Source organism: Mycobacterium sp. ML4 (assembly GCF_054515735.1).
In genome coordinates, this window is the sequence record NZ_JBTNSY010000024.1 from 1 (window position 1) to 57,671 (window position 57,671).

51 protein-coding genes (1 of these 51 running past the window's edge) are annotated in these 57,671 nt (G+C 66.0%); 34 read left to right on the top strand and 17 right to left on the bottom strand.

Translation table 11 applies throughout. The features are described 5' to 3' along the window. The 8 genes from ACX9NE_RS23205 to ACX9NE_RS23240 form a co-directional block, all read right to left on the bottom strand. On the bottom strand, window positions 1-891 hold an 891-nt coding region (locus ACX9NE_RS23205; RefSeq protein ID WP_459363597.1), incomplete at its 3' end, for a cyclopropane mycolic acid synthase family methyltransferase. A gap of 130 nt (window positions 892-1,021) precedes the next feature. Then, the gene (locus ACX9NE_RS23210; RefSeq protein WP_459363598.1) at window positions 1,022-1,924 is read right to left on the bottom strand and encodes a cyclopropane mycolic acid synthase family methyltransferase; all 903 of its coding nucleotides are present in this window, start codon (window positions 1,922-1,924) and stop codon (window positions 1,022-1,024) included. Between the two features lie 145 nt (window positions 1,925-2,069). Then, window positions 2,070-2,933, bottom strand: coding sequence for a cyclopropane mycolic acid synthase MmaA2 (gene mmaA2 / locus ACX9NE_RS23215; RefSeq protein WP_459363599.1), 864 nt, complete (start codon window positions 2,931-2,933; stop codon window positions 2,070-2,072). Window positions 2,934-3,096: 163 nt separating this feature from the next. Continuing rightward, window positions 3,097-3,957: a cyclopropane mycolic acid synthase family methyltransferase gene (locus tag ACX9NE_RS23220; protein WP_459363600.1), complete on the bottom strand. Its 861-nt coding sequence runs from the start codon at window positions 3,955-3,957 to the stop codon at window positions 3,097-3,099. Between the two features lie 81 nt (window positions 3,958-4,038). Further along, on the bottom strand, window positions 4,039-4,956 hold the full coding sequence (locus ACX9NE_RS23225; protein ID WP_459363601.1) for an alpha/beta fold hydrolase: 918 nt from the start codon (window positions 4,954-4,956) through the stop codon (window positions 4,039-4,041). A 9-nt stretch (window positions 4,957-4,965) separates the two neighbouring features. Then, a complete protein-coding gene (locus ACX9NE_RS23230; RefSeq protein WP_459363602.1) occupies window positions 4,966-6,312 on the bottom strand; it encodes an ABC1 kinase family protein in 1,347 nt (448 codons plus the stop codon). Window positions 6,313-6,407: 95 nt separating this feature from the next. Further along, window positions 6,408-7,001 carry a DinB family protein gene (locus ACX9NE_RS23235; protein WP_459363603.1) on the bottom strand — a complete coding sequence of 198 codons (594 nt, stop codon included), beginning with the start codon at window positions 6,999-7,001 and terminating at the stop codon, window positions 6,408-6,410. A gap of 2 nt (window positions 7,002-7,003) precedes the next feature. Beyond that, complete coding sequence (locus ACX9NE_RS23240) at window positions 7,004-7,525, bottom strand: DinB family protein (protein WP_459363604.1); 522 nt, start codon at window positions 7,523-7,525, stop codon at window positions 7,004-7,006. 63 nt (window positions 7,526-7,588) lie between these two features. Between ACX9NE_RS23240 and ACX9NE_RS23245 the strand changes: the two genes are divergently transcribed. From ACX9NE_RS23245 to rplL, 6 genes are all read left to right on the top strand, one after another. Beyond that, a complete protein-coding gene (locus ACX9NE_RS23245) occupies window positions 7,589-8,548 on the top strand; it encodes a helix-turn-helix transcriptional regulator (RefSeq protein WP_459363605.1) in 960 nt (319 codons plus the stop codon). A gap of 9 nt (window positions 8,549-8,557) precedes the next feature. Continuing rightward, a complete protein-coding gene (locus tag ACX9NE_RS23250) occupies window positions 8,558-12,742 on the top strand; it encodes a glycoside hydrolase family 38 N-terminal domain-containing protein (RefSeq protein ID WP_459363606.1) in 4,185 nt (1,394 codons plus the stop codon). Next, a complete protein-coding gene (locus ACX9NE_RS23255) occupies window positions 12,739-13,356 on the top strand; it encodes a DUF7158 domain-containing protein (protein WP_459363607.1) in 618 nt (205 codons plus the stop codon). The genes ACX9NE_RS23250 and ACX9NE_RS23255 overlap by 4 nt, the downstream gene beginning before the upstream one ends. After that, on the top strand, window positions 13,356-14,288 hold the full coding sequence (locus ACX9NE_RS23260) for an ROK family protein (protein ID WP_459363608.1): 933 nt from the start codon (window positions 13,356-13,358) through the stop codon (window positions 14,286-14,288). The genes ACX9NE_RS23255 and ACX9NE_RS23260 overlap by 1 nt, the downstream gene beginning before the upstream one ends. A 312-nt stretch (window positions 14,289-14,600) precedes the next feature. Continuing rightward, window positions 14,601-15,167 carry a 50S ribosomal protein L10 gene (gene rplJ, locus ACX9NE_RS23265; protein WP_459363609.1) on the top strand — a complete coding sequence of 189 codons (567 nt, stop codon included), beginning with the start codon at window positions 14,601-14,603 and terminating at the stop codon, window positions 15,165-15,167. Between the two features lie 44 nt (window positions 15,168-15,211). Beyond that, window positions 15,212-15,604: a 50S ribosomal protein L7/L12 gene (rplL, locus tag ACX9NE_RS23270; RefSeq protein ID WP_459363610.1), complete on the top strand. Its 393-nt coding sequence runs from the start codon at window positions 15,212-15,214 to the stop codon at window positions 15,602-15,604. A gap of 65 nt (window positions 15,605-15,669) precedes the next feature. Here the strand turns inward: rplL and ACX9NE_RS23275 are convergent, their stop codons facing one another. Next, a complete protein-coding gene (locus ACX9NE_RS23275; RefSeq protein ID WP_459363611.1) occupies window positions 15,670-16,350 on the bottom strand; it encodes a TetR/AcrR family transcriptional regulator in 681 nt (226 codons plus the stop codon). Between the two features lie 71 nt (window positions 16,351-16,421). Here ACX9NE_RS23275 and ACX9NE_RS23280 point away from each other — a divergent pair, with 71 nt between their 5' ends. The 5 genes from ACX9NE_RS23280 to ACX9NE_RS23300 all read left to right on the top strand — a co-directional run bounded on the left by ACX9NE_RS23280 (window position 16,422) and on the right by ACX9NE_RS23300 (window position 28,222). Beyond that, window positions 16,422-17,927: a carotenoid oxygenase family protein gene (locus tag ACX9NE_RS23280; protein ID WP_459363612.1), complete on the top strand. Its 1,506-nt coding sequence runs from the start codon at window positions 16,422-16,424 to the stop codon at window positions 17,925-17,927. Window positions 17,928-18,054: 127 nt separating this feature from the next. Then, window positions 18,055-19,059, top strand: coding sequence for an ABC transporter ATP-binding protein (locus tag ACX9NE_RS23285; RefSeq protein ID WP_459363613.1), 1,005 nt, complete (start codon window positions 18,055-18,057; stop codon window positions 19,057-19,059). 577 nt (window positions 19,060-19,636) lie between these two features. Beyond that, complete coding sequence (gene rpoB, locus ACX9NE_RS23290) at window positions 19,637-23,122, top strand: DNA-directed RNA polymerase subunit beta (RefSeq protein WP_459363614.1); 3,486 nt, start codon at window positions 19,637-19,639, stop codon at window positions 23,120-23,122. A 55-nt stretch (window positions 23,123-23,177) separates the two neighbouring features. Beyond that, complete coding sequence (locus tag ACX9NE_RS23295; RefSeq protein WP_459363615.1) at window positions 23,178-27,128, top strand: DNA-directed RNA polymerase subunit beta'; 3,951 nt, start codon at window positions 23,178-23,180, stop codon at window positions 27,126-27,128. Between the two features lie 155 nt (window positions 27,129-27,283). Beyond that, window positions 27,284-28,222 (top strand): type IV toxin-antitoxin system AbiEi family antitoxin domain-containing protein, encoded by a 939-nt coding sequence (locus ACX9NE_RS23300; RefSeq protein ID WP_459363616.1) that lies wholly within the window; start codon window positions 27,284-27,286, stop codon window positions 28,220-28,222. Here ACX9NE_RS23300 and ACX9NE_RS23305 read toward each other — a convergent pair. Beyond that, window positions 28,209-30,131, bottom strand: coding sequence for a neutral ceramidase (locus ACX9NE_RS23305; RefSeq protein WP_459363617.1), 1,923 nt, complete (start codon window positions 30,129-30,131; stop codon window positions 28,209-28,211). The genes ACX9NE_RS23300 and ACX9NE_RS23305 overlap by 14 nt on opposite strands. Window positions 30,132-30,258: 127 nt before the next feature. Between ACX9NE_RS23305 and ACX9NE_RS23310 the strand changes: the two genes are divergently transcribed. After that, complete coding sequence (locus tag ACX9NE_RS23310; RefSeq protein ID WP_459363618.1) at window positions 30,259-31,017, top strand: deoxyribonuclease IV; 759 nt, start codon at window positions 30,259-30,261, stop codon at window positions 31,015-31,017. Window positions 31,018-31,047: 30 nt separating this feature from the next. Here the strand turns inward: ACX9NE_RS23310 and ACX9NE_RS23315 are convergent, their stop codons facing one another. Next, window positions 31,048-31,710, bottom strand: a complete 663-nt coding sequence (locus ACX9NE_RS23315) for a TetR/AcrR family transcriptional regulator (protein WP_459363674.1) — start codon at window positions 31,708-31,710, stop codon at window positions 31,048-31,050. 134 nt (window positions 31,711-31,844) lie between these two features. Here ACX9NE_RS23315 and ACX9NE_RS23320 point away from each other — a divergent pair, with 134 nt between their 5' ends. From ACX9NE_RS23320 to ACX9NE_RS23350, 7 genes are all read left to right on the top strand, one after another. Continuing rightward, a complete protein-coding gene (locus ACX9NE_RS23320; protein ID WP_459363619.1) occupies window positions 31,845-32,975 on the top strand; it encodes a VOC family protein in 1,131 nt (376 codons plus the stop codon). A 21-nt stretch (window positions 32,976-32,996) separates the two neighbouring features. After that, a complete protein-coding gene (locus tag ACX9NE_RS23325; protein ID WP_459363620.1) occupies window positions 32,997-34,127 on the top strand; it encodes an alpha/beta fold hydrolase in 1,131 nt (376 codons plus the stop codon). 77 nt (window positions 34,128-34,204) lie between these two features. Beyond that, window positions 34,205-34,663 (top strand): lipocalin-like domain-containing protein, encoded by a 459-nt coding sequence (locus ACX9NE_RS23330; RefSeq protein WP_459363621.1) that lies wholly within the window; start codon window positions 34,205-34,207, stop codon window positions 34,661-34,663. An 87-nt stretch (window positions 34,664-34,750) separates the two neighbouring features. Continuing rightward, window positions 34,751-36,379, top strand: a complete 1,629-nt coding sequence (locus ACX9NE_RS23335) for an acyl-CoA dehydrogenase family protein (RefSeq protein ID WP_459363622.1) — start codon at window positions 34,751-34,753, stop codon at window positions 36,377-36,379. Beyond that, window positions 36,376-37,314, top strand: coding sequence for a crotonase/enoyl-CoA hydratase family protein (locus ACX9NE_RS23340; protein ID WP_459363623.1), 939 nt, complete (start codon window positions 36,376-36,378; stop codon window positions 37,312-37,314). The genes ACX9NE_RS23335 and ACX9NE_RS23340 overlap by 4 nt, the downstream gene beginning before the upstream one ends. 2 nt (window positions 37,315-37,316) lie before the next feature. Beyond that, complete coding sequence (locus tag ACX9NE_RS23345) at window positions 37,317-38,039, top strand: PaaX family transcriptional regulator C-terminal domain-containing protein (protein WP_459363624.1); 723 nt, start codon at window positions 37,317-37,319, stop codon at window positions 38,037-38,039. Further along, window positions 38,036-38,803 carry a crotonase/enoyl-CoA hydratase family protein gene (locus ACX9NE_RS23350; RefSeq protein ID WP_459363625.1) on the top strand — a complete coding sequence of 256 codons (768 nt, stop codon included), beginning with the start codon at window positions 38,036-38,038 and terminating at the stop codon, window positions 38,801-38,803. The genes ACX9NE_RS23345 and ACX9NE_RS23350 overlap by 4 nt, the downstream gene beginning before the upstream one ends. Here ACX9NE_RS23350 and ACX9NE_RS23355 read toward each other — a convergent pair. Both ACX9NE_RS23355 and ACX9NE_RS23360 read right to left on the bottom strand, forming a co-directional pair. Next, complete coding sequence (locus ACX9NE_RS23355; RefSeq protein ID WP_459363626.1) at window positions 38,800-39,297, bottom strand: DUF3060 domain-containing protein; 498 nt, start codon at window positions 39,295-39,297, stop codon at window positions 38,800-38,802. The two genes, ACX9NE_RS23350 and ACX9NE_RS23355, sit on opposite strands and share 4 nt — an antisense overlap. 46 nt (window positions 39,298-39,343) lie before the next feature. Next, entirely contained in the window at window positions 39,344-39,697 is a 354-nt protein-coding gene (locus ACX9NE_RS23360) for a DUF3060 domain-containing protein (protein WP_459363675.1), read from the bottom strand. Window positions 39,698-39,924: 227 nt separating this feature from the next. Here ACX9NE_RS23360 and ACX9NE_RS23365 point away from each other — a divergent pair, with 227 nt between their 5' ends. The 8 genes from ACX9NE_RS23365 (at window position 39,925) to ACX9NE_RS23400 (ending at window position 48,416) form a co-directional block, all read left to right on the top strand. Then, window positions 39,925-40,569: a TetR/AcrR family transcriptional regulator gene (locus ACX9NE_RS23365; protein WP_459363627.1), complete on the top strand. Its 645-nt coding sequence runs from the start codon at window positions 39,925-39,927 to the stop codon at window positions 40,567-40,569. Between the two features lie 309 nt (window positions 40,570-40,878). After that, window positions 40,879-41,253 (top strand): 30S ribosomal protein S12, encoded by a 375-nt coding sequence (rpsL, locus tag ACX9NE_RS23370; protein WP_007167812.1) that lies wholly within the window; start codon window positions 40,879-40,881, stop codon window positions 41,251-41,253. Continuing rightward, a complete protein-coding gene (rpsG, locus tag ACX9NE_RS23375; protein ID WP_036352615.1) occupies window positions 41,253-41,723 on the top strand; it encodes a 30S ribosomal protein S7 in 471 nt (156 codons plus the stop codon). Before rpsL ends, rpsG begins: the two co-directional genes overlap by 1 nt. Before the next feature lie 71 nt (window positions 41,724-41,794). After that, window positions 41,795-43,900: an elongation factor G gene (fusA, locus tag ACX9NE_RS23380; protein ID WP_459363628.1), complete on the top strand. Its 2,106-nt coding sequence runs from the start codon at window positions 41,795-41,797 to the stop codon at window positions 43,898-43,900. A gap of 220 nt (window positions 43,901-44,120) precedes the next feature. After that, on the top strand, window positions 44,121-45,311 hold the full coding sequence (gene tuf, locus ACX9NE_RS23385; RefSeq protein ID WP_459363629.1) for an elongation factor Tu: 1,191 nt from the start codon (window positions 44,121-44,123) through the stop codon (window positions 45,309-45,311). 161 nt (window positions 45,312-45,472) lie between these two features. Next, the gene (locus ACX9NE_RS23390) at window positions 45,473-46,264 is read left to right on the top strand and encodes an SHOCT domain-containing protein (RefSeq protein WP_459363630.1); all 792 of its coding nucleotides are present in this window, start codon (window positions 45,473-45,475) and stop codon (window positions 46,262-46,264) included. 117 nt (window positions 46,265-46,381) lie between these two features. After that, window positions 46,382-47,200, top strand: coding sequence for a mycofactocin-coupled SDR family oxidoreductase (locus tag ACX9NE_RS23395; RefSeq protein ID WP_459363631.1), 819 nt, complete (start codon window positions 46,382-46,384; stop codon window positions 47,198-47,200). A gap of 25 nt (window positions 47,201-47,225) precedes the next feature. Next, window positions 47,226-48,416, top strand: coding sequence for an NAD(P)/FAD-dependent oxidoreductase (locus tag ACX9NE_RS23400; RefSeq protein WP_459363632.1), 1,191 nt, complete (start codon window positions 47,226-47,228; stop codon window positions 48,414-48,416). On the opposite strand, the gene ACX9NE_RS23405 is transcribed toward ACX9NE_RS23400, so the two are convergent. The 4 genes from ACX9NE_RS23405 to mftR all read right to left on the bottom strand — a co-directional run bounded on the left by ACX9NE_RS23405 (window position 48,413) and on the right by mftR (window position 51,903). After that, window positions 48,413-49,678, bottom strand: a complete 1,266-nt coding sequence (locus ACX9NE_RS23405) for a VOC family protein (protein WP_459363633.1) — start codon at window positions 49,676-49,678, stop codon at window positions 48,413-48,415. The genes ACX9NE_RS23400 and ACX9NE_RS23405 overlap by 4 nt on opposite strands. Beyond that, on the bottom strand, window positions 49,675-50,202 hold the full coding sequence (locus ACX9NE_RS23410) for an RNA polymerase sigma factor (protein WP_459363634.1): 528 nt from the start codon (window positions 50,200-50,202) through the stop codon (window positions 49,675-49,677). Before ACX9NE_RS23410 ends, ACX9NE_RS23405 begins: the two co-directional genes overlap by 4 nt. Window positions 50,203-50,266: 64 nt before the next feature. Continuing rightward, window positions 50,267-51,313 (bottom strand): DUF2332 domain-containing protein, encoded by a 1,047-nt coding sequence (locus ACX9NE_RS23415; protein WP_459363635.1) that lies wholly within the window; start codon window positions 51,311-51,313, stop codon window positions 50,267-50,269. Next, window positions 51,310-51,903, bottom strand: coding sequence for a mycofactocin system transcriptional regulator (gene mftR, locus ACX9NE_RS23420; protein ID WP_459363636.1), 594 nt, complete (start codon window positions 51,901-51,903; stop codon window positions 51,310-51,312). Before mftR ends, ACX9NE_RS23415 begins: the two co-directional genes overlap by 4 nt. 111 nt (window positions 51,904-52,014) lie before the next feature. Here mftR and mftA point away from each other — a divergent pair, with 111 nt between their 5' ends. The 7 genes from mftA to mftG all read left to right on the top strand — a co-directional run. Beyond that, window positions 52,015-52,104: a mycofactocin precursor MftA gene (mftA, locus tag ACX9NE_RS23425; RefSeq protein ID WP_459363637.1), complete on the top strand. Its 90-nt coding sequence runs from the start codon at window positions 52,015-52,017 to the stop codon at window positions 52,102-52,104. Further along, window positions 52,089-52,412, top strand: coding sequence for a mycofactocin biosynthesis chaperone MftB (gene mftB / locus ACX9NE_RS23430; protein ID WP_459363638.1), 324 nt, complete (start codon window positions 52,089-52,091; stop codon window positions 52,410-52,412). The genes mftA and mftB overlap by 16 nt, the downstream gene beginning before the upstream one ends. Beyond that, a complete protein-coding gene (mftC, locus tag ACX9NE_RS23435) occupies window positions 52,409-53,599 on the top strand; it encodes a mycofactocin radical SAM maturase (RefSeq protein ID WP_459363639.1) in 1,191 nt (396 codons plus the stop codon). Before mftB ends, mftC begins: the two co-directional genes overlap by 4 nt. 1 nt (window position 53,600) lies before the next feature. Further along, window positions 53,601-54,776 (top strand): pre-mycofactocin synthase MftD, encoded by a 1,176-nt coding sequence (gene mftD / locus ACX9NE_RS23440; RefSeq protein ID WP_459363640.1) that lies wholly within the window; start codon window positions 53,601-53,603, stop codon window positions 54,774-54,776. Window positions 54,777-54,995: 219 nt separating this feature from the next. Next, window positions 54,996-55,724, top strand: coding sequence for a mycofactocin biosynthesis peptidyl-dipeptidase MftE (mftE, locus tag ACX9NE_RS23445; protein ID WP_459363641.1), 729 nt, complete (start codon window positions 54,996-54,998; stop codon window positions 55,722-55,724). A 14-nt stretch (window positions 55,725-55,738) separates the two neighbouring features. Next, on the top strand, window positions 55,739-57,196 hold the full coding sequence (gene mftF, locus ACX9NE_RS23450; protein ID WP_459363676.1) for a mycofactocin biosynthesis glycosyltransferase MftF: 1,458 nt from the start codon (window positions 55,739-55,741) through the stop codon (window positions 57,194-57,196). Between the two features lie 8 nt (window positions 57,197-57,204). After that, window positions 57,205-57,671, top strand: the 5' end (the start) of a protein-coding gene (gene mftG, locus ACX9NE_RS23455; protein WP_459363642.1) for a mycofactocin dehydrogenase MftG. The gene runs 967 nt beyond the window's last position; only the first 467 of its 1,434 coding nucleotides appear in the window; its start codon is at window positions 57,205-57,207; its stop codon lies off the right edge, out of view.

The window sequence follows — 57,671 nt, forward strand, 5'->3', positions numbered from 1 at the left end:
GGCCGCGCCCGGCTTGAGATAGGTCACCAGGCTGACGTCGAGCATCTCGTCGTCAAAGTAGTGCTCGCAACCTCGCAGGTACTTCATATAACGCTCGTAGACCTCTACCGAGGTCACCTCGATCGCCTTCTCCCGGTTGGACTCCAACGTGTCGCCCCAGATGTGCAGCGTCTTGATGTAATGCGGCCGCAGCGAAAGGGCTTCGGGGACAACGAAGCCGGCCTTTTCGCCGTGCTCGATCATCATTTCGGTGGACGGCAGCCGGCCGCCCGGGAAGATCTCGGTCACGATGAACTTGATGAAGCGGACCGTGTCGAACGTGATCCGCTTACCCCGCGCCGCCATGTCATAGGGGTGGTAGCTGACGCTGCTCTGGACGGTCATCCGGCCGTCCTCAGGCATGATGTTGAAACACCGCTTGAAGAAGTCGTCGTAGTTCTCGTGTCCGAAGTGCTCGAAGGCTTCGATGGACACGATCCGGTCGACCGGCTCGTCGAAGTCCTCCCAGCCGTGCAGAAGCACCCGGCGGGAGCGGTCGGTGTCGATCGCGTCGAGCACCTGCGCAGAGCGGGCGTGCTGATTCTTGGACAGGGTCAGGCCGACGACGTTGACGTCGTACTTCTCCACGGCGCGCTTCATGGTGGTGCCCCAGCCGCAGCCGACGTCCAGCAGCGTCATGCCCGGCTTGAGGTCCAACTTGTCCAGGTTCAGATCTACCTTGGCGATCTGGGCTTCCTCGAGCGAGATGTCCGGCGGCTCGAAGTATGCGCAGCTGTAGGTCCGAGTGGGATCCTGAAACAACGCGAAGAAGTCATCGGAGACATCGTAGTGCGCCTGGATATCGTCGTACTGGGTCGGTTTCGTCAGGGCACCGGTGCGTTTCTCGGCCATTGCTGTGGGGTTCTCCTGGATATGTGGCACTAGCTGGTCGTCCGTGCGGGCCTAGACCTCTGACGTGCAACACTACCCGATCCGGCGGTACCGGCTACCGGCTCGGCGTGCTCCGCAAGCCCGCGGAGGTCTACTTCTGCAATGTGAAGTGGTGGCAGTCGATGTAGCCGATCCGGAAGGACTCGGCGCAGCCGGTCAGATACTTCATGTAGCGCTCGTAGATCTCTTCGGACTGAATCTCGATGGCCTCTTCCTTGTGTGCCGAGAGTGCTTCGGCCCAAAGGTCGAGGGTTCGTGCGAAGTGCAGCTGCAGCGACTCGACATGGCTCACGGTGAAACCGGCCTTGGTCGCGTGCTCGTGCACCTTCTCGATCGACGGCAAACGACCACCCGGGAAGATGTCGGTAACGATGAACTTGATGAACCGCGCCATCTCGAACGTCACCGGCATGCCCCGCTCGACGATCTGCCCCCCGGTCAACCCGGTGATCGAGTGCAGCAGCATGACGCCGTCCGGCGGCAGCGCGTCGTAGACGAACCTGAAGAAGTCGTCGTAGCGCTGGAAGCCGAAGTGCTCCAGGGCTTCAATGGTGACGATCCGGTCCACCGGCTCGGAAAACTCGGCCCAGTCGCTCAGCAGGACCCGGTGTGAACGGGCGGTGTCCACCCCGGCGAGCAGTTCCTCGCAATACGAGTGCTGATTCTTCGACAGCGTCAGTCCGATGACGTTCACGTCGTACTTCTCGAGGGCGCGCTTCATCGTCGAGCCCCAGCCGCAGCCCACATCCAGCAGGGTCATCCCCGGCTCGAGTCCCAGCTTTCCCAGCGCAAGATCGAGCTTGGCGTTCTGGGCTTCTTCCAGGGTCATGTCGTCGCGTTCGAAGTAGGCGCAACTGTAGGTCCGGGTCGGATCGGTGAACAGCTCGAAAAACTCGTTAGAGATGTCGTAGTGCGCCTGGACGTCGTCGTTGTTCTCTCGCCTGCTCCTGGCACGAGTCAGGTCGTTAGACACACGAGTCAGGTTGTTAGACATTAGTCCTCCCCATCGGACAGGCCCGCCCCCGCGAGGTGATCATCCCGGCACCCTACACGTGCGGGGACGCATCGCCCGCATTGAAATCGCTGATGGCGGGATTATTTTGGACGCGACCCCGAACCCCACTATGGTTGCCTCCCCGCTATTTCTCCAGTGTGAACTGATTGACGTCGATGTAGCCGACGCGGAACGAGTTCGCGCAACCGGTCAGGTACTTCATGTAGCGCTCGTAGACCTCTTCGGACTGGATCTCGATGGCCTCATCCCGGCGTGACTCCAGCGCCGCGGCCCAGATGTCGAGGGTCCGGGCGTAGTGCTTTTGCAGCGATTGGCGACGGGTCAGCTTGAACCCGGATTTCGCGGAGTGCTCGCCAACCATCTCGATCGACGGCAACCGGCCGCCGGGGAAGATCTCGGTCATGATGAATTTGGCGAAGCGGGCCCCCTCGAAGGTCAGCGGCATGCCGCGTTCGGCCATCTGGGTTCCGGTCAGCGCGGTGATGGTGTGCAGCAGCATTACGCCGTCGGCCGGCAGTAGCTTGTACGCCAGCGCGAAGAAGTCGTCGTAACGCTCATGGCCGAAGTGCTCGAAAGCACCGATCGACACGATGCGATCCACGGGTTCGTTGAACTGTTCCCAGCCTTCGAGCAGAACCCGCCTGCTCCGTTCGGTGTCCATCTCGTCGAACGTCTTCTGCACATGCGCGGCCTGGTTCTTGGACAGGGTCAGGCCGATGACGTTGACGTCGTACTTTTCGATGGCGCGGCGCATGGTGGCACCCCACCCGCACCCGACGTCGAGCAGCGTCATGCCGGGTTGCAGGCCCAGCTTGCCCAGCGCCAGATCGATCTTGGCGATCTGGGCCTCTTCCAGCGTCATGTCGTCGCGCTCGAAATAGGCGCAGCTATACGTCTGGGTCGGATCCAGAAACAATCGGAAAAAGTCGTCGGACAAGTCGTAGTGTGCCTGCACATCGTCAAAGTGCGGCGTCAGCTTCTGAGCCATGTTTAGTGCCTTTCCGGACCCTGAAAGGCCCACGGTCGCACGCGTCGTCGCATCCCCCCTTGCATGCCTGAGGCATGTTATCCGACGCGGCGCTGCATTACTAAACCGCGACCGCGTCTGACCTGTTCAGGGTGTTGCGCGAACGCTGCGATTCGGGGCGTCGCTACTTCGTCAGGGTGTATTGGGCGACGTTGGACAGACCCTTTCGGAACAGGTTCGCGCAGCCGGTCAGATACCGCATGAAACGGTCGTAGACCTCTTGCGACTGGACGGCGATCGCCTGCTCGCGATTGGCTTCCAAATTCGCCGCCCACATATCCAGAGTGCGCGCGTAATGCGGCTGCAGGTACTGAATTTCACCGACCGAGAAGCCGCTGTTCTTGGCGTTATCGATGATGTCGACTTCACCGCACATGCCGCCGCCGGGGAAGATCTCGGTCGCCAGAAAGCGGAAGAAACGCAGATCGCTCATCGTCACCGTGATGCCGTGGTCGCGCCAGTACGTCTGCTCGTGGGTGAAGATGCTGTGCAACAGCATCGAGCCGTCGTCAGGCAGGATTTCGTAGGCGCGATCGAAAAACGCGGGCCAGCGCTCCTTCTTGAAGGCGTCGAAGGCTTCGAAGCTGACGATCCGGTCGACCTTCTCGGTGAATTCTTCCCAGCCCTGTAGCCGCGCCTCGGCGCGTCGCTCGGTGGGGATCGCGGCGAGCCGGGCTTTGCTGCGCAGGTAATGATTCCGGCTCAGGGTGATGCCGATGACATTGACGTCATACTTCTCGACCGCCCGCACCACGGCGCCGCCCCACCCGCACCCGATGTCGAGCAGCGTCATGCCCGGCTCGAGGTTCAGCTTGTTCAGCGCCAGATCCAACTTCGCGAGCTGTGCCTCTTCGAGGGTCATGTCGTCACGCTCGAAGTAGGCGCACGTGTACACCATGTTGGGGTCCAGAAACAGTGCGAAGAAGTCGTCGGAAATGTCGTACGTCGCTTGGGACTCTTCGTAATACGGTCTCAGTTCGGCCATTTGGGACCACCTCCAGCGGACACCGTAGCGTCTCGTTTCTCGTATTTGCGTGACACCCCCGGACGGGACGTCCGGGAGCCGTCAGCTATTGGTTGACTCGGCGGCAGCGAAGTTGCTAGTCAGCTCATCAATGACGCGACTCCACAACTGCTTGGGCAGATCATGACCCATGCCGTCGACCAACACCAATCGGGCACCGTCAATTGCCTTCGCGACAGCGCGGCCGCCGAACGGGCGCATTAGTTTATCCGCCCGCCCGTGGATCACCACGGTCGGGGCGGTGATACGCCGGTTGTAGTGCTGCAGGCTGCCGCTGCCCATGATGGCGCTGAATTGCTGGGAAATGCCCCATGGGTGATAGCTGCGGTCGTACGCTTCGGCCGCCTCCGCGCGCAACTGTTCCTCGGGCGTCGGGTACTGCGGGCTGCCGATGATCTTGCTCACCCGGACCGAGTTGTTGATGATCAGCTCGCGTGGCGAGCTGGGCGGCGGCCCCTTGATCAGCGAGAGCAGGGCGCGCGGTGCCGGCGGGGGGAGGAACCGGTGATTATTGCTCGAGAAGATCACCGCAAGGGTTCGGGTGCGCTCCGCGAATTGCGCCGCGAAGACCTGAGCGATCATGCCGCCCATCGACGCCCCCACGATGTGTGCGCCCTCGATGCCAAGGTGATCCAGCAGGGCCGCCGCATCATCGGCCATGTCCTCGAGCCGGTAGGCGGCGCGGCTGGGCAGGCCCAGGAATGACCGTGCCATCCTCATTGCCAGCGGCTGCGGGGCGGGATGGCGCTCGGTTTTGCTGGACAACCCGACGTCGCGGTTGTCGTAACGGACGACACGCAACCCCTGGCGGACCAGCTGCTCGCAGAACTCGGTGCGCCACAGCAACATCTGCGCGCCCAGACCCATGATGAGCAGCACGGGCGGATGGTCGGGGTCGCCCATGTCCTCGTAGTAGAGCTTGACATCGCCCGCAACCGCGGTGCCACTGCGAACTTCCACGCGACTTCCCTAGTTCGATTGATGCTCGCGACTGACCTCGACCATAAAGTTGGCGAAGTAGCCCGTCAGCTGCGGGTCGGACATCATCTGCCACTTGGGCGCCAGCAGCTTCATATACCGCTCGACGTAGAGAAACTGCTTGCCGATCAGCACCAGCTCGCGGGGCAGCTTGACGTCGTAGGCGTCGGCAAGGGCCGACAGCTGGCGGCCGATGTCGGCATACGACATATCGCCCAGCGATTGCATGGTCAGCGGGGTGGCGAACTTCTCCAGGTCCTTGGCGGCTTCCGCCTCGGGCTTCATGGTGCCGACGGCCCCCATCAGCACCACGATCTTGCCGGCGGCGGCGTGGTCCTTTTTGACCAGCAGGGCGTACACCAGTTCCCGCAGCAGCCAGCGGGTGCGTGGATCGATGCGGCCCATGATCCCGAAGTCGAAGAACACGATGCGGCCCTCGTCGTCGACATAGAGGTTGCCGGCATGCAGATCGCCGTGGAACAGCCCGTGCCGCAACCCACCCTCGAAGAGGCTGAACAGCAGCGCCTTCACCAGCTCAGTGCCGTCGAATCCGGCCTTGCGGATCGCGGCGACGTTGTCGATGCGGATGCCCTGCACCCGCTCCATCGTCAACACCCGCTCGCTGGTGAAGTTCCAGTGCACCTGCGGCACGCGGATGTTCTTGCCCAACGGCGACGCGTGCAGGTGGGAGACCCAGGCATCCATCGACTGTGCCTCGAGCCGGAAGTCGAGCTCTTCGGCCAGGTTGTCGGAGAAGTCGGCGACCACGTCTTGCGCGGAGAGCCTGCGACCCAGCTTGGCCAGTTCGACGGCCTGGGCGAAGCGCTTCAAGATCTGCAGGTCGGCCGCGACCCGGCGCCGAATTCCCGGACGCTGAATCTTGACGACGACGTCTTCGCCGGTTTTCAGTGTCGCGTAATGCACCTGCGCGATCGATGCCGAGGCAAACGGTGTTTCCTCGAATTTCGCGAACAGGTTCGACGGTTCGTCGCCGAGTTCCTCGATCAGGAGTTTGTGCACTTCGTCGGTGTCGGCGGGCGGCACCCTGTCCAGCAGGCCGCGGAATTCGCGCGACAGCGATTCGCCGAATGCGCCGGGACTCGACGCGATGATCTGTCCGAACTTGACGTATGTGGGACCCAGGTCGGCGAAGGTCTGCGGGATCTCCTTGATGACTTTCTGTTGCCAGGAAGAGGCGAACCCTTTGCCTGGAAGCTTGCCGGCCACCCGAGCGGCGGTGCGGGTGAGCTGCCAGCCGGTGGCAGCCGCCCGGGCCGCTTCGACCGGTAGCGGCACCCGATCGAGCTTGGCCACGTCGCGGTGTTTGGTGGTACTCATTTCTGCAGTGTGCCAAATCGGGTCAGCCAATTCCCAATTTGCGTGAGCCCCCTCACGCGTCTGAAATACGCGTCCGGCGGTGAATGCGGTGCGGTTTATTTGGGCCGCCAGGGCATCAGCCACGGCTGCGGCGGCCAATTTTCCAGAGCGGCGATCAGTTCGTACATGGTCGCCCCGTCGATACTCTCCCGCACGATGTCGGCGTGGCCCGCGTGCCGGGCCAGTTCGTTGATCACATGCAAGAGCACCCACCGCACCGACCACGCCGGGACATCTTTGGGAAACCACGGCGCGTCCTGCGGGACCGGGACAGCAGCCTCGAGGTCGGCGGCGTCGGCCAGTCGCAGGGTTTGGGCGTTCTGCGCTGCGAACGCCTCGAGCAACCCGGCCAGAGTTTCGCCGGGCAGCATCACGAATTCATCGGCGTACTCCGCGGACCGTTCGTCGAACGAGCGCGGGTCCTTCGGCGGAACATCCGGGGCGGACGCCACTCGCGCCATCCACATCCGCTGCATGCCGGTCACATGCTTGATCAGTCCGCCGACCGACAGCGCGCCGGCCGACGGCGTCGACCGTGCCTGCTCGTCGGTGAGGCCATGGGACACCGCGAAATACGCGCTCTGGTGGTATGCGAGGAACTCGCGTAGGGCATTGCGTTCGTCGGTGACCGGAGGGGCAAGGGCAGGCATTGTCAATCCTTTCGGGTGTGCAGGTAAAGGTCTCGCAGGCAAGCTATTTCGGCACCGTGATGGATTGCTTCCCGATTGATGTGCAGGATCAGCTCGCTCAGCGCGTACTCGGCGTAGGGCCCTTCCGCGGGACCGCACGGACGGTCCAGGTCCGTGGCGGACAGCGACCGCACACCGGTGATCCACGCTGCATACTCCTCATCGAGTTGCCGGAGCGCCGTCGCGGCGTCGGTGGCGTAGTGCCAACTCTGGTAGTCGGCGGGCGGGGCGCCGAAGTGGTGGTGATTGCGCATGGCGAACACGCCGACGATGACGTGGGCGAGTCGCCACGCGATCGTGGTGAACGGCGTCGGGCTGGGGCTCGGATAAGCGAAATCCACCGAACCGTCCGGATGCACGGTCCAGCAGTCGGGCACCGGCTGCCAGAAGTATTCGCCGTCGGTCAGCCCGTCCAGGCGCGGGCGCAGCTGCTTGTTCCAGTGCCAGTCGAGCTGGTCGGCCAGTTGGGTGGTGAGGTTCGCCATGACTGCGAGCTTTCCAGCAATAGCGGACAGTTTCGGTCCTCAAGGTGGGGCAGACTCTTCTGCATGTCGGCGACGACGAGCCGGGTGCTGCAGCTGCTGGGGCTGCTGCAGTCGCGGCGGGTGTGGACCGGGCAGGAGCTGGCCCGGCAGATGTCGGTGACCGCCCGCAGTGTGCGGCGCGACGTCGAGCGACTGCGCGAGCTGGGTTATCCGGTGGAAGCGAGCAAGGGCACCGGTGGTGGCTACCGGCTCGGCGCCGGCGCGGCGTTGCCGCCGCTGCTGCTCGACCCCGACGAGGCGGTCGCCGTGGCGGTGTGTCTGCGGCTCGCCGCCGGCGGCAGCGTGGCCGGCGTCGGCGAATCCGCGTTGCGGGCGCTCAGCAAGCTGGACCAGGTGCTGCCCGCCCGGCTGCGCTCCCAGGTCACCGCGCTGCACGAGGCGACCGTCACGCTGACGCCCGACGCGGTGGACTCTCCGGTGGACCCCGACACGTTGATGACGCTGGCCCGCGCGTGCCGAGATCATGAGCACGTCACGGCCGAGTACACCGCGCGAGACGGTGCTTGCAGCCGGCGTCGCCTGGAGCCCTATCAGCTGGTGACTACCGGCCGCCGGTGGTATCTGCTCGCCCACGACCGCGACCGCAACGACTGGCGCACGCTGCGCCTGGATCGGATGAGCGCGGTGCAGGCGTCCGGCAGCACCTTCGTGCGGCGGCCGGCACCGGATGCCGGCGACTACGTACGGCGCTCGATCAGCGCGGCCCCGTACCGTTATGTGGCCAGGGTGCGTTACTCGCTGCCCGCGTCAGTGGTCGCGCGTCACTTCTCGCCGCAGTCGATGACCGTCGAACCCGACGGGGATAAGGCGTGTGTGGTGACGGCAGGGGGCGACGATCCGCAGCGGATGGTGTTGCACTTCGCGATGGTGGGCGCGGAGTTCGAGGTACTGGAGCCGGCCGAGGTGCGGGCGGCGGCGCGTGCGGTGGGTAAACGTCTTCATCAGGCGGGTGGCGCCCCGTAAGGTGCGGTCATGCAACTGGTTTCGGCGGCATCGACCGAGCTGTTCGTCGGCTCGCCGGACCGGCCGCTGCAAGTGGTTCGCGTCGATGTCGCCGGGTGCGCCGCGCCAACGACAGTGCGCGTGGACGGTGACGGTCTGGGCGGTGAGGTGATTGTCCCGGCCGGTCAAGTGGTGGTCGAGGTGCCGGTCACTGTCGACGGGGCCGACGTCGGCGATCGGCGTCCTGCGCGCGTGCGGGCCGATGGAAGCGGCCTGGCCTTCGATTTCGTGGTGGCCGAACCCGGCTGGACGATGTTCATGGTCAGCCACTTCCACTACGACCCGGTCTGGTGGAACACCCAGGCCGCCTACACCAGCGAGTGGCACGAAGAACCGCCAGGGCGCGCCCGTCAGACCAACGGCTTCGAATTGGTGCACGCCCACCTGGAAATGGCGCGCCGCGAGCCGGAGTACAAATTCGTGCTTGCCGAGGTCGATTACCTCAAGCCGTACTGGGATACGCGCCCGGAGGACCGCGCCGATCTGCGCCGGTTGCTGGCGCAGGGCCGGGTCGAGGTGATGGGTGGCACCTACAACGAACCCAACACCAACCTCACCGGACCCGAGACGACGATCCGAAACCTGGTGCACGGCGTCGGCTTTCAACGCGATGTGCTGGGCGCCGATCCGGCGACCGCCTGGCAGCTCGACGTCTTCGGGCATGACCCGCAATTTCCCGGTATGGCCGCCGACGCCGGTTTGACATCAAGTTCCTGGGCGCGTGGACCGCACCATCAGTGGGGTCCGGCGTCAGGCGGTGACCAACCTAGTGGGTTAGACCGGATGCAGTTTTCCAGCGAGTTCGAGTGGATCGCGCCGTCGGGGCGAGGCCTGCTCACTCACTACATGCCTGCGCACTATTCGGCCGGCTGGTGGATGGACTCGTCGACCACGCTGGCCGAGGCCGAGCAAGCTACCTATGCCCTGTTCGATCAGCTGAAGAAGGTGGCGCTGACCCGCAATGTGCTGCTTCCGGTCGGCACGGACTACACCCCGCCGAACAAGTGGGTGACCGAGATTCATCGCGACTGGGCGTCGCGCTACATCTGGCCGCGGTTCGTATGCGGCCTGCCGCGGGAGTTCTTCGCCGCGGTGCGCGCCGAACTCGACGAACGTGGCGCGTCAGCCTCGCCGCAGACCCGCGACATGAACCCGATCTACACCGGCAAGGACGTGTCCTACATCGACACCAAGCAGGCCAACCGGGCCGCCGAGAACGCGGTGCTCGATGCCGAGCGTTTCGCGGTGTTCGCAGGGGTTCTGACCGGGGCGCGGTACCCGCAGGCCGCCTTGGCCAAGGCTTGGGTGCAGCTGGCCTACGGCGCGCATCACGACGCGATCACCGGCTCGGAGTCCGATCAGGTGTACCTCGATCTGCTGACGGGCTGGCGAGACGCGTGGGAGCTGGGCCGCACCTGCCGCGACAACGCGTTACAGCTGCTGTCCGGTCTGGTCGCCGATACGGGTGACTCCGTGGTGGTGTGGAACCCCGTCACCGCGCGGCGCAGCGATATCGTCACCGCGCAGTTGAGCCGGGCGCCGGGCGCGGGCATGCGAGTGCTGGACTGCGACGGCACTGAACTACCGGCGCACATCGAACACGACGGCCGGTCGGTGACCTGGCTGGCCCGCGGCGTGCCGTCACTGGGCTGGCGGACCTACCGTCTGGTGCCCGCCGACCACGTCACGGGATGGCAGCCGGTCGGCGGGACGCGGATCGCCAACGAGTACTACCGGCTCACCGTCGACCCACGCCGCGGCGGAGCGGTGGCGTCGCTGCTTCACGGCGGCCGGGAGGCGATAGCACCGGGCCGGGTGGGCAACGAGCTCGCGGTCTACGAGGAATATGCGTCCCACCCGACCCAGGGAGAGGGCCCCTGGCATCTGCTGCCCCGCGGTCCGGTGGTGTGCAGTTCGGAATCGCCGGCAAGCGTGCAGGCCTACCGCGGGCCGCTGGGTGAGCGCGTGGTCGTGCGCGGCCGCATCGGCGAACTGCTGCGCTACACGCAGACGCTGACGTTGTGGCGCGAGGTGGACAGGGTCGACTGCCGCACCACCATCGACGATTTCGCGGGCGAAGACCGGTTGGTGCGGCTGCGCTGGCCGTGTCCGGTAGCCGGCGCCATGCCGGTCAGCGAGGTCGGGGACGCCGTCGTTGGGCGCGGCTTCGCGTTGCTGCATGACGGTGATCGGTCGGTCGACACCGGCGAGCACCTGTGGACGCTGGATAACCCGGCCTACGGCTGGTTCGGGTTGTCCTCGGCGGCGCGGGTACGCATCGGTTCCGCCACCCGGGCGATCTCGGTTGCCGAAGTGGTAGCTCCCTCCGAGTCGGCGGCGGGGCCGATGGCCCGCGAGCTGATGGTCGCGCTGGTACGCGCCGGGGTGACGGCGACCTGCAGTGGTGCCGACAAGCCGCGTTACGGCAACCTCGACGTCGACTCCAACCTGCCCGACGTACGTATCGCGTTGGGTGGGCCGTCGCGCAACGCGTTCACCGAAGCGGTGCTGTCCGCGGCCGACCCGGCCTACACCGCTGAATTGCAGCGGCAGCTGGCGAAGACCGGCCGGGCCCGGGTGTGGGTGCCGGCCGCCACACCGCTGGCGGCCGTCTGGGTGCCCGGTGCCGACCTGCGGGCCGCAGACGCGCTGCCGGTGCTGATCCTCGACGGCAACGGCCCGAGGAAGCTCGCCGCCGCGATCGCTGCGGTCGTCACAGACCTCGGCGACGCCGAGATCGTCGTCGACCAGCAGCCGCCTCCTCGAACCGAACCCTTTGCGCCCCACACGGTCGCGTTGCTCAACCGCGGCGTGCCGAGCTTCGCCGTCGAAATCGACGGCACGCTGCACACGGCGCTGATGCGGTCCTGCACCGGATGGCCCTCGGGAACCTGGATCGACGAACCCAGGCGCACCGCGCCCGACGGCTCGAACTTCCAGCTCCAGCACTGGACCCACCACTTCGACTACGCGTTGATCTGTGGTGACGGCGACTGGCGGCAGACTGGGCTGCCGGCCCGCAGCGAGCAGTTCTGCAATCCGCTGCATGCGATCACTGCGCAGCAGCAACACGGCGCGCTGCCGGCCGCCGGCTCGCTGCTGCACGTCGAGCCGGCAGAGGCCGTGCGGGTGGGTGCGCTGAAGGCCGCCGGCAACCCGCTGACCGCGGGCAGCGCCAAACCCGTCGCGCCGGGTGAGGTCGCGCTGCGACTGGTTGAGACCTCCGGTGCCGCCGCGCGGGTCGTGCTCGGTTCTGATCTGGGCGCGCTGCGTGCCCTCGCGCAGGCAGACCTGCTGGAAAAACCCGAACGTCGTAAGCGCCTCATCGACCTGCACGGTTATCAGGTGGCTACCGTGCTGGCCCGCCTCGATGTCGCCGCACTCCCGGTCGACCCGATCGCGTTGGCGCCGCATGCCGAACCGGCCCAGCCGCTCTATTCACGCTACTGGCTGCACAATCGCGGTCCCGCCCCGCTGGGCGGGTTGCCGGCGGTCGCCCACCTGCATCCCCGGCAGGTGAGTGTCGACACCGGCGTGGACCTTCGTGAGGTGACGTTGCGGCTGACAATCGCCAGCGACTGCACCGACACCGCACTCGGCGGCACTGTTGACGTGGTGTGCCCGCCGGGCTGGTCGGTCGGCCCGGTGGAGCTGCCCTTCGCGCTGGTGCCCGGAGCGCACCTGGAAACCGACGTCGTCGTGGGGATACCGGGCCACGCGCCGACCGGGCGGTATCCGGTGCGGGCCCAGCTGCGGGTCACCGACCCGGACGTGCCGGCCGCGTGGCGTCAGGTGGTCGAGGACGTCGCGTTCGTGGACGTCGGCGCCGACGCCGGTGACTTCGTGTACCTCGTCGATGGTCCCGCCGACGTCGAGCTGACCGCCGGGGCAGCGACGCGCCTGTCGATGACCATCGGTAGCCGTGCCGGTGCCGACCTCGCCCTCGAAGCGCATCTGATCAGCCCCTGGGGGACGTGGGACTGGATGCGCCCGGCCGCCCTGGGTGCCGACCTGCTCGCGCGGGGCACCGTTGAACTCGTCTTCGATGTCAGCCCGCCGCCCTGGCTCGACCCGGGGCAGTGGTGGGCGCTGGTACGGGTCGGCTGCGCGGGCCGGCTGATCTATTCCCCGGCGGTGAAGGTGACGGTGACATGAGTTCTCGATCTGTAGCGACCGTTGCCGGCATCCCGGTCGCCGTCGTCGACGTCGACGCACGCGAAGTCCGGCTGCGCGGCGGTCCGCAGGCGAACGCGTTGCCCGCACCGGACACCAGTGAGGGCCGCCAGCTGCGGCGCTGGCTGACGCAACTGCTCGTCACCGAGCGGGTGATTGTCGCTGAGGCGGCCGATCGCGGCCTCGATGGCGCCGGCGCCCCTGCCGAGGACGAATTGTTGCCCGATGTGACCGCCCGGCTCGAGATCGGCAGCATCGCGGCGGCGGCACTGGCGCAACCACCGGCACGCGCGCTGTTCGCGGAGGTCACCGCCGGTGTCGAGGTCAGCGCCGGCCAGGTGGCGGCCTATCACGCCCGCAACCCGCTGCGGTTCGCGCGATCGCGCGCCGGAAGCGACGGTTGGCGCGTCCCCCCGGACGCCGCGCCACCGCTGGAAGAGGTGCGATCCGCCATTTCTCAGCATCTGCTGGGGGCCGCGCGCCGGCGATCATTTCGGGTCTGGCTCGACGCCCGCCGCGCCGCACTGGTACACCTGGCACCCGGCTACGAGCATCCTGGCGACCCGCGTCAGCCCGACAACACCCACCGGCACTGATGGTCACCCTCTGCCTCGACATCGGCGGCACCAAGATCGCCGCCGGGCTCGCCGACCCGGGCGCCCTCGCCGACCCGACCCGCACGCTGGTCTACAACGCCACCTGTCCCACACCGGCCGGCGCTGGGCCTGAACAGGTATGGGATGCCGTCGCGGCGATGATCGCCGACGCGTTGCACGCCGCCGGTGGGACGGTGGCGGCGGTCGGGATCGCTTCGGCCGGACCCGTCGACCTCGCCACCGGCAGCGTGAGTCCGGTCAACATCAAGGCCTGGCGCGGGTTCCCGCTGCGCGAGCGGGTGGCGGCCGCGGTGCCGGGCGTGCCGGTTCGCCTGGGCGGCGACGGAGTCTGCATGGCACTCGGCGAGCACTGGATCGGTGCCGGCCGCGGCGCGGGCTTCCTGCTGGGCATGGTGGTCTCCACCGGCGTCGGCGGCGGCCTGGTGCTCGACGGCGTGCCGTACACCGGCCGCACCGGCAACGCCGGTCACGTCGGTCACGTGGTGGTCAAACCGGACGGGTTGCCGTGCGCGTGCGGGGGCCGCGGGTGTGTGGAGACCATCGCGTCGGGCCCCTCGATGACGCGCTGGGCACGGGCCAACGGCTGGTCCGCGCCGCCCGGCGCCGGTGCCCGGGAACTGTCCCGGGCGGCGGCGGCCGGAGACGCGGTGGCGTTGCAGGCGTTCGCGCGGGGCACCCGCGCGCTGGCCGCAATGATCGCCTCGGTGGCCGCGGTGTGCGACCTGGATCTGGTCGTCATCGGCGGGGGAGTGGCCAGATCCGGCGGCCTGCTGTTCGACCCGTTGCGCGTGGCGCTGGCCGACTATGCCCGACTGGATTTCCTGGCCGGCCTGCGCGTGATGCCCGCCGCGCTCGGCGGCGACGCGGGACTGATCGGCGCGGCGCGACTGGTCGGGCTGCGCGAGCAATAACTCCCCGAGTGTGACTTTCACGACGAGACACGCTGGTGGTGCGTCGTGGCTTTCACGCTCGGCGGACAGCAGCTCGCGCTCATGCACCGTTTTGGCTGATCGCGCGGACCCACGCTATTGTGGTGGCCGATCCACCAAAGACCGTCGGTCACCGAGCAATCGGTTGAAGGTCCGGGAACATCCCGGCGGCCCACGCAGGAGGACGAGGCATCACTGCCGGCGCGTGCGCCGGCGCATCTCACGCCCCGGCCGCATCCTGCGCCGGGGCGTTCGTCGTTCCTCCGGTGGCCACCACACGTGTAGGAGGCATGCATGGCCAGGGCTGACAAGGCCACCGCCGTCGCAGACATCACAGAACACTTCAAGGCCTCGACGGCGACGGTCATCACCGAGTACCGCGGTCTATCGGTGGCCAACCTGGCCGAGCTGCGCCGTTCGCTGGGATCCTCGACCACCTACGCGGTGGCCAAGAACACCCTGATCAAGCGGGCGGCGTCAGAGGCCGGCATCGAAGGCCTGGACGATCTGTTCGCCGGCCCGACGGCGATCGCGTTTGTCACCGGTGAGCCGGTCGACGCGGCCAAGGCGCTCAAGACGTTCGCCAAGGACCACAAGGCGCTGGTCATCAAGGGCGGCTACATGGACGGTCACCCGCTGACCGTCGCCGAAGTCGAGCGCATCGCGGACCTGGAATCGCGAGAGGTGCTGCTGGCCAAGCTGGCCGGCGCGATGAAGGGCAACCTCGCCAAGGCTGCCGGGCTGTTCAACGCACCCGCGTCGCAGATGGCCCGACTGCTGGCTGCCCTGCAGGAGAAGAAGGGCACGGAAGCCCCTGGCGAAGCACCCGCCGCCGAGGCAACTCCCGAAGCCGCCGAATAACCCCCACAAGCCCGAGAAACTCAAGAAACTCAGGAGGAAACACCATGGCAAAGATCTCCAGCGACGACCTGCTCGACGCATTCAAGGAAATGACCCTGCTGGAGCTGTCGGACTTCGTCAAGAAGTTCGAGGAGACCTTCGAGGTCACCGCGGCCGCTCCGGTCGCCGTTGCGGCGGCCGGCGGTGGCGGCGGCGGTGCTCCGGTCGAAGCCGCCGAGGAGCAGTCGGAATTCGACGTGATCCTCGAGGCCGCCGGTGAGAAGAAGATCGGCGTCATCAAGGTGGTGCGTGAGATCGTCTCCGGTCTGGGTCTCAAGGAGGCCAAGGACCTGGTCGACAGCGCTCCCAAGCCGCTGCTCGAGAAGGTCTCCAAGGAAGCCGCCGACGAGGCCAAGGGCAAGCTCGAGGCCGCCGGCGCCAGCGTCACCGTCAAGTAGTCATTGCGCACCAGCCCCCGGAGCCCGCGCTAGGGCACCGGGGGCTGCTGCGTGCCCGGCGGCACTCAGCGGGCAGCGACCAGCGCCTGCCGCGACCGATGCACCAATTCGGGTGAATCGCCCAGCGCGACAAGTAGATTGGTGGTCATCCCGGCGAGCACGGGTAACAGGGCCGACCCGTCGTCGCCGTAGAACCCGGCCAGCTCCAGCATCACGAAGCCGTGGATCAACGCCCAGAACTGGGCGGCTGTCGCCACCACGGCGGCGTCGTCGTCTGCGGCGGATGCCGTGATCCGGCCGGCCAGCATCGACCGGTGAACCGCGCGCACGACATGTGCGAAGCTGGATTCCTGCTGTTCGATCTCGTCGGGAGTGAGTGTCAGAACGTTGCCGGCCGGCGCGTTGATGCCGTGCGCGCTGGTGCTGCCGAACATCAGCCGGTACATGTGCGGCCGTTCGATCGCGTAACGCCGGTAGGCGGCGCCGACGGCCATCAGGTCAGCCACCGGATCGTCGGTCTGCGGCACGGCCAGCGCGGCACCGAAGTGCCGCAACCCCTCTTCCGCGACCGCGGCGATGAGTTCGCGCATGCCGCCGAAATGGGTGTAGACGGCCATCGTCGACGTTCCCGCGGCGCCGGCCACTTTGCGGGTTTGCAGCGCGTCGGGCCCATGGTCGTTGAGTAGCCCCACGGCGGCGCGCAGCAGCTCGTCGCGGACGGTGCGTTGAGTCGGGGAGGAAGTCATCCTTGCCATCCTCTCATCAGCGGCGTACGGTTCCAATAACGCTGAAATAACAATGTTATAGGAGCTCAGCCATGACGGCGATGAAGACGGTCGATATCCGGAACCCCTACCTCGAGGACTTTCTGGCGCCGGTGACGGCCGAAGTCACCGCCACCGATCTGCAGGTGACCGGCAAGATCCCCGAGCACCTGGACGGCCGCTATCTGCGCAACGGTCCCAACCCCGCGGCGGAGGTGAATCCGGCCACATACCACTGGTTCAGCGGCGACGGGATGGTCCACGGCGTGGCGCTGCACGACGGGCAGGCCCGCTGGTACCGCAACCGCTGGGTGCGCAGCGCAACGGTGGCCGCCAAGCTCGGCGAGCCCGCTCCCTCCCGGTTGGACCCGCGGGCGGGCATGCTGGCGCTGGGCGCCAACACCAACGTGCTGGCACATGCCGGGCGCACGCTGGCCCTGGTGGAGGGCGGCGTCGCCAACTACGAGCTCACCGAGGAACTCGACACCGTCGGGACCTGTGACTTCGACGGCACGCTGTACGGCGGCTACACCGCCCATCCGCACCGCGACCCGCGCACCGGCGAACTGCACGCCGTCTCCTACTCATTCGCCCGCGGGCGAACCGTGCAGTACTCGGTGATCGACACCCGGGGACGGGCCCGCCGCACCGTCGACATCCAGGTCGGTGGATCGCCGATGATGCATGACTTCTCGCTCACCGACAAATATGTGGTCATCTACGACCTGCCGGTCACGTTCGACCCGGGGCAGATGCTGCCCGTCAAGTTGCCGCGCTGGCTGGGCCTGCCGGCCCAACTCGTGATCCAGTCGCTGGTGGGGCGCGTGCGGGTACCGAGTCCGATCGCGGCCCGGCTGAACAGCAACCCCAAGCCGACCGACCGCATGCCCTATGCGTGGAACCCGTCGTATCCCGCGCGCATCGGGGTGATGCCGCGTGAAGGCTCCAACCGTGACGTGCGTTGGTTCGACATCGAACCCTGCTACGTCTATCACCCGCTCAATGCCTACTCCGAAATCCGCAACGGCTCCGAATATCTGGTGCTCGACGTGGTGAGTTACGCGCGGATGTTCGACCGCGACCGCCGGGGCCCCGGGGACACCCAACCCATGCTGGAGCGCTGGACCATCAATTTGGCCACCGGATCGGTGTCCACCGAACGTCGCGACGACCGTCCGCAGGAGTTTCCCCGGATCAACGAGACGCTCACGGGCGCGCGGCACCGGTTCGGCTACGCCGTCGGCGTCGATGACGGCTATCTCGCCCAGGAGCAGGGAACACCGGTGGTGACCGCCCTGTACAAGCATGACTACGCGACCGGGTCCAGCGAGGCCGCCGCGCTCGATCGCGACCTGGTAATCGGCGAGATGACATTCGTCCCCAACCCGACGGCATCGGCGGAAGACAACGGCATCTTGATGGGGTACGGCTACCACCGCGGCCGCGACGAGGGGCAGCTGTTGCTGCTGGATGCGCAGACATTGCAATCGGTGGCCACGGTGCATCTGCCGCAGCGGGTGCCGATGGGCTTCCACGGCAATTGGGCTCCCGCGCAATGACGCGGCTGAGCAGGGTGCCCCGCAGATTGTTATCTTTGCGACCCTGATGTCGCGCACCAGGCGTGCGCTACAGTGACTCAAGCCACACGGATCCTGTGGCGAATTCGCGTTGACGGAAGGACTTCCCATGGGCGTCAGCATCGAGGTCAACGGACTCACGAAGTCCTTCGGATCCTCGAGGATCTGGGAAGACGTCTCGCTCGAGATCCCTTCGGGGGAAGTCAGCGTTCTGCTGGGGCCGTCCGGTACCGGCAAGTCCGTTTTTCTCAAGTCCCTGATCGGTCTGCTGCGACCCGAGCGCGGATCGATCATCATCGACGGCACCGACATCATCGAGTGCTCAGCGAAGGAGCTGTACGAGATCCGGACGTTGTTCGGCGTGCTGTTCCAGGACGGCGCGCTGTTCGGTTCGATGAACCTGTACGACAACACCGCGTTCCCGCTGCGCGAGCACACCAAGAAAAAAGAGAAAGAAATCCGTGACATCGTCATGGAGAAGCTGACCATGGTGGGTCTCGGCGGGGACGAGAAGAAGTTCCCCGGGGAGATCTCCGGTGGTATGCGCAAGCGTGCCGGCCTGGCCCGCGCCCTGGTTTTGGACCCGCAGATCATCCTGTGCGACGAGCCCGACTCGGGTTTGGACCCGGTGCGTACCGCGTACCTCAGCCAGCTGATCATGGACATCAACGCCCAGATCGACGCCACCATCCTCATCGTCACGCACAACATCAACATCGCCCGGACCGTCCCGGACAACATGGGCATGCTATTCCGCAAGCACCTCGTCATGTTCGGGCCCCGAGAGGTGCTGCTGACCAGCGACGAACCGGTCGTGCGGCAGTTCCTCAACGGCCGCCGTATCGGGCCGATCGGTATGTCCGAAGAGAAGGACGAGGCCACCATGGCCGAGGAGCAGGCCGCGCTCGACGCCGGCCAGCACGCCGGCGGTGTGGAGGAGATCGAGGGCGTGCCGCCGCAGATCGTCGCGTCGCCCGGCATGCCGGAACGTAAAGCGGTCGCCCGTCGGCAGGCCCGGGTCCGGGCGATGCTGCACACGCTGCCCAAGGACGCCCAGGCGGCCATCCTCGATGACCTCGAGGGCACCCACAAATACCAGGCGCACGAGTTCTGATCCCGGCGCGAGGCGCCCCCGAAACCGTGCCGCGCTGACTTTTCGCTCGGTGGGATTTCGATTGCGGCACCATTCTCGGCAGCCGTTACCACACATGGTGTTGCGGTGCGATCGGGCCGGTCAGACACGGGACGGTCACACGATTTAACGACAATTTCTCCACAACTTGCCGTACCCACCTCTTGACGACGAAGCCCAAACGGGTCAATCTGTTGGGCAGCATGTGTCGTATCTGTCCACGGACAACTCGAGGTCGCCAGCCAGCGCCGCTATGTCAAAGGACGGCATATGACTGCTGATTGGTGTGGGTATTTGAGGAATGCGCGCGTCTGCGCTATCGTTGGACGTTGCGCTGGCTACTTCCTGCCCACCTCACAATCGCCTCTTGGCCGCTAACGACACTGTGGTCTTAGCCTGAGCCCCTAACCGCGGCTCAGCTATTTAGTTGCGTGCGTGAGATCCGGACAGTTCGTCCGCCAGCCGAACCGACACAATTATCTGCGGCGAACAGGCTTGGTGGGCACCAGCTCGCTCCGGCTCGCACGGCTCCTACCGGGGCTCTCGTACGTCGCACGAGGTGCTGGAAGGACGCATCTTGGCTGATTTCCGCCAGAGCTCAAACAACTCCGTACCTGGAGCTCCAAACCGGGTGTCCTTTGCCAAGCTCCGTGAACCGCTTGAGGTTCCGGGGCTGCTCGACGTTCAGACCGATTCTTTCGAGTGGCTGATCGGCTCGCAGGGTTGGCGGGAGCGCGCATTGGAGCGCGGCGACGTCAGCCCCAAAGGCGGCCTCGAAGAGGTACTCGACGAGCTGTCGCCGATCGAGGACTTCTCCGGCTCGATGTCCCTGTCGTTCTCCGACCCCCGCTTCGACGAGGTCAAGGCGCCGGTCGACGAGTGCAAAGACAAGGACATGACGTACGCGGCTCCGCTGTTCGTCACTGCCGAGTTCATCAACAACAACACCGGTGAGATCAAGAGCCAGACGGTGTTCATGGGTGACTTCCCGATGATGACCGAGAAGGGCACGTTCATCATCAACGGCACCGAGCGTGTCGTCGTCAGCCAGCTGGTCCGCTCGCCCGGTGTGTACTTCGACGAGACCATCGACAAGTCCACCGAGAAGACGCTGCACAGCGTCAAGGTGATCCCCAGTCGCGGCGCCTGGCTGGAGTTCGACGTCGACAAGCGCGACACCGTCGGTGTCCGTATCGACCGCAAGCGTCGCCAGCCCGTCACCGTGCTGCTCAAGGCCCTCGGCTGGACCAACGAGCAGATTCACGAGCGGTTCGGCTTCTCCGAGATCATGATGGGGACTTTGGAGAAGGACAACACCGCCGGCACCGACGAGGCGCTGCTGGACATCTACCGCAAGCTACGACCGGGCGAACCGCCGACCAAGGAGTCCGCGCAGACCCTGCTGGAGAACCTGTTCTTCAAGGAGAAGCGTTACGACCTGGCCCGGGTGGGCCGATACAAGGTCAACAAGAAGCTCGGCCTGCATGTCGGCGATCCGATCACCAGCTCGACGCTGACCGAAGAGGACGTCGTCGCCACCATCGAGTACCTGGTCCGCCTGCACGAAGGCCAGCACACGATGACCGTCCCGGGCGGCACCGAGGTGCCGGTGGAGACCGACGACATCGACCACTTCGGCAACCGCCGCCTGCGCACCGTGGGTGAGCTGATCCAGAACCAGATCCGGGTTGGCATGTCCCGGATGGAGCGCGTCGTCCGCGAGCGGATGACCACTCAGGACGTCGAGGCGATCACGCCGCAGACCCTGATCAACATCCGGCCGGTCGTCGCCGCGATCAAGGAGTTCTTCGGCACCAGCCAGCTCTCGCAGTTCATGGACCAGAACAACCCGCTGTCGGGTCTGACCCACAAGCGCCGTCTGTCGGCGCTGGGGCCGGGCGGTCTGTCCCGTGAGCGTGCGGGCCTGGAAGTCCGTGACGTCCACCCGTCGCACTACGGCCGGATGTGCCCGATCGAGACCCCGGAGGGTCCGAACATCGGTCTGATCGGGTCGCTGTCGGTGTACGCGCGGGTCAACCCGTTCGGCTTCATCGAGACGCCGTATAGACGCGTCGTCAGCGGAGTTGTCACAGATGAGATCCACTACCTGACCGCCGACGAGGAGGACCGCCACGTGGTGGCGCAGGCCAACTCGCCGATCGACGGTGACGGACGGTTCGCCGAACCGCGCGTCCTGGTCCGACGGAAGGCGGGCGAGGTCGAGTACGTGCCGTCGTCCGAGGTGGATTACATGGACGTCTCACCGCGCCAGATGGTGTCGGTGGCCACCGCGATGATTCCGTTCCTCGAACACGACGACGCCAACCGTGCCCTGATGGGTGCCAACATGCAGCGCCAGGCGGTTCCGCTGGTGCGCAGCGAGGCACCGCTGGTGGGCACCGGGATGGAGCTGCGTGCGGCGATCGACGCCGGCGATGTCGTCGTGGCCGAAGAGGCCGGCGTCATCGAGGAGGTGTCGGCGGACTACATCACCGTCATGCATGACACCGGCACCCGGCGCACCTACCGGATGCGCAAGTTCGCCCGCTCCAACCACGGCACCTGCGCCAACCAGTCGCCGATCGTGGACGCCGGGGACCGGGTGGAAGCCGGCCAGGTGATCGCCGACGGCCCGTGCACCGAGAACGGTGAGATGGCCCTGGGCAAGAACCTGCTGGTGGCCGTCATGCCGTGGGAGGGTCACAACTACGAGGACGCCATCATCCTGTCCAACCGCCTCGTCGAAGAGGACGTGCTCACCTCGATCCACATCGAGGAGCACGAAATCGACGCCCGCGACACCAAGCTGGGCGCCGAGGAGATCACCCGGGACATCCCGAACGTCTCCGACGAGGTGCTGGCGGACCTGGACGAGCGGGGCATCGTGCGCATCGGCGCGGAGGTTCGCGACGGCGACATCCTGGTCGGCAAGGTCACCCCGAAGGGCGAGACCGAGCTGACCCCGGAGGAGCGGCTGCTGCGTGCCATCTTCGGCGAAAAGGCCCGCGAGGTCCGCGACACCTCCCTGAAGGTGCCGCACGGTGAGTCCGGCAAGGTCATCGGCATCCGGGTGTTCTCCCGCGAGGACGACGACGAACTGCCCGCCGGGGTCAACGAACTGGTCCGGGTCTACGTCGCCCAGAAGCGCAAGATCTCCGACGGTGACAAGCTGGCCGGACGTCACGGGAACAAGGGCGTCATCGGCAAGATCCTGCCGGTGGAGGACATGCCGTTCATGCCGGACGGCACTCCTGTGGACATCATCCTGAACACCCACGGTGTGCCGCGACGGATGAACATCGGCCAGATCCTGGAGACCCACCTCGGCTGGGTGGCCAAGGCCGGCTGGAACATCGAGGGTGCCCCGGACTGGGCGGCCAATCTGCCGGAGGATCTGCGGCACGCTGCGCCGAACCAGATCGTCTCCACTCCGGTGTTCGACGGCGCCAAGGAAGAGGAGCTGCAGGGCCTGCTGTCCTGCACGCTGCCCAACCGCGACGGCGATGTGATGGTGAATGGCGACGGCAAGGCCGTGCTGTTCGACGGGCGCAGCGGGGAGCCGTTCCCGTACCCGGTGACGGTTGGCTACATGTACATCATGAAGCTGCACCACCTGGTGGACGACAAGATCCACGCCCGCTCCACCGGGCCGTACTCGATGATCACCCAGCAGCCGCTGGGCGGTAAGGCGCAGTTCGGTGGCCAGCGGTTCGGTGAGATGGAGTGCTGGGCCATGCAGGCCTACGGCGCGGCCTACACGCTGCAGGAGCTGTTGACCATCAAGTCCGACGACACGGTCGGTCGTGTGAAGGTCTACGAGGCGATCGTCAAGGGCGAAAACATCCCCGAGCCGGGCATCCCGGAGTCGTTCAAGGTGCTGCTCAAGGAGCTGCAGTCGCTGTGCCTCAACGTCGAGGTGCTGTCGTCCGACGGCGCGGCCATCGAGCTGCGCGAAGGCGAGGACGAAGACCTCGAGCGGGCCGCGGCCAACCTGGGAATCAACCTGTCGCGCAACGAATCCGCGTCTGTCGAGGACCTTGCCTGATCTTCTTACGAACCAGCTTTTCAGTCACTAAACCCGCAAGGGGAAAGGGAGTTACGTGTTAGACGTCAACTTCTTCGATGAACTCCGAATCGGCCTGGCGACCGCGGAGGACATCCGTCAGTGGTCCTACGGCGAGGTCAAGAAGCCGGAGACCATCAACTACCGCACGCTCAAGCCCGAGAAGGACGGCCTGTTCTGCGAGAAGATCTTCGGGCCGACTCGCGACTGGGAGTGCTACTGCGGCAAGTACAAGCGCGTGCGCTTCAAGGGCATCATCTGCGAGCGCTGCGGCGTCGAGGTGACCCGTGCCAAGGTGCGCCGTGAGCGGATGGGTCACATCGAGCTGGCCGCCCCGGTCACCCACATCTGGTATTTCAAGGGCGTACCGTCGCGGCTGGGCTACCTGCTGGACCTGGCTCCCAAGGATCTCGAAAAGATCATCTACTTCGCCGCCTACGTGATCACCGCGGTCGACGACGAAATGCGGCACAACGAGCTCTCCACGCTCGAGGCCGAAATGGTGGTGGAGCGCAAGGCCGTCGAGGATCAGCGCGATGCCGACCTGGAGGCCCGCGCGCAGAAGCTGGAAGCCGACCTGGCCGAGCTGGAGGCCGAGGGCGCCAAGGCCGACGCCAAGCGCAAGGTCCGCGACAGCGGTGAGCGCGAGATGCGTCAGCTGCGCGACCGCGCGCAGCGCGAGCTGGACCGGCTGGAGGACATCTGGAGCACGTTCACCAAGCTGGCCCCCAAGCAGCTGATCGTCGACGAGAACCTCTACCGCGAACTGCAGGACCGCTACGGCGAGTACTTCACCGGTGCCATGGGTGCGGAGTCGATCCAGAAGTTGATCGAGAACTTCGACATCGACGCCGAGGCCGAGAACCTGCGTGAGGTCATCCGAAGTGGCAAGGGGCAGAAGAAACTTCGCGCGCTCAAGCGCCTGAAGGTGGTCGCCGCTTTCCAGCAGTCGGGCAACTCGCCGATGGGCATGGTCCTGGACGCCGTCCCTGTCATCCCGCCGGAACTGCGCCCGATGGTGCAGCTCGACGGTGGCCGGTTCGCCACGTCGGACCTCAATGACCTGTACCGCCGCGTGATCAACCGCAACAACCGGCTCAAGAGGCTGATCGACCTCGGCGCGCCCGAGATCATCGTCAACAACGAGAAGCGGATGTTGCAGGAGTCGGTGGACGCGCTGTTCGACAACGGCCGCCGTGGCCGCCCGGTCACCGGGCCGGGTAACCGTCCGCTGAAGTCGCTGTCCGATCTGCTCAAAGGCAAGCAGGGTCGGTTCCGCCAGAACCTGCTCGGCAAACGTGTCGACTACTCGGGCCGCTCGGTTATCGTGGTCGGCCCGCAGCTCAAGCTGCACCAGTGCGGCCTGCCGAAGCTGATGGCACTCGAGCTGTTCAAGCCGTTCGTGATGAAGCGGCTCGTCGACCTCAACCACGCGCAGAACATCAAGAGCGCCAAGCGGATGGTGGAGCGTCAGCGTCCGCAGGTGTGGGACGTGCTTGAGGAAGTCATTTCCGAGCACCCTGTGCTGCTGAACCGCGCGCCCACGCTGCACCGGCTGGGCATTCAGGCCTTCGAGCCGATGCTGGTGGAAGGCAAGGCAATTCAGCTGCACCCGTTGGTCTGTGAGGCGTTCAACGCCGACTTCGACGGTGACCAGATGGCCGTGCACCTGCCGCTGAGCGCCGAGGCGCAGGCAGAGGCGCGCATCCTGATGCTGTCGTCGAACAACATCCTGTCGCCCGCCTCCGGCCGTCCGCTGGCCATGCCGCGACTGGACATGGTGACCGGGTTGTACTTCCTGACCACCGAGGTTCCCGGCGACAAGGGCGAGTTCCGGCCCGCGGCGACAGACCAGGCGGAGACCGGGGTCTACTCCTCGCCGGCCGAGGCCATCATGGCCGCCGACCGCGGGGTGCTCTCGGTGCGGGCCAAGATCAAGGTGCGGCTGACCCAGTTGCGTCCGCCGACCGAACTCGAGGCCGAGCTGTTCGGCGCGAACGGCTGGCAGCCGGGCGACGCCTGGGTTGCCGAGACGACGCTGGGCCGGGTGCTGTTCAACGAACTGCTGCCGCTGGGCTATCCGTTCGTGAACAAGCAGATGCACAAGAAGGTGCAGGCCGCGATCATCAACGACCTGGCCGAGCGCTACCCGATGATCGTGGTCGCGCAGACCGTGGACAAGCTCAAGGACGCCGGTTTCTACTGGGCGACCCGCAGCGGCGTCACGGTGTCGATGGCCGACGTGCTCGTTCCGCCGCGCAAGAAGGAGATTCTGGACGCCTACGAAGAGCGCGCGGAGAAGGTCGAAAAGCAGTTTCAGCGTGGGGCTTTGAACCACGACGAACGCAACGAGGCCCTGGTCGAGATCTGGAAGGAAGCCACCGACGAGGTCGGCCAGGCGCTGCGGGAACACTACCCGAGCGACAACCCGATCATCACCATCGTGGAGTCGGGTGCCACCGGTAACTTCACCCAGACCCGAACGCTGGCCGGCATGAAGGGTCTGGTGACCAACCCGAAGGGTGAGTTCATCCCGCGCCCGATCAAGTCGTCGTTCCGCGAGGGCCTGACCGTGCTGGAGTACTTCATCAACACCCACGGCGCGCGAAAGGGCTTGGCGGACACTGCTTTGCGTACCGCCGACTCCGGCTACCTGACCCGTCGTCTGGTGGACGTCAGCCAGGACGTGATCGTGCGCGAGCACGACTGCCAGACCGAGCGCGGCATCGTCGTCGAGCTGGCCGAGCGTCAACCGGACGGCACCCTGATCCGTGACCCGTACATCGAAACCTCGGCGTACGCACGCACTCTGGGCGCCGACGCCGTCGACGAGGCCGGCAATGTCGTTGTCGCGCGTGGCGAGGACCTCGGCGACCCGTCGATCGAGGCCCTGCTGGCGGCGGGGATCACGCAGATCAAGGTGCGTTCGGTGCTGACCTGCACCACCGGAACCGGCGTCTGCGCCACCTGCTACGGCCGGTCGATGGCCACCGGCAAGCTGGTCGACATCGGCGAGGCCGTGGGCATCGTCGCCGCCCAGTCCATCGGTGAGCCCGGCACGCAGCTGACCATGCGTACCTTCCACCAGGGTGGTGTGGGTGAGGACATCACCGGCGGTCTGCCGCGTGTCCAGGAGCTGTTCGAGGCCCGGGTGCCGCGTGGCAAGGCGCCCATCGCCGACGTCACCGGTCGCGTCCGTCTCGAGGACGGCGAGCGCTTCTACAAGATCACCATCGTCCCCGACGACGGCGGTGAGGAAGTGGTCTACGACAAGCTGTCCAAGCGTCAGCGCCTGCGGGTGTTCAAGCACGAGGACGGTTCCGAGCGGGTGCTCGCCGACGGCGACCACGTCGAGGTGGGCCAGCAGCTGATGGAAGGCTCGGCCGACCCGCACGAGGTGCTGCGGGTGCAGGGCCCGCGTGAGGTGCAGATCCACCTGGTCCGCGAGGTCCAGGAGGTCTACCGGGCCCAGGGTGTGTCGATCCACGACAAGCACATTGAGGTCATCGTGCGCCAGATGCTGCGCCGGGTCACCATCATCGACTCGGGCTCGACGGAGTTCCTGCCCGGTTCGCTGATCGACCGTGCGGAGTTCGAGGCGGAGAACCGCCGGGTGGTGGCCGAGGGCGGCGAGCCCGCCGCCGGCCGTCCGGTGCTGATGGGCATCACCAAGGCGTCGCTGGCCACCGACTCGTGGCTGAGTGCGGCGTCGTTCCAGGAGACCACGCGGGTGCTGACCGACGCGGCGATCAACTGCCGCAGCGACAAGCTCAACGGTCTGAAGGAGAACGTGATCATCGGCAAGCTGATCCCGGCCGGTACCGGCATCAACCGGTACCGCAACATCGCGGTTCAGCCGACCGAGGAGGCCCGCGCCGCGGCGTACACGATCCCGTCGTACGAGGACCAGTACTACAGCCCGGACTTCGGCCAGGCGACCGGTGCCGCGGTTCCGCTGGACGACTACGGCTACAGCGACTACCGGTAACTACCGCGAGCAGACGCAAAAGCCCCCATTTCCTCCGGAAATGTGGGGCTTTTGCGTCTTGTCGCACATCCCCACCTGAGCGGCTATCCACATAGTGGCCCGCCAGGCTCACTTCTAACACATGTCGTCGCACACTCTGGGCCATCATCCGGCCCATGGACATCGAAAGCGCTCTACGGGCCAACGGCGGACTTGCGACGACTGGCCAATTGCTGACCACCATGAGTCGCAAGCGACTGGCAGTACTTGTCAAGGCGGGCAGGCTTATTCGAGTGTGCCGCGGTGTCTACGGCCTGCACGAACCGGACGTGTTCGAGCAGTTGGCTGCCCTGGACCTGCTTGCCCGTGAACCGATCGTCGCCTGCATGAGTACCGCCGCGGCGCTGTACGGCTTTGACACCGAGGGTAATTCGCGCCTGCACATCCTCGACCCGGGAGTGCGCATGCGGCCGTCCGCGGGCCTCATGGTGCATCAGCGAGTCGGCGCACCGCTTCGACGTGTGGAGGGCCGGCTGGCGACCGCGCCGTCTTGGACAGCGATCGAGGTCGCGCGGTCTTTGCCGCGGCGACGCAGTCTTGCCACGCTGGACGCTGCCTTGCACGTCAGGGCATGCAGCAGAGGCGAACTCGACGCGGCGATCCGCGAGCAGAAGGGCCGACGCGGCATCGTCAGGGTGCGGCAGCTGATTCTCCATGCTGACGGGCGCGCCGAGTCGCCGATGGAAAGCGAGACGCGACTGGTGTTCATCGACAACAAGGTTCCCAAGCCGGACCTGCAGTACAACATCACTGACGACTACGGCAAGCTCTGGCGTGTCGACTTCGCCTGGCCTGAGGCCATGGTCTACGCCGAGTACGACAGTGTGCAGTGGCATTTGGGCCGCGAAGCCCTCTTGCACGACCGGCTGAAAACCGCGCGACTGCAGGAATTCGGCTGGCTTGGGATACCGATCACTGTCGACGACGTGCGCGGCGACCCCGTAGGGCTTGCCGACCGTCTCAAATATCACTTGGCGAACAGACGCAAAGGCGCCCAAATAGCTCCTGAATTAGGGGCTCTAACGTCTGCTCGCGCCAACCTCAGCGCACCGTGAACTCGTGCGTGGTGGCCTGGAACGGCTCCAGCCTGCCGTGAGTGTCGCGGGCCATCCCGTGGTGGACGATGCGGTAGTGCCCGGATGCGGCATCATCGGGAATGTTCCACCGGATGCGAGCGTGCGAGCCGCTGCGGCCGTCGCGCTGCCACCCGAAGGTCGTCGACCAGTCACCGTCGTCGGCAACGCGCACCCACTGATCGCCCTCGAGGCGGACCACTTCGAGAAAGGTGCGGTTGCGGTGGACGTCGTTGTTGGGCGACGCGCTGACGAACACCGCTTCCACCGCCTGACCCGGGCGGTATGTCGGGTCCGGTTCCGCGACGATCGCGCCGAAGGAACCGGTGTCGGCGGGGCCGGAGCGTAGCCAGCTTCGGGGCCTGCGGGCGCGGGGGCCGGCCGTGTGCGGCACCGGACGGCCGTCCCGCAAGGCTTCGGCGAGCCCGGCCACGGTCTGCATGAGCGCCGGCAACTCCCATCGACCGAACAGGGTGCTCCCGCCCTCGTACCGCTGTTCGAGATACTCCTCGGGCGTCGTCACGTAATGGATGTAGGCGTTGCAGTAACCCACGCAGAGCACGTCCGCGAGGTCGGCGCCGACGATCGAAGCCACCGTGCGACGCAAGCGGAGGCCCGAGACGATGGTCGGTTCACCGGGAATGCAAATCAGGTAGAGCCGGCCGATCCGCAGCAGCTGAACCGGAACGACCTCCTGGATGAACGGCGCCAGCCGGTTCACCGCGTGGGCCGGGATAACCATGCCCTTGGGCTCCTGTACCGCCCGAAGCCTGCCGGCGAGTCGGTAGATGCCTCGAGAAATTCTGTCCCAGAAGGGGTTTCGGCCCTGGCGGAAACCCGCGAAGCCCTCGCCTTCGTCGGTTCCCGCGAACATCGCAGCGGCGATCATCGGGCGTCCGGTACGCCGCTCGTGACCGTCAGGGGTGTACTCTCCACGGATCCGGACGTTACTGAGATCGACGTAGGTTAGCCGGGAGTCAACCACGCTGCCGATCGGCTCACCGGTGTTCAATTGTGCGAACGCATCCTCGTATTGGGACAACCCGACCAGGCGCGTATTCTCCAGTTCGCTGTCGGCCCGCGACGGGCCGTAGGCGATCGGTCCGTCGACGTGTGGGCTCATGTCACCCGGATTGGTCTGGGCGAAGGCGGCGATGAAGTCGGGCTGGCCGTCCAGATAGTCCACGCCGGCGACGGTGCGTTCCCAGTGATAAGCGGCGAAGCCTTTGTTGTCGCCGGAGATCAGCAGATTGCGGTTGGTCATGCTGGTGCCGTGAGTGGCGAAGAAATGGATTGTGCCCACGGTCTTTTCGTCACGATCGATTCTCACCAGCGTGGTGTGCGGATCGATGCGGTCGGGGAAGTGCGCACGATCGGAGGCCGGGTTGCGGTCGAAGGCTGCCGGCGACCGGTTGATGCTGGCCCCATGCAACTCCCCGTGCGACAGTGTCACTTCGGCCGGCGAAAGTTCATCATGGGCGTGACGCACCGATTCGACGACGCCCTCGACGACGGCCGAGAAGGTCGTCGGCCGGAACCCGCTGGTAGACAGGTTGTACAGCAAGTGTCCGCAGTAGCCGCCGGGAGCGGAGTGTGTGTGCGTCGTGGTGATCACCGTGTTCTTTGCGGTGTATGTGTCGCCGTAACACTTCGCCAACCGTCGTAGCACCTCGTCGGTGACGTTCTGCATCGGCAGCGGCAACTCGGCGACCACCAGCAGGACCCGCGCTTGGGAAGTCGCGAAAATGAAGGCGCGTGACCGCAATCGAAGGTGGATACCCGCGGTGCGCTGCTCGATCTTTCCGTAGCCGAGCATGCCGCAGTCGGCGGCTTCGCCGGTGATGTCGGAGATGCCCCGTCCCACGCTGAGCCCCGCCAAAGACAACGTCACCTCCCCGATCCTCACGCCGCGTAGGTCGCGGCGGTGATTGCCCGCTGCACGCGGCAATGCTGGGCAGGACTCACACCTTATGCGCACGACGCCTGGGCGAATGTGCCGTCCTTATTAAACTCGGGGAGTGCTTATCGGTTCACATGTCAGTCCCGGAGATCCCCTGGCGGCAGCGCAGGCTGAAGGCGCTGAGGTGGTACAGATCTTCCTGGGCAATCCGCAGAGCTGGAAGGCGCCGAAGCCGCGCGACGATGCCGCCGAGCTCAAGGCCGCGGCGCTGCCGATCTACGTGCACGCTCCGTATCTGATCAACGTCGCTTCACCGAACAACCGGGTCCGAATCCCGTCGCGCAAGATTCTGCAGCAGACGTGCGACGCCGCGGCCGAGATCGGCGCGGCCGCGGTGATCGTGCATGGCGGCCACGTCACCGACGACAACGAACTCGACGAGGGGTTCCAGCGCTGGCGCAAGGCGCTCGATCAGCTCAACTCCGAGGTGCCGGTGTATCTGGAGAACACCGCCGGCGGCGACCACGCGATCGCGCGCCGCTTCGACACCATTGCCCGGCTCTGGGATGTCATCGGCGACACCGGTATCGGCTTTTGCCTGGACACCTGCCACACCTGGGCGGCGGGCGAGGAATTGGTGAACGCGGTGGAGCGCATCAAGGCCATCACCGGACGCATCGACCTGGTCCATTGCAACGATTCCAAGGACGCGGCCGGCTCGGGGCGCGACCGGCACGCCAACCTGGGTAGCGGCGAGATCGATCCGGCTCTGTTGGTGGCGGCGGTCAAGGCCGCCGACGCGCCGGTGATATGTGAGACCGCCGAAGAGGGCCGAAAGGACGACATCGCGTTTCTGCGGGAAGAAACGAATCGCTGACCGGCGCCACGTGTCTTTGACCGTGCCGGTTTACCGGATGACGCCCTGGTCCATCAGAGCCGCTTCGAATTCTTCGACACCCAACGGCTGGCTGCACAGCTCCCGCGCCTCATCGGCGGGAAGCCCGAACATCCGCAGCAGGTCTTGGGTTACCTGGTCGGCGGTTTGTGCCGCGTCGCGCTCGGGTTCGGCTTGCACGAGCTGGCCCAGACCCAGCAAGGCTCCGGCGGCGACAGCCATCGCCAGTGCGGGGTCGGCGACCTGGAACCTGCCGGCCTTGGTCGCCGCGGCGATATCGCGCTTGGCGCGCGGTGCCAGACCCCGTTCAGCTGTGATCAGTTCCAATCCGTGGTTGAGGACGATGCGGCTTTCCGGCCGGCGAAACATTCGTCCGGTAAGCCGGAAACTGTAGGCGAATGCCGCGGCAGGATCGTCGATCGTCGCGGTCAACGCATCGAGCAAGGCACCGTGGGCGTCCAGCACCTCATCGATGGCGGCGTCGAACAGCTGTTCGCGGCTCTCAAAGTGGTTGTAGAACGACCCCACACCGACGTCGGCGGCCTGACAGATGTCCTGGATCGGGACGTGCAGGGTTCCGGCGGCGATGAAACCCTGCGCGGCCGTGATCAGCGCGGCGCGGGTGCGCTGCTTACGCCGCTCGATGCGGTTGAGCGGCCGGTCGTTGCGGTCCAGCGTATTCCCCCATCTCCAATGCGTTCTAACTGAGCATACCTCGGTTGTGAAGATCTCTTCAGTAAGGGGCTTGACTGACAGTTGCTTCTTGAGTGAAGATATCTTCAAGTATAGCTCCAGCGGGAGGTGTTCCGGTGACTCCAGAAGTAACGGCACATAGTGGCCGGCACAGCCAGGCGGGAGCCCGCAATGGGGAACACCCCGGTCGGTCGCGAAACCCGGTGATCCGGGTCCATGACATCGCATGGCTGGAGTTCGAAAAGCGGGACCTGGATCGGGCCGAGGCATTTGCGCGCGCCTTCGGCTTCATCACGGCCCTGCGCACGCCCGATGAGCTGCATCTGCGTGGCACGGACCCCAATTCGGCGTGCGTGATCATTCGGCGGGCCAGGCGGTCGCGGTTTGTCGCGGCAGCCTTCACAGCTGCGGATCACGCGGATGTCGTGCGTCTGGCCGATGCCACCGGGCGCACGCCCCAGCGACTGCCTGACCCGTTGGGCGGGCTGGCCGTGATCTTGCCGGACCCCAGTGGGCAGACGGTCACGGTCGTATCAGGGGCTCATGAGCTTGGGGAGCTGCCTGCTCACCAGCCGCTGAGCTTCAACTTCGGGCATGAGCTGCGCCGCGTCAACACACCGCAACGACCGCCGTTGCGACCCGCGGCGGTGCAGCGGCTCGGCCATGTGGTGCTGCAAACCACGAGATATCGCCAGACGCTCGACTGGTATCTGGACACCTTGGGCTTGATCGTCAGCGACTTTCTGTTCTACCCCGATCAGCGTGACGGGGGGCCGGTCATGAGTTTCATGCGTTGTGATCGCGGTCTGACGCCAACCGACCACCACACCCTTGCGCTGTCGTTGGGATCTGCAAACCGCTACGTCCACTCGGCCTACCAGGTCAGCGATCTGGACAGTCTGGCGGTCGGCGGCCAGTACCTCGCCGAGTGTGGTTATCAACGTTCATGGGGCATCGGCCGGCACGTTCAAGGCAGTCAGATTTTCGATTACTGGCGTGATCCGGAAGGGTTCATGGTCGAGCACTTCAGTGACGGGGATATGTTCGACTGCTCGCTGGAACCTGGCTGGGCACCCTTCAGCGTATCCGGACTTGCGCAGTGGGGGCCTTCTCCGACAAAGGATTTCCTGGGCACCAGCACCAGGTCGCTGCCACGAGAGGCGCTTTCGGTTGCTCGCGCCCTGAGTGCCGAGAATGAGTTCGATTCCCGCCGGCTTCGGGGTCTGTCAAAGGCGGCCAGCTCGTGAGCGTTTCGATGCTGCGGACCCATGACGGGTGGTGGCTACCGCGCACCCGACATCCCAGATACCAACGGCGCCGCGTCCGTTGAAACAGAGATGAGAAAGATAGAGGGGCCAATGATGTCCGACTTCACCTACACCGAACCGCCGGCGCGGATTTCAGAGAGGATGCAGGAAAGCCTGGCCGCTGCAATGCAATCCGCTGACCAACTGCTCACCTCCCTGGGTGAGATGGCACCGGTCCAACGCAATCATGACGGTGCAATGGAGCAGCTGGGCGATGTGACGGCAGTGCACAGGTTCGTCGATGCGCCGGGCGACAGCGAAACGGTCAGGTGGCATTTCGTGGAAGCCGGTGCGCCGTCAGAGCCCACGGTGGTGTTTCTGCATGGGCTGCCCGATTCGTGGTGGCAATGGCACTACGCTCTGGAAGCCCTCAGCCCGCGCTATCACTGCCTGGCCATCGATCTCAAAGGTTATGGCCAGTCCGACAAACGCAGCGGCGATTATCGACAGTCCGGCGTCGCCGAGCAGCTCGGCGCTCTCCTCGACACGTTGCAGGTCGGCGAATTCACCCTTATCACCCACGATCGAGGCACTCCCGTCGGAGACCACCTCGTCGCGGCGATGGGTGAACGTGTATGCGGTTACGGGCGTGGGCAGCAACACTTTTGGCATCTGCATCCCAGTCTGCACCCGCAGCAGCAGCTGATGCAGTCGCCCGAGGCTCCGGCCATGCTGAGCGATGCCCGACGCTTCGCCGCGACTGCTTACTTCTGGCTCGCCGAACGGCCTGTCGACCGGGAGGACCTACTGCGCACCCTCGCCGAATTCAGCTACCCCGGGATCGCGACGGCGGTGCCACGGTACTTCCACTCGTCATCGTTTCGTCAGGAATGGGTGGATCGCCGGACCCGGCTGATCCGGTCCTGGACGGCTCCGGTGCTGTTGCTTCAAGGCGCTCACGATCCGCTGCAGCCACGTGAATTCTACGAAGACCCGGCGCTCTTGGCGATGTTGCCGCCCGGCAGCGACGTGCATCTGTTCGACACCGGGCACTTCTGGCCCTTTGAAGCGCCGCAGGAAACGGTCAGGCTGCTGGGCGAATTCTGCGACCGGGTTTGCCAGGTGCCGTCCGCCGGCTCGGCAAGCCGGTAGGGCTACCTCCGCGCGCTGTGCAGTCAACCGGGCAGGGCGGACCCGGGGGACGGCTGCGGGAAATGGGAATGTTGATGTTGAGCGACCAGATTGTCGGTGCCTGGCAGCTGATGTCCTTCGACGCGAAGGATGATTCCAGCGGTTCGGTGTTCCATCCTCTGGGAACCGACGCTGTGGGCCTGATCGTCTACACCCATGACGGCTACATGTCGGCGCAACTGATGCGGGCAGGCCGAAAAAGTGTCGGTGCTCAGTCAGCTCGGTCTGCCACGGCCGACTATCTCGCCTACGGCGGCCCGTATCACGTCGACGAGCAGACTGGTGTGATCACTCACGACGTGATGGTCTCGCTGTTACCCGATTGGCTGCACACGACGCAACTGCGCCACGGCACACTCGACGGCACCCGCCTCACTCTAGTCGCAGACGTGCCGACACAGGGGTCAACCCTACGGGCGACCCTTGTTTGGGGGAGGGTCCGGGCGGATTCGGCTCGCTCCCGGGACGGCACGCAGGACCCTGACGAACGGCCCTAGAAATCGGGAACCCCTGGGCGGCGGAGGCCGCGCACTGACGCCGTTACATCTCTTGTGCGCTTGTAGAAGAAATGTAACATTCATGGCATGCCAGATACCCACGTCGTGACCAATCAGGTTCCGCCCCTGGAGAACCACAACCCGGCGTCCTCGCCGGTCCTCATCGAGGCCCTGATCCGCGAAGGCGGGCAGTGGGGGCTGGACGAGGTCAACGAACTCGGCGCGATCTCAGGCAGTCGTGAGGCGCAACGCTGGGGCGAACTGGCCGACCGCAATCGACCCGTCCTGCACACCCACGACAGGGTCGGGCACCGGGTCGACGAGGTGGAGTACGACCCCGCCTATCACGCATTGATGCGGACGGCGATCGCCCACGGCCTGCACGCTGCGCCCTGGGCCGACGAGCGGCCGGGTTCGCACGTGGTGCGGGCCGCCAAGACGTCGGTCTGGACAGTGGAGCCGGGTCATATCTGCCCCATCTCGATGACCTACGCCGTGGTCCCGGCGCTGCGCTTCAACCCGGAACTGGCCGCGGTGTACGAGCCGCTGCTCACCAGCCGCGAATACGACCCGGAGCTGAAGCTGGCTGTCACGAAGGCGGGCATCACCGCCGGCATGTCGATGACCGAGAAGCAGGGCGGATCCGATGTTCGCGCCGGCACCACCCAGGCTTCGCCCAACGGCGACGGCACCTACAGCCTTCGGGGCCACAAGTGGTTCACCTCGGCGCCGATGTGCGACATCTTTCTGGTGCTCGCCCAAGCGCCCGGCGGTCTGTCCTGCTTCATGCTGCCGCGCATCCTGCCCGATGGCACCCGCAACCGGATGTTCCTGCAACGTCTCAAGGACAAACTCGGCAACCACGCCAACGCTTCCAGTGAAGTCGAATACGACGGGGCGACGGGCTGGCTGGTCGGTGAGGAGGGTCGCGGCGTCCCGACCATCATCGAGATGGTCAACCTCACCCGCCTGGACTGCGCGCTGGGCAGTGCCACCAGCATGCGCACCGGTTTGACTCGCGCCGTCTACCACGCGCAACACCGAAAGGCGTTCGGTGCCTACCTGATCGACCAGCCGCTGATGCGAAACGTGCTGGCAGACCTGGCGGTGGAGGCCGAGGCCGCCACCATGGTGGCGATGCGGATGGCCGGCGCCACCGACAAGGCCGTGCGGGGCGACCAGCGGGAGGCGTTGTTGCGCCGTATCGGGTTGGCGGCCAGCAAGTACTGGGTCTGCAAACGCTCCACTCCGCACGCGGCGGAGGCGCTGGAATGCCTGGGCGGCAACGGCTACGTCGAGGATTCCGGCATGCCCCGGCTCTACCGCGAAGCTCCGCTGATGGGAATCTGGGAGGGCTCGGGCAACGTCAGCGCGCTGGACACGTTGCGCGCCATGGCAACTCGGCCCGAATCGGTCGAGGTGCTGTTCGACGAGCTGGCGCAGACCGCGGGTCAGGACGCCCGGCAGGATGCGCACGTCGAGCAACTGCGCCGGCAATTGGCAGATGTGGACACCATTCAGTACCGCGCCCGCAAGGTGGCCGAGGACATCTGCCTGGCGTTGCAGGGATCCTTGCTGGTGCGCCATGGCCACCCTGCAGTCGCAGAGGCCTTCCTGGCCACCCGGCTTGCCGGGCAGTGGGGAGGGGCATTCGGCACCATGCCGAGCGGTTTGGACCTGGCGCCGATCATCGAACGTGCGCTGGTCAAGGGATGACCCACGCGATCAGGGGCGTCGATTTCGACAACCTGAAGACGATGACCTACGAGGTCACCGACCGGGTTGCGCGCATCACCTTCAACCGCCCGGAAAAGGGCAACGCGATTGTCGCGGACACCCCGCTGGAGCTGTCGGCGTTGGTGGAGCGGGCCGACCTGGACCCGAACGTTCACGTCATCCTGGTCTCCGGACGCGGTGCAGGTTTCTGCGCCGGCTTCGATCTGTCCGCTTACGCCGACCGGACGGGGTCGGCGGGCCAGGAGGGCGGCTACCACGGCACGGTGCTGGATGGGAGGACGCAGGCGATCAACCACCTGCCGAACCAGCCGTGGGATCCGATGATCGACTACCAGATGATGAGCCGGTTCGTGCGCGGCTTCTCCAGCCTGATGCATGCCGACAAGCCGACCGTGGTCAAGATCCACGGCTACTGTGTGGCCGGCGGCACCGACATCGCACTGCACGCCGATCAGGTGATCGCCGCCGCGGACGCGAAAATCGGTTATCCGCCTACTCGGGTCTGGGGCGTGCCGGCGGCGGGTCTGTGGGCACACCGCCTGGGTGACCAGCGTGCCAAACGGCTGCTGTTCACCGGTGACTGCATCACCGGCGCACAGGCGGCCGAGTGGGGGCTGGCGGTCGAGGCGCCCGATCCGGCCGACCTCGACGAGCGCACCGAACGGTTGGTGGCCAGAATCGCCGCGTTGCCGGTCAACCAGTTGATCATGATCAAGCTCGCGCTCAACGCCCCGCTGCTGCAGCAGGGTGTGGCCACCAGCCGGATGGTCAGCACCGTGTTCGACGGGGTGGCGCGGCACACGCCGGAGGGACACGCGTTCGTCGCCGACGCCGTTGAGCACGGTTTCCGCGATGCGGTCAAACACCGCGACGAACCGTTCGGGGATTACGGCCGGAAAGCCTCTCAGGTGTAGCCGTGCGCAGGATGACTGCCCGGTCCGTGGTGCTCAGCGTGCTGTTGGGGGCGCACCCGGCGTGGGCCACTGCTGGCGAGTTGGTCAGGCTGACCGCCGATTTCGGTATCAAGGAGGCGACCCTGCGGGTGGCGTTGACCCGCATGGTCAGTGCCGGTGACCTGATCCGGTCCGCCGACGGGTATCGGCTCTCCGATCGGTTGCTGGCCCGCCAGCGTCGCCAGGACGAGGCGATGCGGCCACGTACCCGGGCCTGGCGCGGGCGCTGGCACCTTGTCATCGTGACCAGTGTCGGCACCGACCCGCGTTCCCGCGCCGCACTGCGCAACACCATGCATGACAAGCGGTTCGCTGAGTTGCGGGAAGGTGTCTGGATGCGCCCGGACAACCTCGACGTGGATTTGCCGCCCGATGTCGCGGCCCGGGTGCGGGTGCTGCGGGCGCGTGACGACGCCCCGGCGGAGCTGGCCGGACAGTTATGGGATCTGAGGCAATGGGCCGGCGTAGGTCACCGGTTGCTGGCGGAGATCGGCCAGGCCACGGACATGCCGGGCCGTTTCGTGGTGGCCGCGGCCATGGTGCGCCACCTCAATGCCGACCCGATCCTGCCCGACGAACTGCTGCCGGTGGATTGGCCCGGTGCCGCGTTGCGGGCGGCTTACCACGACTTCGCCACCGAACTGGCGGAACTGCGTGACACGACCCAACTTCAGGAGGCGAGATGAGCGATTTGGTGCGGGTGCAGCGCGAGGGCCCGGTGACCACGATCAGCATCGACCGGCCGCAGGCGCGCAACGCGGTCAACGGCCCGACGGCGGCCGCGCTGTACACGGCGTTTCAACGGTTCGACCGCGACGACACCGCATCGGTGGCGGTGTTGTGCGGCGAGGGCGGAACGTTCTGCGCGGGGGCCGATTTGAAGGCCTTCGGTACACCCGAAGCCAACTCGGTGCACCGCACCGGCCCGGGTCCCATGGGACCCTCGCGCATGATGCTGTCCAAACCGGTGATCGCGGCAGTGGACGGTTACGCGGTGGCCGGGGGCCTCGAGCTGGCGTTGTGGTGTGATCTGCGGGTCGCCGGGGAGGACGCCGTCTTCGGTGTGTTCTGCCGGCGCTGGGGGGTGCCGCTCATCGACGGCGGCACCGTGCGGTTGCCGCGGCTGATCGGGCACAGCCGTGCGATGGACATGATCCTCACCGGCCGGGGCGTCCAGGCCGACGAGGCGCTGGCGATCGGGCTGGCCAACCGGGTGGTGCCCAAAGGTCAAGCGCGCCAAGCCGCGCAGACGTTGGCCGCCGAACTCGCCGCACTCCCGCAGCAGTGTCTGCGGTCGGACCGGCTGTCGGCTTTGCACCAATGGGGCCTGCCCGAGTCCGCGGCGATGGATCTGGAGTTCGCCAGCATCTCCCGGGTAGCCGCCGAGGCGCAGGAGGGCGCGGGGCGGTTCGCCGGCGGTGCGGGCCGGCACGGCGCCCCGGCGAGTTAGCCGCCCTTGGTCACGGTGTTGTTCGGGCCGATCTCGTTGACCTCCGGGTTACCGTCTTTGTAGGTGATGGCGTTGTCCATGCCCAGCACCGTGATCCGGGTGTTGACCTTGTCGAGGGTGATCTTGTTCTTCCTGCCGCCGACGCTCACCGTCTCGCAGGTGCCGTTGACGGTCAGCGTGTTGTCCGACCCGGTCACATTCAGCGACTTACCCGCTTCGCAGGAGATCGTGGCCGTCTCACCCACCGATGCGTAGACGACGGTGTCGCCCACCTGAACCGACGTGCTCATGGTGGGGCCGCCGCCGCTGGTGGATGTCGTGCCCGCGGTGCCGCTGCTGGTGGTCGTGGACGAGGACTTGGATGATGAGGTGCTGCTTCCCGGTGGCCCGGCTGTCGAACTGCAGCCGGCCACACCGACGGCTGCGGTGACGGCGGCAGCCGACAGGGCTAGGCCGGCCCGGCGGAATGTCTCGGCAGTTCCGTTGGCGCGCATGTTTTCTCGATTCCTCCCGTGAAAAAGAACTGTCACACTCGCCGGCTCAGGGCCCAACTCGCTGGATTCGGTTGACCATGCCCAGTTCGCGGCCGCGATCCCAGATGACGGGATCACCGTTCTTGTACAACACGGTCCCGTCGTAGCCGTACACCGTGATGTCGTTGACGACCGTGTCGGCGATCACCGTGTTGCCCGTCCCCATCATCGTGACCGCCCAGCAGCTGCCCTTGGCGGTGACGATGTTGTTGGTCCCGTTGACGAAGAGCGTGGCCTCGCCACAGTCGATCGTCGTCTCCACACCCTGCCCGGTGATGTGGGTGTCGCCGTTCTTGGCAAGTGCTGACGGTGCGGCCGACACGGCAACGACGGTCACGGCGGACACGGCCACCGTCCCCACGGCGGTTGTCCACTTCACTGCGGGCCCCCCTTCGTTGGGCGGGTGGTGCGCTCGATGAGACCTCGATTGAGATTACGTGCATTTAACTGCGCGACGACAGACCCGACGCGTTTATTCGCAAAAGACGTGGCGGCCCCGCTCACCGCGACGGAGCGCCGCAACCGGCCACCGGGCGGAGTCAACTAGAGTCATTAGTTAGCTCTCACGACCGCGAAGGGTGAATCGCCATGGCAGCTCAGCCGGAGCCCCCGGCAGGTGGCGGCCGTGCGCGGGGCGCGAAGTCCGGAGCCCGTCAAGCCAAGCTGAGCCGCGAAGGCATCGTCGACGGCGCGCTGACCTTCCTGGACCGGGAGGGCTGGGACTCGTTGACCATCAACGCGCTGGCGACCCAGTTGGGGACCAAGGGTCCGTCGCTGTACAACCACGTGGACAGCCTGGAAGATCTGCGCCGCGCGGTGCGCATCCGGGTGATCGACGACATCATCACGATGCTCAACCGGGTGGGGGAGGGACGTTCCCGCGACGACGCCGTCCTGGTCATGGCCGGCGCCTACCGTAGCTACGCGCACCACCACCCCGGGCGGTACTCCGCATTCACCCGGATGCCACTCGGGGGCGACGACCCCGAATACACGGCCGTGACCCGCGGAGCGGCCGCACCCGTGATCGCGGTGCTGTCGTCCTATGGCCTGGACGGCGAGGAGGCCTTCTATGCCGCCCTCGAGTTCTGGTCGGCGATGCACGGGTTCGTACTGCTGGAGATGACCGGCGTGATGGACGAGATCGACACCGACGCCGTGTTCACCGACATGGTGCTGCGGTTGGCGGCCGGTATGGATCGGCGCACCGTTCAGGCGGCAGAGGCGCCCTGACGCGCGGGCCCACGGAGCCTATTCGGCCCTCGTGCCGGTGATCCCGACCGCTTTTGACCTGCCAGACTACGGACGGGTATTGTGGGACCTCGTGCCTGGCGGCTAACGGCGCCTGATGTAGGGGCGTAAATGCCGGGCCAATTCGCATGTCCACAATGCAACGGATGGAGTATTCCGGGCAACCGCATGCGACACGCCCGGCCGCGGGGTGATCACGTTAGTCCGCGGAAGGGCATAACTGCAGTACAGGAACTTTTGAACAACGCACTCGACAAGCAACACAAGAACAGCAACACAGAAAGCCGGTAGATGCCAACCATCCAGCAGCTGGTCCGAAAGGGTCGTCGCGACAAGATCGCCAAGGTCAAAACCGCGGCTCTGAAGGGCAGCCCGCAGCGTCGTGGCGTATGCACCCGCGTGTACACCACCACCCCGAAGAAGCCGAACTCGGCGCTTCGGAAGGTTGCCCGTGTGAAGCTGACGAGTCAGGTTGAGGTCACGGCCTACATTCCGGGCGAGGGTCACAACCTCCAGGAGCACTCGATGGTGCTGGTGCGCGGCGGCCGGGTGAAGGACCTGCCCGGTGTGCGTTACAAGATCATCCGCGGTTCGCTCGACACCCAGGGCGTCAAGAACCGCAAGCAGGCTCGCAGCCGTTACGGCGCCAAGAAGGAGAAGAGCTGATGCCGCGCAAGGGGCCCGCGCCCAAGCGTCCGCTGGTCAACGACCCGGTCTACGGGTCGCAGCTGGTTACTCAACTGGTGAACAAAGTTCTGCTGAAGGGGAAGAAATCGCTGGCTGAGCGCATTGTCTATGGTGCGCTCGAGCAGGCCCGCGACAAGACCGGCACCGATCCCGTCATCACCCTCAAGCGTGCCCTCGACAACGTCAAGCCCGCCCTGGAGGTGCGTAGCCGCCGCGTCGGTGGTGCTACCTATCAGGTGCCCGTCGAGGTGCGCCCGGACCGGTCGACCACGCTGGCACTGCGCTGGCTCGTCAGCTTCTCCCGGCAGCGCCGCGAGAAGACGATGGTCGAGCGCCTGGCAAACGAGATCCTGGACGCCAGCAACGGCCTGGGTGCCTCCGTCAAGAGGCGTGAGGACACCCACAAGATGGCCGAGGCAAACCGCGCCTTCGCGCACTATCGCTGGTGATAGCCGCCTGCGGGCACGCGGGGCGCAACCGATAGCGAACTACCAAGCAACGAAAGAGTGGGAAGACTTCTGTGGCCCAGAAGGACGTGCTGACCGACCTTACGAAGGTCCGCAACATCGGCATCATGGCGCACATCGACGCCGGCAAGACCACGACGACCGAGCGCATCCTCTACTACACCGGCATCAGCTACAAGATCGGTGAGGTTCACGATGGTGCGGCCACGATGGACTGGATGGAGCAGGAGCAGGAGCGTGGCATCACCATCACCTCCGCGGCTACCACCTGCTTCTGGAACGACAACCAGATCAACATCATCGACACCCCCGGGCACGTCGACTTCACGGTGGAAGTGGAGCGTTCACTACGTGTTTTGGATGGCGCCGTCGCGGTGTTCGACGGCAAGGAAGGCGTCGAGCCTCAGTCCGAGCAGGTCTGGCGGCAGGCCGACAAGTACGACGTGCCGCGCATCTGCTTCGTCAACAAGATGGACAAGATCGGCGCCGACTTCTACTTCTCCGTGCGGACCATGGAGGAGCGGCTGGGCGCCAACGTCATTCCGATCCAGCTGCCCGTCGGCTCCGAAGGTGACTTCGAGGGTGTCGTCGACCTGGTCGAGATGAACGCCAAGGTGTGGCGGGGCGAAACCAAGCTGGGCGAGACCTACGACACCATCGAGATCCCGGCAGAGCTGGAAGAGAAGGCCCAGGAGTACCGCACGAAGCTGCTCGAGGCCGTCGCCGAGACCGACGAGGAGTTGCTCGAGAAGTACCTCGGTGGAGAAGAGCTCACCGTCGCCGAGATCAAGGGCGCGATCCGCAAGCTCACCACCACCTCCGAGGCGTACCCGGTGCTGTGTGGCAGCGCGTTCAAGAACAAGGGCGTGCAGCCGATGCTGGATGCCGTCATCGACTACCTCCCCTCGCCGCTGGACGTGCCGCCGGCAGTCGGCCACCCGCCCGGCAAAGAGGACGAGGAGATCGTGCGCAAGCCGTCCACCGACGAGCCGTTCTCTGCGCTCGCGTTCAAGGTGGCAACGCACCCGTTCTTCGGCAAGCTCACCTACGTCCGGGTGTACTCGGGCAAGGTCGACTCGGGCAGCCAGGTCATCAATGCGACCAAGGGCAAGAAGGAGCGCCTGGGCAAGCTGTTCCAAATGCACTCCAACAAAGAGAACCCGGTGGAGACCGCGTCAGCGGGTCACATCTACGCGGTGATCGGCCTGAAAGACACCACCACCGGTGACACGCTGGCCGACCCGAACAACCAGATCGTGCTCGAGTCGATGACGTTCCCCGATCCGGTGATCGAGGTGGCCATCGAGCCCAAGACGAAGAGCGACCAGGAGAAGCTGAGCCTGTCGATCCAGAAGCTCGCCGAGGAGGACCCGACGTTCAAGGTCCACCAAGACGCCGAAACCGGCCAGACCGTGATCGGTGGCATGGGCGAGTTGCACCTGGACATCCTGGTGGACCGCATGCGCCGCGAGTTCAAGGTGGAAGCCAACGTCGGCAAGCCGCAGGTCGCCTACAAGGAGACCATCAAGCGGACGGTGGAAAAGGTCGAGTTCACGCACAAGAAGCAGACCGGCGGATCGGGCCAGTTCGCGAAGGTGCTGATCAGCATCGAGCCGTTCACCAGCGAAGACGGTGCGACCTACGAGTTCGAGAGCAAGGTCACCGGTGGGCGCATCCCGCGCGAGTACATCCCGTCGGTGGACGCCGGCGCCCAGGACGCCATGCAGTACGGCGTGTTGGCCGGCTACCCGTTGGTGAACTTGAAAGTCACGCTGCTCGACGGCGCCTTCCACGAGGTCGACTCGTCGGAGATGGCGTTCAAGATCGCCGGTTCGCAGGTGCTGAAAAAGGCTGCGGCACAAGCGCAGCCGGTGATCCTGGAACCGATCATGGCCGTCGAGGTCACCACCCCCGAGGACTACATGGGTGATGTGATCGGCGACCTGAACTCCCGCCGTGGCCAGATCCAGGCCATGGAGGAGCGGGCAGGTGCGCGCGTCGTCAGGGCGCACGTGCCGCTGTCGGAGATGTTCGGCTACGTCGGCGACCTGCGGTCCAAGACTCAGGGCCGGGCGAACTACTCCATGGTGTTCGACTCGTACGCCGAAGTGCCGGCGAACGTGTCGAAGGAGATCATCGCGAAGGCGACGGGCGAGTGAGTGTCAACTCACGAGCCCGGAGGCAAGCAATCGTCGGAAGCGAAGGCGACGGGCGAGTGAGTGTCAACTCACGAGCCCGGAGGCAAGCAATCGGTTCAGCGAAGGCGACTGACGAGTGAGCTGAGCCCTACGCGTAAGCTGACTCGGTTACCACGGCGGAAAAACCCAGAAGAAATCAACACTGCTTTTTTAAGCACCAACAGTCCAGGAGGACAACAAAGTGGCGAAGGCGAAGTTCCAGCGGACCAAGCCCCACGTCAACATCGGGACCATCGGTCACGTTGACCACGGCAAGACCACCCTGACCGCGGCTATCACCAAGGTCCTGCACGACAAGTACCCCGACCTGAACGAGTCGAAGGCGTTCGACCAGATCGACAACGCGCCGGAGGAGCGTCAGCGCGGTATCACGATCAACATCGCGCACGTGGAGTACCAGACCGAGAAGCGCCACTACGCGCACGTCGACGCACCCGGCCACGCCGACTACATCAAGAACATGATCACCGGTGCCGCCCAGATGGACGGCGCGATCCTGGTGGTCGCCGCGACAGACGGCCCGATGCCGCAGACGCGCGAGCACGTGCTGCTCGCCCGTCAGGTGGGCGTGCCCTACATCCTGGTCGCCCTGAACAAGTCCGACGCCGTCGACGACGAGGAGCTGCTCGAGCTGGTCGAGATGGAGGTCCGCGAGCTGCTGGCCGCCCAGGACTTCGACGAGGACGCGCCCGTGGTTCGGGTCTCGGCGCTGAAGGCGCTCGAGGGCGACGCCAAGTGGGTCGAGTCCGTGGAGCAGCTGATGGACGCGGTGGACGAGTCGATCCCGGACCCGGTCCGCGAAACCGACAAGCCGTTCCTGATGCCTGTCGAGGACGTCTTCACCATCACCGGTCGTGGCACCGTCGTCACCGGTCGTGTCGAGCGCGGTGTGGTGAACGTGAACGAGGAAGTCGAGATCGTCGGCATCCGTCCGACCACCACCAAGACCACCGTCACCGGTGTGGAGATGTTCCGCAAGCTGCTCGACCAGGGTCAGGCCGGTGACAACGTCGGTCTGCTGCTGCGTGGTGTCAAGCGTGAGGACGTCGAGCGCGGCCAGGTCGTCATCAAGCCCGGCACCACCACCCCGCACACCGAGTTCGAGGGTCAGGTCTACATCCTGTCCAAGGACGAGGGTGGTCGGCACACGCCGTTCTTCAACAACTACCGTCCGCAGTTCTACTTCCGCACCACCGACGTGACCGGTGTGGTGACGCTGCCGGAGGGCACCGAAATGGTGATGCCCGGTGACAACACCAACATCTCGGTGAAGCTGATCCAGCCTGTCGCCATGGACGACGGTCTGCGCTTCGCGATCCGTGAAGGTGGCCGCACCGTCGGCGCCGGCCGGGTCACCAAGATCATCAAGTAGCGCTTACTGCGCGACCAGACGCAAAGTCCCCCGAAAACCTCGGTTTTCGGGGGACTTTGCGTCTGGTGGGCACGCTGACTTGTGATCGGTAACGGCCATCCGAGGGCTACTCTGACATCACCTTTCGGGCGCCCGACCCGAGCTGAGTGAGGAGAGAGCACATGCTCGCGCGGTACATCAAGATGCAGCTGCTGGTGCTGCTATGCGGCGGCCTGGTCGGACCGATCTTTCTGGTCGTCTACTTCACCCTCGGTTTCGGTCAGCTGCTGTCCTGGATGTTCTACGTCGGCCTGCTGATCACCGTGGCCGATGTGCTGATCGCGATCGCGCTGACGTACTGGAGCGTCAACACCGCAGCGAAGAACGAGGCGCTCGAGCAGACCGGGGTGCTGGCACTGGCCCAGATCACCGGTCTGACCGAGACAGGCACCCGGATCAATGAGCAACCGGTGGTCAAGGTGCACCTGCACGTATCCGGACCCGGTATCGCGCCGTTCGACAGTGAGGACCGGGTGATCGCGAGTGTGACGCGACTGGGCAACCTGACGGCCCGCAAGCTGGTCGTCCTGGTCGACCCCACCACGAACGAATACCGAATCGATTGGGAGCGAAGCGCTTTGGTCAACGGATTAGTGCCGGCTCAGTTCACCGTCGAGGAAGACAACCGGACCTACGACCTCAGCGGCCAGGCGGGCCCTTTGATGGAGATCCTGCAACTGCTCAAGGCGAACAACATCCCGCTCAACCGCATCGTGGACGTGCGCTCGAATCCGGGGCTGCGTCATCAACTGCACGCGGTGGTGCGCCGGGCGGGCCAGCAGCAGGCCGGGCCGGCGCCGGAACAGGCCTCGATCGCCGACCGGCTGCAGGAGTTGGACTCGCTGCGGGCCACTGGTGTGGTGAACGACGACGAGTACGCCAGCCGCCGCGCCCAGATCATCGCCGAGATCTGACCCGGCATTGATTGGCGCCGACTGGCACGCCGGCATGGTGCCGGCGAGCCATCGGGCGACCTAACTAGAACACGTTTCAGTTTCGCTGCTAGCCTGACAGGCGGCGAAAGGGGAACGGTGGCGCAATCACTTCAAGGACGGGTCGCGTTCATCACCGGAGCCGCGCGGGCCCAGGGACGTTCCCATGCGATCCGGCTGGCCCGGGAAGGCGCCGACATCATCGCGTCAGACATCTGTGCACCGGTCTCGGACACGCTCACCTACCCGCCGGCCACACCCGGGGATCTCGCCGAGACCGTCCGCGCCGTGGAGGCCGAAGGTCGCAAGGTGCTGGCTCGCCAGGTGGACGTACGCGATGACGCGGCAGTGCGGCAGTTGGTGGCCGACGGTGTCGAACAGTTCGGCCGGCTTGACATCGTGGTCGCCAACGCCGGAGTGCTGGGCTGGGGCAGGGTCTGGGAACTCACCGATGAGCAGTGGGACACCGTCATCGGCGTCAACCTGACCGGAACCTGGCGTACCCTGCGTGCCACCATTCCCGCGATGATCGAGGCCGGCAACGGCGGCGCCATCGTGGTGGTCAGCTCCGCGGGCGGGCTCCGGGCCACACCCGGCAACGGCCACTACGCGGCCAGCAAATTCGGATTGACCGCGCTCACCAACACCCTGGCACTTGAACTCGGCGAATACGGCATCCGGGTCAATTCCATCCATCCGTACTCGGTCGACACCCCGATGATCGAGCCGGAGGCGATGATGCGGGTGTTCGCCGAGCACCCCCGGTTCGTGCATGCCTTCCCGCCAATGCCCATGCAGTACAAGGGGTTTATGTCCCCTGATGAGGTTTCCGATGTCGTCGTATGGCTGGCCGGTGACGGATCGGGCACCCTGTCGGGCACGCAGATCCCGGTGGACAAGGGCGCATTGAAGTACTAATTGTCGACCGTGCTATGAACTGCACGTGAGCAAAGACGGAATCGTGATCGTCGGCGGTGGGCTGGCCGCGGCCCGGACCGCCGAGCAGCTGCGCCGTGCGCAGTACGCCGGCCCCATCACCATCGTCAGCGACGAGGTGCACCTGCCCTACGACCGGCCGCCGCTGTCCAAGGAGGTGCTGCGCAGCGAGATCGATGACACCGCCCTCAAGCCACGCGAATGGTACGACGAGAAGAACATCACCCTGCGTCTCGGCGCGGCGGCCACCGGCATCGACACCGCTGGCCAGACCGTGACGCTGGCTGATGGAACCACGCTGGCCTACGACGAACTGGTCATTGCCACCGGGCTGGTGCCGCGGCGGATTCCGAGCCTGCCGGACCTGGACGGAATCCGGGTGCTGCGATCCTTCGACGAGTGCATGGCGTTGCGCACGCACGCGTCGTCGGCCAAAAAGGCTGTGGTGATCGGCGCCGGCTTCATCGGCTGCGAAGTGGCGGCCAGCCTGCGCGGTCTCGGTGTGGACGTGGTCCTGGTGGAGCCGCAGCCGACGCCGCTGGCCTCGGTGCTGGGTGAGCAGATCGGTGCCCTGGTGACCCGACTGCATCGCGACGAGGGCGTCGATGTGCGCACCGGCGTAGGGGTGGCCGAGGTCCGCGGTGTGGGTCGCGTCGAGGAGGTCGTGCTCACCGACGGCGCGGAACTGCCAGCCGACCTGGTAGTGGTCGGCATCGGCTCGCACCCGGCCACCGGCTGGCTCGCCGGCAGCGGCATCAAGGTCGACGGAGCCGATAAAGGCGTCGTCTGCGACGAGGCCGGGCGCACCAGCGCCCCGCACGTCTGGGCGCTCGGTGACGTCGCCTCCTGGCGCGATGCCTCGGGACATCAAGTGCGCGTGGAACATTGGAGCAACGTGGCCGACCAGACCCGGGTGGTGGTGCCGGCCATGCTGGGCAGTGAAGTGCCATCGGCCGTCGTCGTCCCGTACTTCTGGAGCGACCAGTACGACGTCAAGATCCAGTGCCTGGGCGAGCCCGAAGCCACGGACACCGTGCACATCGTCGAAGACGACGGCCGCAAGTTCCTGGCCTACTACGAACGCGACGGTGCGCTGGTCGGCGTGGTCGGCGGCGGACTGCCCGGCAAGGTGATGAAGGTACGCGCCAAAGTTGCCGCCGCCGTGCCTATTTCGGAGATGTTAGGCACCGAGGGCTAGAACTGCCCCAGATAGAACCGCGAGCCCTGGTCGTCGGTGCATTCCGCTGACATCCCGTAGGGCTGTCGTGACGGCTCGTCCAACACGGTGCCGCCGGCTTCGCGCACCCGGGCCACCGCAGCGTCGATGTCCTCGACGGTCCACATCGGCACCGTGACGCGACGCGGGCTCCCGCCCGCGGCACCGGACATCGGGTGGGCGTCGCGCACCTGCCATCCGTCGGTGATGCGGCCGGGTTCGAAAGTCCAGCCCAGCATTCGGCCGTAGAAGGCACGGAACCCGGCGGATTCGGTCACCTCGTAGGTCACGTAGGCCAGCTCGCCAGGCCCCGACCCGTTGAGCGCCGGACGTTTCCGGCCCGCTGCCGGTTCGAACACCGCGAAGGGCGCGCCCTGCGGGTCGGTGGCGTCCAAGGTGATGCCGTGCTCGGTGCGGCGGGTTTCGCCCACGCTACCGCCGGCCTCGGTGATCGTCGCGCGCGCGGCCTGAAGGTCGATGACGGCGTAGCAGCACAATAGGCTCGGCTCGGCGCCGGCGCGGATGTCGGTGGGCAGCTCGGTGTTCGTCACCCGATGCGAAGCGGTATCGACGGTCCACCCGAGCACATGTGCGTAGAAGGCAGCGGCGCGATCGGCGTCAGGTACCCGCAGCGAGATGGAGCCGAGGTCACCCTGCCTGATACCGGTGACCGCGGCGGCCATCGGCCCGCTGAGCATCCACCGGTGGCCGAACGGGTCGATGATTGTCGCGTTGCGAGAGCCATGGCCTTCATAGATTTCACGCTGCACCATTGCGCCGCGCGCGCGGGCCCGCTCCAGCGCTGCATCGGTATCGGCGACGTTCAGCACCAAACTAACCGAAACTGCCTGCGGCATAGGTGCTTTGAGCCCCATCTCGGGAAATTCGTCGGCCAGATACAGCACACCACCGCCGATTTCGATTTCGGCATGTCCAATTCGACCGTCATCCATCACTATCGGTTCACCGGCCAGGACTGCGCCCAACGCCTCGGCGTACCAGTCGATCGCGGCACGTGCGCCGCGCACACTCAGGTAAGGAAGCGCGGCCGGGCGCGGGGCAGCGCTGACGGCTGAGTCCTGCGGCAATTCGGAAATAGTGGTGGCCGTGTCACTCATAACAACTCCTTCGGGTAGCGACAAGGCGGACTCCAACCGCTGACGCAACAGCGCAGCGAAGCCCGCATCGGGTTGCACCGGAAGGTCACCGGTGTGTAGCACGTCGAGCGGGTCGCGCTGACTCATGACGTGCCTCCTTCCGGATATTCCTTGCGGAACGCCCTTTTGGCGCGAACCAGCAGCGCCTCGGTGGCGTGCACGGTGCGCCCCAGCAGTGCGGCGCATTCACCGACGCTGCAGTCGTCCATATAGCGCAGCACAAGCACCGCGCGGTGTGAGTCGCTCAACCTGGTCAGCACGCTCTCGGCGACCAACCGGTCCAGTTCGGCGTCCCAGTCGTCGGTCGGATCGATCGGCTCCGGTGGGTCGGCCACCGGCACCGGATCACGCCGGCGCCGATAGTGGTCGGCCAGTTTATGCCGCGCCACCCCCATCAACCAGGGGATCGCAATCGGCGGCGGATTGTCTTCACGCGCCGCGGCCCGCGCCGTTTGCAGACCGGCCAGGAAGGTCTCCGACGTCAGATCCTCCGCCGTTCCCCGATCGCCGCAACGGCGAACGAAGTAGCCGTAGACCACCGGCAGCGCCTCGTCGTACAGCGCAAGCAACGCGTGCGCAGCGTCGCGCTGGTGGTGCGGTTGGGCGCTCACATCGTTATCGTCGTTGTGGCCCGCGAAACTCCGACGGGGTCTTCGGAGAAATGCCGCACCGGCATCACTGCCAGTGCACCGGTGCGCCGTGAGCGTGGCACTGGGCAAGCACGCGTTCCTCGCCACCCGGCCATGTCGCGGCGCGTACCAGAAACTTCAACGTGCCGTCCGAACCCTCCCGCGACGGCTCCAGGGTCAGGTGCGCGAACGGTTTCCGCGCGCCGGCCTGCGCAGCCAGCCTGTCGATGCCGGTTCGTACGGCCGCACGTTCGTCAGTGGACAGATACTGCCAGGTGATCGAGTGCCACAGCACGGTCAGCGTGCCGTCGGTGAGGGTGAGATCGGCCACCGCGTCCGCCGCCGTCCGGCGCTCCAACCGCGCCGGTACCTGGCGAGCCACAGCGATGGCGCCACGCAACCGGTCCAACCGGGCGTGCTGATCGGGCCACACGTAGCTCAGCACCGTCAGCTCCCCGTCGGACTCAGTGACATCGATCGGCGCGATGTCGTATCCGTGCCGTTCGATGATCTCGAGTTTGTTGCCCGGTGGCAGTTGGCCGCGCCACGCGTCGTCGATCACCACCGGCGAATCGCGCGGTCCCCACTGGTTGCCGGCGTAGCGGTAGTGGTAGTGGTCGGCCCGCAGATTCAGTCCGGCACTCGAACCGATCTCGAAAATTCGCACCGGCAGGTGAGAACGGTTGAGGTACAGCAGACCGCCGACCAGTGCGGCCGACCGGCCCACCTCGTTGGTCTGCGGAGGAAGAAGCAGCGCCGCCCGCAACTCGTCGGCACGCTCACCCGCGACGAGCAGGATCTCGGGCCAGGCGCGGGCGGCGTCCCAGCTGCCGCCGGTGCTGGGATACCAACGACGCAATTGTGGTGCCCGGCCGTCAAGCACCATCCGGTGCAGGCCGCCGAGCAGCCGCAGCGGCACCGCCTGGCCCGAGGATGCGTCCTCGTGGCCGGTGAGGATCGTTGCGAAGATGCCGCCGGCTTCCACGTCGCCGGCCACCAGATCGAACAATTCGCCGTATATCGCCGACCCGGATCGCGCGCAGAACCGTCCCTGCGACCGCAGCGTGTGCAGCAGGTGCTCGAGGTTGCTCACTCGAGTGAGTCCAGGCCCGCGCCGACGACGTCGAACGCATTCCCCAGCGCCTCCGGGAGCGAGACCGACTCGTCTGCAAGCCAGTGTTCGTAGGCGCTCAGCGCAACTCCGAGCATGGTCCAAGCGACGGTCTGCGACCTCAGGTCGCTGGTCTTGCGACCAAGTCTGCGCGCGACGAAGCCGGCGATCACGTCTCGCCACCCCGCGTACATTGTCATCGAATAGGCTTGCAGCTCAGCAGTTTCCAGGATCACTCGCATGCGTTGCCGGTGCCGGACCGACTCGCACTCGTCGAAGGTGTTGAACGCCAGTAACGCGCTACGCAGTGCTTCGCGCAGGGGCACCTGCGGCTCGACGTTGTCGAGCAATTCCTGCAGTTGTTGGAGGTGGGCGTCGAAATCGCCCCACGGGATCGCGTTCTTGGAGGCGTAGTAGCGGAACAGGGTGCGGCGTGCGATGCCGGCGGCCTGAGCGACGTCGTCCACGCTGACTTCAGCGAACCCGCGGGCGGCGAACAGGTCGATGGCAACGTCGGTGATGTGCAGCGGGGTTGTCGAGCGGCGCCTGCCCACTCGCGATTCCGGCAGCATCAGACCCGCCCTTCCATTTCGGCACTCAATGCCATATTCTGGCCACGTTCGTCAGATTGTGATCAGCACCACCCCATCATTGTCGAGTCCCTTCGATGAAAGGCAATCGCCATGGACAACGAAAACCAGACCGAGACCGAACTCGTCTCCGAGACTCTGGTGGAAGAGGTTTCCATCGACGGCATGTGCGGGGTCTACTGACGGTGCCCGCACCCGCTCCGGCCCGGGATAGCGCGCAGCTGCACCCGGACAGTGCCTGGCGACTGCATCCGCAGGTGTCGATCCGGCCGGAACCGTTTGGCGCGCTGCTGTATCACTTCGGCACGCGCAAACTGTCGTTCCTGAAGAACCGCACCATTCTCGCGGTGGTGCAGTCGCTGGCCGACCACCCGGACGTGCGTTCCGCCTGCCGGGCCGCCGGAGTAGACGACCACGACCAGGGCCCTTACCTGCACGCGCTCGGTGTGCTGGCCCGCTCCACCATGCTGGTACCCCGGGAGGGCGAATGACCGCAGCAGCCAGAGTCCCCGCACTCGTCGAACAGTTCGAGCAGGGGCTCGACGCTCCGATCTGCCTGACCTGGGAGCTGACGTACGCCTGCAACCTGGCATGCGTGCACTGCCTGTCATCGTCGGGCAAACGCGACCCGGGTGAGCTGTCCACCCTGCAATGCATGGACATCATCGACGAACTCGAACGCATGCAGGTGTTCTACGTGAACATCGGCGGTGGCGAACCCACTGTGCGGCCGGACTTTTGGGAGCTGGTGGACTACGCCACCGGACACCACGTCGGGGTGAAGTTCTCTACCAACGGCGTGCGCATCACCCCCGAAGTGGCGGCACGGCTGGCGGCCAGCGACTACGTGGACGTGCAGATATCGCTGGACGGCGCCACCGCCGAAGTCAACGACGCCGTTCGGGGGCCGGGGTCGTTCGCGATGGCGGTGCGGGCATTGGAGAATCTGGCCGCGGCCGGTTTCTCCCAGAATGGTGGGGCGAAGATCTCGGTGGTGATGACCCGGCACAATGTCGACCAGCTCGACGACTTCGCCGCTCTGGCACGCCGATACGGTGCAACGCTGCGCATCACCCGGCTGCGGCCGTCGGGGCGCGGCGCCGACGTGTGGGAGGATTTGCACCCCACGGCCGACCAGCAGGTGCAGTTGTATGACTGGCTGGTGGCCAAGGGCGAGGGAGTGCTGACCGGCGATTCCTTCTTTCATCTGGCGCCGCTGGGCGCGCCGGGGGCGCTGGCCGGGCTGAACATGTGCGGGGCCGGTCGGGTGGTGTGCCTGATCGACCCGGTGGGCGACGTGTACGCCTGCCCGTTCGCCATCCACGACCGCTTCCTCGCTGGAAATGTTTTGACCGACGGCGGTTTCGACAGCATCTGGAAGAACGCGCCACTGTTCGGCGAGCTGCGTGAGCCTCAGTCGGCCGGAGCCTGCGGCAGTTGCGGGCACTACGACAGCTGCCGCGGTGGTTGCATGGCGGCGAAGTTCTTCACCGGCCTGCCGATGGACGGCCCGGATCCCGAATGCGTGCAGGGCCACGGTGCGCCCGCGTTGCAACGCGACCGTGCCACGCCGAGGCCGCGCGTCGACCATTCCCGCGGCAAGCGGATCAGCGCACCCGTGCCGTTGACTCTGTCCACCAGACCACCGTCGCGGCTTTGCAACGAAAGTCCCGTCTAACATGGCAGACCAATGGTTTGAAACCGTAGCGATTGCCCAGCAACGCGCTAAGCGCCGGCTACCGAAATCCGTCTATTCGTCGCTTATCTCGGCCAGCGAAAAAGGCGTCACGGTCGCTGACAATGTGGCGGCATTCAGCGAACTCGGATTCGCTCCGCATGTCATCGGTGCCAGTGCCAAACGCGACCTGTCGACCACGGTTATGGGACAGGATATTTCGATGCCGGTGCTCATCTCACCGACCGGCGTCCAGGCGGTGGATCCCGACGGGGAGGTGGCGGTGGCGCGCGCCGCGGCGGCCCGGGGCACGGCGATGGGTCTGTCCTCGTTCGCCAGCAAGCCGATCGAGGAGGTCATCGCCGTCAATCCCAAGGTCTTCTTCCAGATCTACTGGCTTGGCGGCCGGGACGCGATCGCCGAGCGTGCCGAACGCGCGCGGTCGGCCGGAGCGGTTGGGCTGATCGTCACCACCGACTGGACGTTCTCGCACGGCCGCGACTGGGGGAGCCCCAAGATCCCCGAAGAGATGAACCTCAAGAACATCCTGCGGCTGTCGCCGGAGGCCATCACCAAACCGCGCTGGCTGTGGAAGTTCGGTAAGACGATGCGGCCGCCGGACCTGCGGGTGCCGAACCAGGGCCGCCGCGGCGAGCCCGGTCCGCCGTTCTTCGCCGCGTACGGCGAATGGATGGGGACCCCGCCGCCGACCTGGGAGGACATCGCCTGGCTGCGGCAATTGTGGGGCGGACCGTTCATGCTCAAGGGCGTGATGCGCGTTGATGACGCCAAAAGGGCAGTCGATGCTGGTGTTTCGGCGGTCTCGGTGTCCAACCACGGCGGCAACAACCTTGATGGCACACCCGCGTCGATACGCGCCCTGCCGGCGGTGGCGCAGGCCGTCGGTGACCAGGTCGAGGTCCTGCTCGATGGTGGCATCCGGCGAGGGAGTGATGTCGTCAAGGCCGTGGCGCTCGGCGCGCGGGCGGTGATGATCGGGCGGGCCTACCTGTGGGGGCTCGCGGCGGCCGGCCAAGCCGGTGTCGAGAACGTGCTCGACATCCTGCGCGGTGGTATCGACTCCGCACTGATGGGACTCGGGCATTCGTCCATCCACGATCTGTCTGCGCACGACATACTGGTTCCCGACGGGTTCACCCGGGAGTTGGGCGTGCGCTGATCGCGCACCGCTCTGTCCGTTCCGCGCACCGCTTGGCCGAATTACGAAATCCGGACTGCGTGCGCGATCAGCTACCACAGACCGGTCTTATATGGAATCGCCTTTTCCCGGGCGGTGATACGCGCGGGGCAGTCGTGGCGCACGAGCAGGGATTTGGCCCATTGATCAACAGCGCGAAAAAAAATTTCCATAGATAGGGCAACAATTGGTGCACGCCAGGTGAATTCGTCCTACCATCGGCGAGTGCGCGTGCTGGGCGAACTGGGGGATTCGACGTCGAGCCAACTCTCGGTATGTGCATCGCCGTCAATCGTGATTCCGCTCGGCGCTACCGAACAACACGGTCCGCACCTGCCGCTGGATACCGATACCCGGATCGCTACGGCGGTGACCCGTGCCGTCGGTGAGCGGCTCGAATGGCTGGTGGCTCCGCCAATCGCCTACGGTGCAAGCGGCGAACACCAGAGTTTCTCGGGAACGATCTCCATCGGCACCGAGGCGTTGACCATGTTGTTGATCGAGTACGGCCGATCGGCCACCTGCTGGGCGCAGCGGCTGGTTTTCGTGAGCGGCCACGGCGGTAACGTTGCCGCGTTGCAGACCGCGGTCGCCCGGTTGCGCGCCGAAGGTCGTGACGCCGGATGGTGCCCGTGCGCCTGCGCCGGTGGTGACGCCCATGCCGGCCACACCGAAACCTCGGTATTACTGCACATCGCGCCGGCGGTCGTGCGTACCGACCGGATGCTCGCCGGCAATGCCACGCCGCTGCGCGCGTTGCTGCCGTCGATGCAACGCGGCGGGGTCGCGGCCGTCAGTGGAATCGGTGTGCTGGGGGACCCCACCACGGCCACCGCCGCCGAGGGGAGGCGGATCTTTGCCGAGATGGTGGACGGCTGCGTTCGTCGCATCAACCGGTGGGCGCCCGGCCCCGACGGGATGCTGACATGACGCCGCCGGCGACTATGCAGAACGCAGCGACGAGGACGAGCGGTGCGCAGGGCAGTGACCGACTTCCGGACGGATTTGCGGTGCAGGTCGATCGTCGCGTGCGGGTGCTGGGCGACGGTAGAGCCTTACTCGGAGGATCGCCGACTCGGCTGCTGCGGTTGGCTCCCGCGGCCCAGAACATGCTCTGCAACGGCCGCCTGAAGGTCCGCGACGAGGTCAGCGCCCAACTGGCCCGCACGCTGCTCGACGCCACCGTCGCCCATCCACGGCCCGCGACGGGACCGTCCCATCGGGATGTCACCATCGTAATCCCGGTGCGGGACAATTTAACTGGTGTCCGGCGTCTGGTGACGTCACTACGCGGACTGCGTGTCATCGTGGTTGATGACGGGTCGTCGTCCCCGATCGAAATGGAAGATTTCGCCGGCGCGCACTGCGACGTCGAAGTGCTGCACCACGTCCGCAACAAGGGCCCGGCGTCGGCGCGCAATACTGGACTGGCCGCCTGTACCACGGACTTCGTCGCGTTCCTGGATTCCGACGTCGCGCCACGGCGCGGCTGGCTCGAAGCTTTGCTCGGTCACTTCTGTGACCCGACGGTCGCACTCGTCGCACCCCGCATCGTCGGGCCGGGACAAACCGAGAACGTGATCGCCCGCTACGAAGCGGTGCACTCGTCACTGGACCTGGGTCTGCGGGAAGCGCCGGTGCTGCCGCACAGCACGGTGTCCTATGTCCCGAGTGCCGCAATCGTCTGCCGCACTGCGGCGCTTCGCGAGGTGGGCGGATTCGACGAGACCATGCATTCCGGCGAAGACGTCGACCTGTGCTGGCGACTCGTCGAGGCGGGTGCCCGGTTACGGTACGAACCCATTGCCCTGGTCGCGCACGACCACCGGACCGAACTGCGCGACTGGATCGCGCGCAAGGCGTTCTACGGGGGCTCGGCGGCTCCCTTGTCAGTGCGGCATCCGGACAAGACCGCGCCGGTGGTGATCTCCGGCTGGGCGCTGACGGCCTGGATTCTCATGTCGCTCGGAACCGGTCTGGCCCAGCTGGCGTCCATCGCCATCGCCGTGCTGACGGGACGGCGCATCGCCAAGGTTCTGCGTGGTGCCGAGACATCGGTCGAGACCACGCTGTGGGACGTGGTCGCGATCGCCACCCGCGGGCTGTGGTCGGCTGCGCTGCAACTGGCCTCGGCCCTCTGCCGGCATTACTGGCCGGTGGCGCTGCTGGCCGCGATTGTGTCGCGGCACTGCAGGCACATCGTGTTGATTGCGGCGATCGTCGACGGCGTAGCGGACTGGTTGCGCCGCAGGGACGCCGCGGACGAGGACGCCGAACCCATCGGGTTGCTGACCTTCCTGCTGCTCAAGCGCGTCGACGACCTGGCCTACGGGATCGGCCTGTGGTATGGCGTGGTTCGGGAGCGCAACATCGGTGCTCTCAAGCCGCAGATCCGGACGTAACAGCCACCTTGTCTGCGGCCGCCTGGCACAGCGATGTGCTGATCGTGGGCGCTGGGAGCTCCGGTTCGGTTGTCGCCGAACGGCTTTCCGCCGATTCCAGTCGCAGTGTGACGGTGCTCGAAGCAGGTCCGGGGCTCATCGACGCCGACCTGCTGGCCCGGACCCGCAACGGGCTGCACCTGCCCATCGGATCGGGCAGCCCGCTGGCCGAGCGCTACCTGACGACGCTTACCGACCACCCCGCGCGCCAGGTTTTCATCGTGCGCGGCACCACGATCGGCGGTTCCGGTGCCGTCAACGGCGGCTACTTCTGCCGTGGTTTGCCCGGCGACTTCGACCGCCTGGCCATTCCGGGCTGGGCGTGGACTGACGTGTTCGACCACTTCCGGGCCATCGAGACCGACCTCGACTTCGCCACCCCCGCACACGGCGGCACCGGTCCGATCCCGGTGCGTCGCACCCCGGAGCGCACCGG

What these genes read in the sequence shown, in the direction of transcription:
- ACX9NE_RS23355 (WP_459363626.1), bottom strand. Translation starts at nt 39,297, where the DNA reads ATGCGCGCCAACGGAACTGCCGAGACATTCCGCCGGGCCGGCCTAGCC.
- ACX9NE_RS23235 (WP_459363603.1), bottom strand. Translation starts at nt 7,001, where the DNA reads ATGCCTGCCCTTGCCCCTCCGGTCACCGACGAACGCAATGCCCTACGC.
- ACX9NE_RS23210 (WP_459363598.1), bottom strand. Translation starts at nt 1,924, where the DNA reads ATGTCTAACAACCTGACTCGTGTGTCTAACGACCTGACTCGTGCCAGG.
- ACX9NE_RS23285 (WP_459363613.1), top strand. Translation starts at nt 18,055, where the DNA reads ATGGGCGTCAGCATCGAGGTCAACGGACTCACGAAGTCCTTCGGATCC.
- rpsL (WP_007167812.1), top strand. Translation starts at nt 40,879, where the DNA reads ATGCCAACCATCCAGCAGCTGGTCCGAAAGGGTCGTCGCGACAAGATC.
- mftA (WP_459363637.1), top strand. Translation starts at nt 52,015, where the DNA reads ATGGACAACGAAAACCAGACCGAGACCGAACTCGTCTCCGAGACTCTG.
- rplJ (WP_459363609.1), top strand. Translation starts at nt 14,601, where the DNA reads ATGGCCAGGGCTGACAAGGCCACCGCCGTCGCAGACATCACAGAACAC.
- rpsG (WP_036352615.1), top strand. Translation starts at nt 41,253, where the DNA reads ATGCCGCGCAAGGGGCCCGCGCCCAAGCGTCCGCTGGTCAACGACCCG.
- ACX9NE_RS23300 (WP_459363616.1), top strand. Translation starts at nt 27,284, where the DNA reads ATGGACATCGAAAGCGCTCTACGGGCCAACGGCGGACTTGCGACGACT.
- ACX9NE_RS23325 (WP_459363620.1), top strand. Translation starts at nt 32,997, where the DNA reads ATGACGGGTGGTGGCTACCGCGCACCCGACATCCCAGATACCAACGGC.
- mmaA2 (WP_459363599.1), bottom strand. Translation starts at nt 2,933, where the DNA reads ATGGCTCAGAAGCTGACGCCGCACTTTGACGATGTGCAGGCACACTAC.
- mftC (WP_459363639.1), top strand. Translation starts at nt 52,409, where the DNA reads ATGACCGCAGCAGCCAGAGTCCCCGCACTCGTCGAACAGTTCGAGCAG.
- ACX9NE_RS23390 (WP_459363630.1), top strand. Translation starts at nt 45,473, where the DNA reads ATGCTCGCGCGGTACATCAAGATGCAGCTGCTGGTGCTGCTATGCGGC.
- mftD (WP_459363640.1), top strand. Translation starts at nt 53,601, where the DNA reads ATGGCAGACCAATGGTTTGAAACCGTAGCGATTGCCCAGCAACGCGCT.
- ACX9NE_RS23245 (WP_459363605.1), top strand. Translation starts at nt 7,589, where the DNA reads ATGTCGGCGACGACGAGCCGGGTGCTGCAGCTGCTGGGGCTGCTGCAG.
- ACX9NE_RS23260 (WP_459363608.1), top strand. Translation starts at nt 13,356, where the DNA reads ATGGTCACCCTCTGCCTCGACATCGGCGGCACCAAGATCGCCGCCGGG.
- ACX9NE_RS23350 (WP_459363625.1), top strand. Translation starts at nt 38,036, where the DNA reads ATGAGCGATTTGGTGCGGGTGCAGCGCGAGGGCCCGGTGACCACGATC.
- ACX9NE_RS23340 (WP_459363623.1), top strand. Translation starts at nt 36,376, where the DNA reads ATGACCCACGCGATCAGGGGCGTCGATTTCGACAACCTGAAGACGATG.
- ACX9NE_RS23220 (WP_459363600.1), bottom strand. Translation starts at nt 3,957, where the DNA reads ATGGCCGAACTGAGACCGTATTACGAAGAGTCCCAAGCGACGTACGAC.
- ACX9NE_RS23250 (WP_459363606.1), top strand. Translation starts at nt 8,558, where the DNA reads ATGCAACTGGTTTCGGCGGCATCGACCGAGCTGTTCGTCGGCTCGCCG.
- ACX9NE_RS23255 (WP_459363607.1), top strand. Translation starts at nt 12,739, where the DNA reads ATGAGTTCTCGATCTGTAGCGACCGTTGCCGGCATCCCGGTCGCCGTC.
- ACX9NE_RS23365 (WP_459363627.1), top strand. Translation starts at nt 39,925, where the DNA reads ATGGCAGCTCAGCCGGAGCCCCCGGCAGGTGGCGGCCGTGCGCGGGGC.
- mftR (WP_459363636.1), bottom strand. Translation starts at nt 51,903, where the DNA reads ATGCTGCCGGAATCGCGAGTGGGCAGGCGCCGCTCGACAACCCCGCTG.
- ACX9NE_RS23230 (WP_459363602.1), bottom strand. Translation starts at nt 6,312, where the DNA reads ATGAGTACCACCAAACACCGCGACGTGGCCAAGCTCGATCGGGTGCCG.
- ACX9NE_RS23280 (WP_459363612.1), top strand. Translation starts at nt 16,422, where the DNA reads ATGACGGCGATGAAGACGGTCGATATCCGGAACCCCTACCTCGAGGAC.
- rplL (WP_459363610.1), top strand. Translation starts at nt 15,212, where the DNA reads ATGGCAAAGATCTCCAGCGACGACCTGCTCGACGCATTCAAGGAAATG.
- mftF (WP_459363676.1), top strand. Translation starts at nt 55,739, where the DNA reads ATGCAGAACGCAGCGACGAGGACGAGCGGTGCGCAGGGCAGTGACCGA.
- ACX9NE_RS23405 (WP_459363633.1), bottom strand. Translation starts at nt 49,678, where the DNA reads ATGAGTCAGCGCGACCCGCTCGACGTGCTACACACCGGTGACCTTCCG.
- ACX9NE_RS23240 (WP_459363604.1), bottom strand. Translation starts at nt 7,525, where the DNA reads ATGGCGAACCTCACCACCCAACTGGCCGACCAGCTCGACTGGCACTGG.
- ACX9NE_RS23275 (WP_459363611.1), bottom strand. Translation starts at nt 16,350, where the DNA reads ATGACTTCCTCCCCGACTCAACGCACCGTCCGCGACGAGCTGCTGCGC.
- ACX9NE_RS23335 (WP_459363622.1), top strand. Translation starts at nt 34,751, where the DNA reads ATGCCAGATACCCACGTCGTGACCAATCAGGTTCCGCCCCTGGAGAAC.